Source organism: Undibacterium sp. Di26W (assembly GCF_049340265.1).
Lineage (GTDB): Bacteria > Pseudomonadota > Gammaproteobacteria > Burkholderiales > Burkholderiaceae_D > Undibacterium.
This window is the reverse complement of record NZ_JBMPOR010000013.1, coordinates 57672-115342: the sequence shown is the minus strand read 5'-3', so window position 1 is coordinate 115342 and position 57671 is coordinate 57672. Positions and strand designations below refer to the sequence as shown.

At 51.2% G+C, this 57671-nt stretch carries 49 protein-coding genes and 2 tRNA genes (1 of these 51 only partly in view); 34 read left to right on the top strand and 17 right to left on the bottom strand.

The genetic code is table 11. From position 1 onward, the window contains the following. The 9 genes from rimP to ACO0LM_RS16310 all read left to right on the top strand — a co-directional run. Positions 1-325, top strand: partial view of a ribosome maturation factor RimP gene (gene rimP, locus ACO0LM_RS16350; RefSeq protein WP_186949349.1) — the 3' portion only. Its footprint begins 161 nt before the window's first position; the window shows 325 of its 486 coding nt (coding positions 162-486); its start codon lies off the left edge, out of view; it ends in the stop codon at positions 323-325. After that, a complete protein-coding gene (nusA, locus tag ACO0LM_RS16345) occupies positions 322-1881 on the top strand; it encodes a transcription termination factor NusA (protein WP_422987548.1) in 1560 nt (519 codons plus the stop codon). Before rimP ends, nusA begins: the two co-directional genes overlap by 4 nt. Before the next feature lie 47 nt (positions 1882-1928). Next, positions 1929-4808, top strand: coding sequence for a translation initiation factor IF-2 (gene infB, locus ACO0LM_RS16340; protein WP_423038324.1), 2880 nt, complete (start codon positions 1929-1931; stop codon positions 4806-4808). A gap of 57 nt (positions 4809-4865) precedes the next feature. Then, complete coding sequence (gene rbfA / locus ACO0LM_RS16335) at positions 4866-5255, top strand: 30S ribosome-binding factor RbfA (RefSeq protein WP_422987550.1); 390 nt, start codon at positions 4866-4868, stop codon at positions 5253-5255. A gap of 60 nt (positions 5256-5315) precedes the next feature. Then, entirely contained in the window at positions 5316-6248 is a 933-nt protein-coding gene (gene truB / locus ACO0LM_RS16330; RefSeq protein WP_423038323.1) for a tRNA pseudouridine(55) synthase TruB, read from the top strand. A gap of 110 nt (positions 6249-6358) precedes the next feature. After that, a complete protein-coding gene (typA, locus tag ACO0LM_RS16325; RefSeq protein ID WP_422987552.1) occupies positions 6359-8197 on the top strand; it encodes a translational GTPase TypA in 1839 nt (612 codons plus the stop codon). A gap of 107 nt (positions 8198-8304) precedes the next feature. Next, on the top strand, positions 8305-9168 hold the full coding sequence (locus ACO0LM_RS16320) for a DMT family transporter (protein ID WP_423038322.1): 864 nt from the start codon (positions 8305-8307) through the stop codon (positions 9166-9168). An 87-nt stretch (positions 9169-9255) separates the two neighbouring features. Continuing rightward, positions 9256-10632 (top strand): tRNA 5-hydroxyuridine modification protein YegQ, encoded by a 1377-nt coding sequence (yegQ, locus tag ACO0LM_RS16315; protein WP_423038321.1) that lies wholly within the window; start codon positions 9256-9258, stop codon positions 10630-10632. Positions 10633-10702: 70 nt separating this feature from the next. Then, a complete protein-coding gene (locus ACO0LM_RS16310; RefSeq protein ID WP_423038320.1) occupies positions 10703-10999 on the top strand; it encodes a DUF1294 domain-containing protein in 297 nt (98 codons plus the stop codon). A 108-nt stretch (positions 11000-11107) separates the two neighbouring features. Here the strand turns inward: ACO0LM_RS16310 and ACO0LM_RS16305 are convergent. From ACO0LM_RS16305 to dusA, 3 genes are all read right to left on the bottom strand, one after another. Further along, positions 11108-11183 (bottom strand) — tRNA-His (locus ACO0LM_RS16305). Positions 11184-11290: 107 nt separating this feature from the next. Beyond that, positions 11291-11857, bottom strand: a complete 567-nt coding sequence (locus ACO0LM_RS16300) for a hypothetical protein (protein WP_423038319.1) — start codon at positions 11855-11857, stop codon at positions 11291-11293. Positions 11858-12168: 311 nt separating this feature from the next. Beyond that, positions 12169-13209, bottom strand: coding sequence for a tRNA dihydrouridine(20/20a) synthase DusA (gene dusA / locus ACO0LM_RS16295; protein ID WP_423038318.1), 1041 nt, complete (start codon positions 13207-13209; stop codon positions 12169-12171). Positions 13210-13504: 295 nt separating this feature from the next. On the opposite strand from dusA, the gene ACO0LM_RS16290 reads away from it, so the two are divergent. From ACO0LM_RS16290 to ACO0LM_RS16270, 5 genes are all read left to right on the top strand, one after another. Then, positions 13505-14224: a Crp/Fnr family transcriptional regulator gene (locus ACO0LM_RS16290; RefSeq protein WP_423038317.1), complete on the top strand. Its 720-nt coding sequence runs from the start codon at positions 13505-13507 to the stop codon at positions 14222-14224. A gap of 232 nt (positions 14225-14456) precedes the next feature. Beyond that, positions 14457-15266: a Crp/Fnr family transcriptional regulator gene (locus tag ACO0LM_RS16285; protein ID WP_423038316.1), complete on the top strand. Its 810-nt coding sequence runs from the start codon at positions 14457-14459 to the stop codon at positions 15264-15266. A 322-nt stretch (positions 15267-15588) separates the two neighbouring features. Then, on the top strand, positions 15589-16392 hold the full coding sequence (locus tag ACO0LM_RS16280) for a Crp/Fnr family transcriptional regulator (RefSeq protein WP_423038315.1): 804 nt from the start codon (positions 15589-15591) through the stop codon (positions 16390-16392). A gap of 109 nt (positions 16393-16501) precedes the next feature. Further along, a complete protein-coding gene (locus ACO0LM_RS16275; protein ID WP_423038314.1) occupies positions 16502-17335 on the top strand; it encodes a response regulator in 834 nt (277 codons plus the stop codon). 145 nt (positions 17336-17480) lie between these two features. Next, complete coding sequence (locus tag ACO0LM_RS16270) at positions 17481-18767, top strand: NRAMP family divalent metal transporter (protein ID WP_423038313.1); 1287 nt, start codon at positions 17481-17483, stop codon at positions 18765-18767. 41 nt (positions 18768-18808) lie between these two features. Here ACO0LM_RS16270 and ACO0LM_RS16265 read toward each other — a convergent pair whose 3' ends face one another. The 3 genes from ACO0LM_RS16265 to ACO0LM_RS16255 all read right to left on the bottom strand — a co-directional run bounded on the left by ACO0LM_RS16265 (position 18809) and on the right by ACO0LM_RS16255 (position 22314). After that, complete coding sequence (locus ACO0LM_RS16265) at positions 18809-19561, bottom strand: tetratricopeptide repeat protein (protein WP_423038312.1); 753 nt, start codon at positions 19559-19561, stop codon at positions 18809-18811. Between the two features lie 101 nt (positions 19562-19662). Next, complete coding sequence (locus ACO0LM_RS16260; protein ID WP_423038311.1) at positions 19663-21744, bottom strand: bifunctional 2',3'-cyclic-nucleotide 2'-phosphodiesterase/3'-nucleotidase; 2082 nt, start codon at positions 21742-21744, stop codon at positions 19663-19665. Positions 21745-22164: 420 nt separating this feature from the next. After that, positions 22165-22314, bottom strand: coding sequence for a hypothetical protein (locus tag ACO0LM_RS16255; RefSeq protein WP_423038366.1), 150 nt, complete (start codon positions 22312-22314; stop codon positions 22165-22167). Between ACO0LM_RS16255 and ACO0LM_RS16250 the strand changes: the two genes are divergently transcribed. Then, entirely contained in the window at positions 22298-23179 is an 882-nt protein-coding gene (locus ACO0LM_RS16250) for a patatin-like phospholipase family protein (RefSeq protein WP_423038361.1), read from the top strand. The two genes, ACO0LM_RS16255 and ACO0LM_RS16250, sit on opposite strands and share 17 nt — an antisense overlap. Before the next feature lie 176 nt (positions 23180-23355). Here ACO0LM_RS16250 and ACO0LM_RS16245 read toward each other — a convergent pair whose 3' ends face one another. Beyond that, complete coding sequence (locus tag ACO0LM_RS16245; protein ID WP_423038310.1) at positions 23356-23853, bottom strand: C40 family peptidase; 498 nt, start codon at positions 23851-23853, stop codon at positions 23356-23358. Between the two features lie 313 nt (positions 23854-24166). Here ACO0LM_RS16245 and ACO0LM_RS16240 point away from each other — a divergent pair, with 313 nt between their 5' ends. The 4 genes from ACO0LM_RS16240 (at position 24167) to greA (ending at position 29868) form a co-directional block, all read left to right on the top strand. Beyond that, the gene (locus tag ACO0LM_RS16240; RefSeq protein ID WP_423038309.1) at positions 24167-24574 is read left to right on the top strand and encodes a GlcG/HbpS family heme-binding protein; all 408 of its coding nucleotides are present in this window, start codon (positions 24167-24169) and stop codon (positions 24572-24574) included. Between the two features lie 312 nt (positions 24575-24886). Continuing rightward, complete coding sequence (gene carA / locus ACO0LM_RS16235) at positions 24887-26041, top strand: glutamine-hydrolyzing carbamoyl-phosphate synthase small subunit (RefSeq protein WP_423038360.1); 1155 nt, start codon at positions 24887-24889, stop codon at positions 26039-26041. A 4-nt stretch (positions 26042-26045) separates the two neighbouring features. Then, positions 26046-29264: a carbamoyl-phosphate synthase large subunit gene (carB, locus tag ACO0LM_RS16230; protein WP_422987568.1), complete on the top strand. Its 3219-nt coding sequence runs from the start codon at positions 26046-26048 to the stop codon at positions 29262-29264. Positions 29265-29391: 127 nt separating this feature from the next. Beyond that, entirely contained in the window at positions 29392-29868 is a 477-nt protein-coding gene (gene greA / locus ACO0LM_RS16225; RefSeq protein WP_422987569.1) for a transcription elongation factor GreA, read from the top strand. Between the two features lie 179 nt (positions 29869-30047). Here greA and yhbY read toward each other — a convergent pair whose 3' ends face one another. Next, on the bottom strand, positions 30048-30524 hold the full coding sequence (gene yhbY / locus ACO0LM_RS16220; protein ID WP_423038308.1) for a ribosome assembly RNA-binding protein YhbY: 477 nt from the start codon (positions 30522-30524) through the stop codon (positions 30048-30050). 32 nt (positions 30525-30556) lie between these two features. Between yhbY and ACO0LM_RS16215 the strand changes: the two genes are divergently transcribed. The 6 genes from ACO0LM_RS16215 to ACO0LM_RS16190 all read left to right on the top strand — a co-directional run bounded on the left by ACO0LM_RS16215 (position 30557) and on the right by ACO0LM_RS16190 (position 37134). Next, positions 30557-31201 (top strand): RlmE family RNA methyltransferase, encoded by a 645-nt coding sequence (locus ACO0LM_RS16215; RefSeq protein WP_423038307.1) that lies wholly within the window; start codon positions 30557-30559, stop codon positions 31199-31201. A gap of 121 nt (positions 31202-31322) precedes the next feature. Further along, positions 31323-33212 (top strand): ATP-dependent zinc metalloprotease FtsH, encoded by a 1890-nt coding sequence (gene ftsH / locus ACO0LM_RS16210; protein ID WP_423038306.1) that lies wholly within the window; start codon positions 31323-31325, stop codon positions 33210-33212. Between the two features lie 142 nt (positions 33213-33354). Next, complete coding sequence (gene folP, locus ACO0LM_RS16205; RefSeq protein WP_423038305.1) at positions 33355-34128, top strand: dihydropteroate synthase; 774 nt, start codon at positions 33355-33357, stop codon at positions 34126-34128. 15 nt (positions 34129-34143) lie between these two features. Continuing rightward, complete coding sequence (glmM, locus tag ACO0LM_RS16200) at positions 34144-35490, top strand: phosphoglucosamine mutase (RefSeq protein ID WP_423038304.1); 1347 nt, start codon at positions 34144-34146, stop codon at positions 35488-35490. A gap of 235 nt (positions 35491-35725) precedes the next feature. After that, positions 35726-35802, top strand: a tRNA-Arg gene (locus ACO0LM_RS16195). 264 nt (positions 35803-36066) lie between these two features. After that, positions 36067-37134 carry a hypothetical protein gene (locus tag ACO0LM_RS16190; protein WP_423038303.1) on the top strand — a complete coding sequence of 356 codons (1068 nt, stop codon included), beginning with the start codon at positions 36067-36069 and terminating at the stop codon, positions 37132-37134. Positions 37135-37331: 197 nt separating this feature from the next. Here ACO0LM_RS16190 and ACO0LM_RS16185 read toward each other — a convergent pair whose 3' ends face one another. The 3 genes from ACO0LM_RS16185 to ACO0LM_RS16175 are packed head-to-tail and all read right to left on the bottom strand — an operon-like array spanning position 37332 to position 38322. After that, positions 37332-37673: a hypothetical protein gene (locus ACO0LM_RS16185; RefSeq protein ID WP_423038302.1), complete on the bottom strand. Its 342-nt coding sequence runs from the start codon at positions 37671-37673 to the stop codon at positions 37332-37334. A 49-nt stretch (positions 37674-37722) separates the two neighbouring features. After that, positions 37723-38031, bottom strand: a complete 309-nt coding sequence (locus ACO0LM_RS16180) for a HigA family addiction module antitoxin (RefSeq protein WP_423038301.1) — start codon at positions 38029-38031, stop codon at positions 37723-37725. Positions 38032-38043: 12 nt separating this feature from the next. Then, complete coding sequence (locus ACO0LM_RS16175; RefSeq protein ID WP_423038300.1) at positions 38044-38322, bottom strand: type II toxin-antitoxin system RelE/ParE family toxin; 279 nt, start codon at positions 38320-38322, stop codon at positions 38044-38046. 677 nt (positions 38323-38999) lie between these two features. Here ACO0LM_RS16175 and ACO0LM_RS16170 point away from each other — a divergent pair. Continuing rightward, on the top strand, positions 39000-40628 hold the full coding sequence (locus tag ACO0LM_RS16170; RefSeq protein WP_423038299.1) for a methyl-accepting chemotaxis protein: 1629 nt from the start codon (positions 39000-39002) through the stop codon (positions 40626-40628). Positions 40629-40646: 18 nt separating this feature from the next. Here ACO0LM_RS16170 and ACO0LM_RS16165 read toward each other — a convergent pair whose 3' ends face one another. From ACO0LM_RS16165 to wrbA, 3 genes are read right to left on the bottom strand one after another with little or no spacing between them, the layout of a single operon-like run. Further along, positions 40647-42056, bottom strand: coding sequence for an FAD-binding oxidoreductase (locus ACO0LM_RS16165; RefSeq protein ID WP_423038298.1), 1410 nt, complete (start codon positions 42054-42056; stop codon positions 40647-40649). Positions 42057-42104: 48 nt separating this feature from the next. Further along, positions 42105-42518 carry a DUF2069 domain-containing protein gene (locus tag ACO0LM_RS16160; RefSeq protein WP_423038297.1) on the bottom strand — a complete coding sequence of 138 codons (414 nt, stop codon included), beginning with the start codon at positions 42516-42518 and terminating at the stop codon, positions 42105-42107. Then, complete coding sequence (gene wrbA, locus ACO0LM_RS16155; protein ID WP_423038296.1) at positions 42515-43126, bottom strand: NAD(P)H:quinone oxidoreductase; 612 nt, start codon at positions 43124-43126, stop codon at positions 42515-42517. The genes ACO0LM_RS16160 and wrbA overlap by 4 nt, the downstream gene beginning before the upstream one ends. Before the next feature lie 76 nt (positions 43127-43202). On the opposite strand from wrbA, the gene ACO0LM_RS16150 reads away from it, so the two are divergent. Both ACO0LM_RS16150 and ACO0LM_RS16145 read left to right on the top strand, forming a co-directional pair. After that, on the top strand, positions 43203-44459 hold the full coding sequence (locus tag ACO0LM_RS16150) for a YihY family inner membrane protein (protein WP_423038295.1): 1257 nt from the start codon (positions 43203-43205) through the stop codon (positions 44457-44459). After that, the gene (locus ACO0LM_RS16145; RefSeq protein WP_423038294.1) at positions 44456-45511 is read left to right on the top strand and encodes a GNAT family N-acetyltransferase; all 1056 of its coding nucleotides are present in this window, start codon (positions 44456-44458) and stop codon (positions 45509-45511) included. The genes ACO0LM_RS16150 and ACO0LM_RS16145 overlap by 4 nt, the downstream gene beginning before the upstream one ends. 134 nt (positions 45512-45645) lie before the next feature. Here the strand turns inward: ACO0LM_RS16145 and ACO0LM_RS16140 are convergent, their stop codons facing one another. Together ACO0LM_RS16140 and ACO0LM_RS16135 are read right to left on the bottom strand one after the other, a co-directional pair. Then, a complete protein-coding gene (locus tag ACO0LM_RS16140; RefSeq protein WP_422987584.1) occupies positions 45646-47016 on the bottom strand; it encodes an undecaprenyl-phosphate glucose phosphotransferase in 1371 nt (456 codons plus the stop codon). A 154-nt stretch (positions 47017-47170) separates the two neighbouring features. Continuing rightward, positions 47171-48088 (bottom strand): glycosyltransferase, encoded by a 918-nt coding sequence (locus ACO0LM_RS16135; RefSeq protein ID WP_423038293.1) that lies wholly within the window; start codon positions 48086-48088, stop codon positions 47171-47173. Positions 48089-48377: 289 nt separating this feature from the next. On the opposite strand from ACO0LM_RS16135, the gene ACO0LM_RS16130 reads away from it, so the two are divergent. From ACO0LM_RS16130 to ACO0LM_RS16110, 5 genes are read left to right on the top strand one after another with little or no spacing between them, the layout of a single operon-like run. Next, the gene (locus ACO0LM_RS16130) at positions 48378-49256 is read left to right on the top strand and encodes a polysaccharide biosynthesis/export family protein (protein WP_423038292.1); all 879 of its coding nucleotides are present in this window, start codon (positions 48378-48380) and stop codon (positions 49254-49256) included. A 5-nt stretch (positions 49257-49261) separates the two neighbouring features. Continuing rightward, on the top strand, positions 49262-50704 hold the full coding sequence (locus ACO0LM_RS16125) for a Wzz/FepE/Etk N-terminal domain-containing protein (RefSeq protein WP_423038291.1): 1443 nt from the start codon (positions 49262-49264) through the stop codon (positions 50702-50704). Continuing rightward, positions 50697-51635 carry a polysaccharide biosynthesis tyrosine autokinase gene (locus ACO0LM_RS16120; RefSeq protein WP_423038290.1) on the top strand — a complete coding sequence of 313 codons (939 nt, stop codon included), beginning with the start codon at positions 50697-50699 and terminating at the stop codon, positions 51633-51635. Before ACO0LM_RS16125 ends, ACO0LM_RS16120 begins: the two co-directional genes overlap by 8 nt. Before the next feature lie 5 nt (positions 51636-51640). Then, complete coding sequence (locus ACO0LM_RS16115; RefSeq protein ID WP_423038289.1) at positions 51641-52597, top strand: glycosyltransferase family 2 protein; 957 nt, start codon at positions 51641-51643, stop codon at positions 52595-52597. Next, the gene (locus ACO0LM_RS16110) at positions 52594-53643 is read left to right on the top strand and encodes an acyltransferase family protein (protein ID WP_423038288.1); all 1050 of its coding nucleotides are present in this window, start codon (positions 52594-52596) and stop codon (positions 53641-53643) included. Before ACO0LM_RS16115 ends, ACO0LM_RS16110 begins: the two co-directional genes overlap by 4 nt. Here the strand turns inward: ACO0LM_RS16110 and ACO0LM_RS16105 are convergent. Next, complete coding sequence (locus ACO0LM_RS16105; protein ID WP_423038287.1) at positions 53635-54945, bottom strand: O-antigen ligase family protein; 1311 nt, start codon at positions 54943-54945, stop codon at positions 53635-53637. The two genes, ACO0LM_RS16110 and ACO0LM_RS16105, sit on opposite strands and share 9 nt — an antisense overlap. 230 nt (positions 54946-55175) lie before the next feature. Between ACO0LM_RS16105 and ACO0LM_RS16100 the strand changes: the two genes are divergently transcribed. Next, the gene (locus ACO0LM_RS16100; protein WP_423038286.1) at positions 55176-57551 is read left to right on the top strand and encodes a hypothetical protein; all 2376 of its coding nucleotides are present in this window, start codon (positions 55176-55178) and stop codon (positions 57549-57551) included. Positions 57552-57671 lie beyond the last annotated feature (120 nt).

The window sequence follows — 57671 nt, the reverse complement described above, 5'->3', positions numbered from 1 at the left end:
TCACCAGTTATCGCATGTGCTGACGGTTGAAAACGTCAATTACAGTCGCCTGGAGACTTCTTCTCCCGGTCTCGACAGGCCGCTCAAAAAAGTCGCTGACTATGTGCGCTTTGCTGGTGAGAAAGCCAATGTGAAATTGCGTATGCCCATGCCGGGCACGCCAAATCGCAAAACTTTCGAAGGCGTCTTGCACGAGCCCGAAGGTGAAAATCTGAAGCTCGAATTTGAAGTAAAAGATGGGTCGGCCATGCTGGAGTTTACGCTCGCCGATGTGGATAAGGCACGCCTCGTGCCGCAAGTGGATTTTAGGAGTCGCAAAGCATGAGTCGTGATTTGTTGTTATTGGTGGATGTGCTGGCGCGTGAAAAGAACGTCGATGAAGAGGTTGTTTTCGGATCGCTGGAGCATGCTTTGGCGCAAGCGACAAAAAAACGTTTTCCCGGTGAGGTTGATATTCGCGTAGAAATCGACCGTGATACTGGTGAATTCCGCTCTTTCCGTCGTTGGCATGTAGTGCCTGATGAAGCAGGCCTGCAATTGCCGGATCAGGAAATCCTGCATTTTGAAGCAGTCGAAGATGATCCTGAAATCCAGGTCGATGACTACATCGAAGAAGAAATTGAATCGGTAGACTTTGGTCGCCGTTTTGCCCAGGATACCAAACAGGTTGTCTTGCAGCGTATCCGCGATGCGGAACGTGAACAGATCCTGGCGGATTTCCTGGAACGTGGTGATTCACTGGTAACCGGTACCATCAAGCGTATGGAACGTGGCGAAGCCGTGGTTGAATCCGGCAAGATCGAAGCCCGTCTGCCACGTGACCAGATGATCCCTAAAGAAAATCTGCGTGTTGGTGACCGTGTCCGTGCCTATATCCTGCGCATAGACCGCAATGCACGTGGACCGCAAGTCATCTTGTCCCGTACTGCGCCAGAATTCATCATGAAATTGTTCGAGCTGGAAGTGCCAGAAATCGAACAAGGTTCCCTGATCATCAAGTCCGCCGCGCGTGACCCTGGTGTGCGTGCAAAAATTGCCGTGTACACCAGCGACAAACGCATAGACCCTATCGGCACTTGCGTCGGCATGCGTGGTTCACGCGTGCAGGCCGTGACTGGCGAACTGGGTGGCGAACGTGTGGATATCGTCTTGTGGTCTGAAGACCCGGCGCAATTCGTCATCGGTGCACTGGCCCCGGCGAATGTCTCGTCCATCATGGTCGATGAAGAAAAACACGGCATGGACGTAGTCGTCGATGAAGAAAACCTGGCAATCGCGATTGGCCGCAGCGGACAAAACGTTCGCCTGGCAGCTGAATTGACGGGCTGGCAAATCAACATCATGACAGCTGAAGAGTCTGCCAATAAAGCCGAGCAAGAAACCGCCGGTATCCGCAGCCTGTTCATGGAAAAACTCGACGTCGATCAGGAAGTCGCCGACATCCTGGTAGATGAAGGTTTCTCCAGCCTGGAAGAAATTGCTTACGTACCGATCAGTGAAATGCTGGAAATCGAAGCCTTTGACGAAGATACCGTCAATGAGTTGCGTAACCGTGCCCGCGATGCCCTGCTGACAGAAGCGATTGCTTCCGAAGAAGGTCTGGAAGGCATGGATGATGAACTGGTCAACCTCGAAGGCATGACCCGTGTCACCGCAGGTAAGTTGGGTCTGGTTGGTATCAAGACACTGGCAGCTTTTGCCGGTTTGGCATATGACGAATTTGGCGCGATCCTGGCATTGTCTGCCGACCGCGCCCGTCAATTGATTAAAGAAGCATTTGAAGATGTGACTGATGATGAGATGAAACTCATCGACGCTAAATATGATGATCAGGCCAAGGCGTTGTTAGCCAAAGCCTGGAAACTCGTAGAAGCTAAGTAATTCACGGGTTTGAATCTCATAACGCGCACATAGAAAAAGAGGACTGAATGGCGAGTAACAATGTAGCCCAATTTGCCACCGAGCTGAAGATGTCAGCAGATTTGCTGCTCACGCAATTGCGTGCGGCGGGCGTCAGTAAGAGCTCGACCTCAGATTCGCTGACAAAGGAAGACAAAGATAAGCTCCTTGAGCATCTGCGTCGTTCCCACGGCGTATCTGCGGACACAGAAAAGAAAAAAATCACCTTGACTCGTAAGGAAACGACCGAGATCAAGCAGGCGGATGCTACTGGGAAATCTCGTACCATTCAGGTTGAAGTGCGTAAAAAACGTACTTTCGTCAAACGTGATGATGCCCCTGCTGATGAAACACCGGGCGTAGCACCGGTAGTTGATGCTGCAGAACAGGCACGCAATGAAGAAGAAGCGCGTCGCGAAGCAGAACTGATTGCACGTCAGGAAGCAGAACTGCTTGAAAAGCAAGAGCGTCTGGCCAAGCTGGAAGCTGAAAAAGAAGCCCAGGCGCAAGCCATGCGTGAAGCTGAATTGGCAGAAGCCGCCAAGGCCGAAGCTGAACGAGTGAAAGCGGAACAGGCTGCTGCGGTTGCCAAGACCGTTGACGTCAAATCGCCAGATGCCAAGTCTGCGGATGTGAAGCCAGTGCAAGCTGCGGTGGACGAAGATAAAAAACGTCTGGATGCAGAAGACGCGAAGAAAAAAGCAGCGACCGGCGTCAAAGAAGCGGTTGAGCGCGCTGCTGCAACTGAAAAAGCCCGCAAAGCAGTGGCGGATGAAGTTGCGCAAATTAAAGAAATGATGAATGCAGCACGCCGTCCGGCGAAAGCACCGGAACCGGTTGTTGCTGCCGCACCTAAAGTTGCTGAAGGCACCTTGCACAAACCTGCTGACAAAAAAGTCGCAGAGAAAAAGCCGGGCGCACCTGCAGAGAAAAAAGACGAGAAGAAACCAGCCGTTGCTGACAAGAAGGCGATCAAATCTGCCAACGTGTCTTCCACCTGGCAGGACGACGCTGCGAAAAAACGCGGCGGTGGCCTGAAAACCCGTGGTGATACTTCCGGTGGCCGTGATGGCTGGAAAGGTGGCCCTAAAGGCCGTCGCAACAACCACCATGATGACCGCGAATCCAACTTCCAGGTGCCGGTAGAAGCCATCGTCAAAGATGTGTTTGTACCAGAAACCCTGACAGTGGCTGAACTGGCACACAAAATGGCGGTCAAGGCATCCGAAGTCATCAAGCATTTGATGAAACTGGGCCAGATGTGCACCATCAACCAGGTACTTGATCAGGAAACAGCAATGATCCTGGTGGAAGAGATGGGTCATAAAGCCTTTGCTGCAAAACTGGATGATCCTGAAGCCATGCTGACGGATACCACTGAGCACGGTGAATATGAATCCTTCCCGCGCGCACCGGTAGTGACTGTCATGGGTCACGTTGACCATGGTAAAACTTCCTTGCTGGATTACATCCGTCGCGCCAAAGTCGCGTCTGGTGAAGCCGGCGGCATTACCCAGCATATTGGTGCTTACCACGTTGAAACACCGCGTGGCATGATCACCTTCCTTGATACACCAGGCCATGAAGCGTTTACCGCGATGCGTGCCCGTGGTGCCAAGGCGACCGATATCGTTATTCTGGTAGTGGCTGCGGATGATGGTGTCATGCCGCAAACCAAAGAAGCGATTGCCCATGCGAAAGCAGCTGGCGTGCCTCTGGTGGTGGCTATCAATAAAATTGACAAGCCAGGTGCCAATGCAGATCGCGTGACACAAGAATTGATCGCTGAAAGCGTCGTGCCTGAAGAATACGGTGGTGATTCACCATTCGTGCAAGTATCGGCAAAAACTGGTCTGGGTATTGATTCCCTGCTGGAACACGTCTTGCTGCAAGCTGAAGTGCTGGAACTGAAAGCACCGAAAGATGCACCTGCCAAAGGTCTGGTCGTCGAAGCGCGTCTGGATAAAGGTCGCGGTACTGTTGCCACTATCCTGGTGCAGTCCGGTACCTTGAAGCGTGGTGACGTGGTATTGGCCGGTTCTGCTTATGGCCGTGTCCGTGCGATGCTGGATGAAAATGGCGCGAATATTGCCGAGGCTGGTCCATCCATCCCGGTAGAGATTCAAGGTCTGACAGAAGTGCCGTCCGCCGGTGAAGAAGTGATGGTCATGGCTGACGAACGCAAAGCGCGTGAAATCGCCTTGTTCCGTCAAGGTAAATTCCGTGACGTCAAACTGGCGAAACAGCAGGCAGCCAAGCTCGAAAACATGTTCGAAAACATGGGCGAAGGCGAAGTCAAGAACCTGCCTATCATCGTCAAGACCGACGTACAGGGTTCGCAAGAAGCACTGGTGCAATCCCTGGTCAAGTTGTCGACCAGCGAAGTACGTGTACAGGTGGTGCATGCAGCAGTTGGCGGCATTTCCGAATCAGACGTCAACCTGGCAGTTGCTTCCAAGGCAGTCATTATCGGCTTTAATACCCGTGCCGATGCATCTGCCCGTAAATTGGCAGAATCGAACGGCGTTGACATCCGCTACTACAACATCATTTACGATGCAGTAGATGAAGTCAAAGCAGCCTTGTCCGGCATGCTGGCACCAGAAAAACGCGAACAGATCATTGGTATGGTCGAGATTCGTCAGGTGTTCGTGGTCAGCAAGGTTGGCGCGATTGCCGGCTGTCTGGTTACCGACGGTATGGTCAGGCGCACCTCTTCTGTCCGTTTGCTGCGCAACAACGTGGTTACCTGGACAGGCGAGCTGGATTCGCTCAAGCGTTACAAAGACGATGCCAAAGAAGTCAAAGCCGGTCTGGAATGCGGTCTTTCACTGAAAGGCTACAACGAGATTCAGGTTGGTGATCAGCTTGAAATATTTGAAGTACAAGAGATAGCACGTACTCTGTAACTCAAGATAACCCCGGACCAGTTCCGGGGTTGTGGTTTATGGAGATGTAAGAAAATTATGGCAAAACATAGCAAAAATATCCCCGGTCGCGGCCTGCGTGTAGCAGACCAGATTCAACGTGACCTGGCAGAAATTATCTGGTCTGAACTGAAAGACCCGCGTGTAGGCATGATCACGCTGACAGAAGTGCAACTGACCCCCGATTACGCGCATGCAAAGGTGTATTTCACCACGCTGGTAGATGACCCTGTTGCGATCAAGAACACCATTGAAGCCCTGCTCAAGGCATCCGGTTTCCTGCGCAATCAACTGGGTCTGCGTCTGCACATCCATACCTTGCCGCAACTGCATTTTGTGCATGACACATCCACCATCCGTGGCATGGCCATGTCAAAACTGATCGATGAAGCCAACGCCACCCGCGCCAAAGACGACGGCGAAGACTGACCGAAGACTTGACCAAAGACTTGATATCAGCACGCGGCCCGGCAACGGGCTGCTGACAACATGACGACTCCGCAGATAAAAAGAAAGCGCGTGCCTGTGCACGGTGTATTGCTATTGGATAAACCGGTTGGTTTTTCCAGCAATGATGCCCTGATCAAGGCCAAGCGTTTTTTGAATGCCGCCAAAGCCGGGCATACCGGCACGCTGGACCCATTCGCCACCGGCTTGCTGCCTTTGTGCTTTGGTGAAGCCACCAAGTTTTCCCAGGATTTGCTGGAAGCAGATAAAACCTATACCACCGTGGTACATCTTGGCGTCACCACCACAACCGGCGATACCGAAGGTGAGGTGCTGGAAGAAAAACCGGTGGATGTCAGCCTGGAACAAATCCAGCAGGCATTGCAGCAATTCACCGGCCCCATACAGCAAGTGCCACCCATGTATTCAGCGCTCAAGCGCGATGGCAAGCCCCTGTATGAATATGCGCGTGCCGGCATCACGCTGGAACGTGAAGCGCGCAGTGTCGTCATTCATGAGCTGGAATTGCTGGCCTATGAGGCACCTTTCCTGAGCCTGAAGGTCAAATGCAGCAAAGGCACCTATGTGCGGGTGCTGGGTGAAGACATAGGCGCCACGCTGGGCTGTGGTGCCCATCTGAAAGAATTGCGACGCATAGGCGTCGGCCATCTTGTTTTGGAGAAATCCATTACCCTGGCGCATCTTGAAAGCCTGCCCGAAGCAGAACGCCTGGCCTTGCTGGACCCGGTCGATGCCTTATTGTCCAGTTTTGCCCCTGTCTACCTGAACGACGAACTGTCGCGCCGGTTTTTGCATGGGCAACGCCTGGCATTAAACAAAGAAGAAGTCACATTACCCATTGAAACTGGCCGCGTTCGCGTCTATCGTGAAACGGACAGACAACTGCTGGGTTCTGCTCAGTTGCAGGAATACGGCATCCTTGCGCCAGAGCGCCTGATTGTCACTGAGCATTGAATTTGTCATCGCGCGGTAGCAACTCCTTGAAATAATAGGAGTTTTTCTACTTTTGCGCTGCAGCATGTTATAATCGCAGGTTATCCGATTTACCCCATAAGAACGCTATCATGTCTACTACAAAACGCGCTATTCGTAACATCGCCATTATCGCCCACGTCGATCACGGCAAAACCACTCTGGTTGACCAGTTATTGCGTCAGTCCGGTACTTTCCGTGACAACCAGCAGGTTGATGCCCGTGTGATGGATTCGAATGATATCGAAAAAGAGCGCGGTATCACCATTTTGTCCAAGAACTGTGCTGTTGAATACAAGGGCACACACATCAACATCGTCGATACCCCCGGCCATGCTGACTTTGGTGGTGAAGTAGAGCGTGTTTTGTCCATGGTGGACAGCGTTTTGCTGCTGGTTGATGCACAAGAAGGCCCAATGCCGCAAACGCGTTTTGTGACGCGCAAAGCGCTGGCACTGGGTTTGAAACCTATCGTTGTCGTCAACAAAGTCGATCGTGAAAACGCTGACCCACAAAAAGCCGTCAATGCGACTTTTGAACTGTTCGACAAACTTGGCGCAACCGATGAACAACTCGATTTCCCTATCGTGTATGCATCCGGTTTCAAAGGCTATGCAGGTCTGGAAGATTCCGTACGCGAAGGCAACATGGAACCTTTGTTCGACGCTATCCTGAAACACGTTCCTGCGCGTGAAGATGATCCGAATGGCCCGCTGCAATTGCAGATCACTTCTCTGGAATACTCTTCCTACGTTGGTAAAATCGGCGTTGGCCGTATCCTGCGCGGTCGCGTCAAGGCATTGCAAGACGTCGTCTGGATGAACGGTCCTGACGACAAGCCAACCAAGGCACGTATCAATCAGGTACTGACTTTCCAGGGCCTGGATCGCGTATTGGTTGACGAAGCCTTGGCTGGCGACATCGTGCTGATCAACGGTATTGAAGAAATCGGTATCGGCTCCACCATTTGCGCCCCGGATGTACCAGATGGCCTGCCTATGCTGAAAATCGATGAACCTACACTGACCATGAACTTCATGGTGAATAGTTCCCCACTGGCTGGTCGTGAAGGCAAATTCGTGACCACACGTCAGATCCGTGATCGTCTGGACCGCGAATTGAAATCCAACATGGCCTTGCGCGTGGTGCAGGCTGAAGGTGATGATTCCACCTATGAAGTGTCTGGTCGTGGTGAGTTGCATCTGACCATCCTGATCGAAAACATGCGTCGTGAAGGTTTCGAGCTGGCTGTATCCCGTCCACGTGTGGTCTTCAAAATGGTCGATGGCGAACGTCACGAACCCTATGAAAACCTGACTGTAGACGTAGAAGAAGCCAACCAGGGTGGCGTCATGGAAGAGTTGGGTCGTCGTCGTGGTGACCTGCAAAACATGGAACCGGACGGCAAAGGTCGTGTTCGTCTGGAATACCGTATTCCTGCGCGTGGCCTGATCGGCTTCCAGGGCGAATTCATGACACTGACACGCGGTACAGGTTTGATGAGCCACGTGTTTGATGAATACGCACCAGTCGACAATTCCAAAGGCGAACTTGGTGGCCGTCGTAATGGCGTACTGATCTCGCAAGATGATGGCGCAGCAGTTGCCTACGCTATCTGGAAATTGCAAGATCGCGGCCGTATGTTCGTCAGCCACAATGACCCAGTATACGAAGGCATGATCATCGGTATCCATTCCCGTGACAATGACCTGGTAGTGAACCCGATCAAGGGCAAGCAATTGACCAACGTTCGTTCTTCCGGTACAGATGAAGCGGTGCGCCTGGTTCCACCTATCCAGATGAACCTGGAATACGCGGTTGAATTTATTGACGATGATGAACTGGTTGAAGTCACACCTAAGAGCATTCGTCTGCGCAAGCGCTTCCTGAAAGAGCACGAACGTAAAAAGGCATCACGCGAGGTAGCGTAATCCCTGCTTATTGACGCGGCAGTGCCGCGTCAATATCAACCCGTTTCGCTCTTGCTGTATGCCAGAGCCAAACGGGTTTTTTTATTTGGATCAAAATGCAACATAAAATGACGCATCGCAAAGCGGTGATACTGATGATCTGCGCCGCGACCTTGTGGAGTATCGCCGGTGTATTTACCCGCCACCTGGAAGTGGCACGTGGTTTTGAAGTGACGTTCTGGCGCAGTTTTTTTGCTGCCCTGTTCATTGCCGGCGTCATGCTCAGGCAATACAAGTGGGCCTTTATCCCGCGTCTGCGCCTGCTGGGCAAGTTGGGCATCTTGTCCGGCTTTATGTGGGCCACCATGTATAGCTGCTTCATGATTGCGCTGACCATGACCACGGTGGCAAATACCTCAGTCATGGAAAGCCTCTCGCCCTTATTTACCGCTTTGCTGGCCTGGCTGGTATTGCGCCAGAAAATCCCTGCCCGTACCTGGTGGGCGATTGCTGCTGCCTGCGTCGGCATGGGCTGGATGTTTATCGGCAGTATTTCAGAAGTTGACAGCCGTGGCTTGCTGGGCATGCTGATTGCGTTCGGCATACCGCTGGCAGCATCGGCCAATGTCATCATTCTGAAAAAAGGTGGGCATGCGGTTGACCTGGTGCCTGCCGTGTTTATGGGCGGCACCATTTCTGCACTGCTGATGCTGCCATTCGCCTGGCCGTTTCATGCCTCGTTGCATGACATTATTATTCTGGCCATCCTGGGTTTTTTCCAGCTGGGCTTTCCTTGCATGCTGATGGTTAAAGCATCCGGCAGCCTGACTGCGCCAGAAATCGCCTTGCTGTCTTTGCTGGAAGTCTTGCTGGCCCCCATCTGGGCCTGGCTGGGGGCCGGTGAAGTGCCTGCCACTGCCAGCATCTATGGCGGTGCTGTGGTACTGGTTGCCCTGGTTTTCAATGAGCTGACGGCCATGCGCGATGATTGATCTGCATCAAATAGCGGGAAGGTAAATTTTGCAGGGGCAGGGCGCGGTTATACAATCGCGGACATTTTTCTTTTCGGATAACCCGCCATGATTGCCACTCCCGTCAAAGCCCCTGAACTTCTCTTGCCCGCCGGTTCGCTGGAAAAAATGCATGCCGCTTTCGACTTTGGTGCCGATGCGGTCTATGCAGGGCAGCCACGCTATAGCCTGCGTGCACGCAATAATGAATTCTCTACCCTTGATGTATTGCAGCAAGGCATAGATGGTGCCCATGCGCGTGGCAAACTGTTTTTTGTCGCCAGCAATATCTTCCCGCACAATAGCAAGCTGAAAACCTATCTGCGCGATATGGAACCCGTCATCAACATGAACCCCGATGCCCTCATCATGGCTGACCCCGGCCTGATCATGATGGTGCGCGAAAAATGGCCAGAAGTGCCAGTGCATTTTTCAGTGCAGGCGAATGCCGTCAACTGGGCGGATGTCAGATTCTGGAAAAAGATGGGCCTGACCCGCGTCATCCTGTCGCGTGAATTATCGCTCGATGAAATAGAAGAAATCCGCCAGCAATGCCCGGATATGGAACTGGAAGTGTTCGTCCACGGTGCCTTGTGCATCGCCTATTCTGGCCGCTGTCTGCTATCCGGCTATTTCAATCACCGCGACCCCAACCAGGGCACCTGCACCAATTCCTGCCGCTGGGACTACAAGGTAGAAAACGCCACCGAAAATGAAACCGGTGACCTGGCACGTATCCCGGTCGAGAGTATCAAATTCAATTACCAGCAAGCGCTGGAAGAAGCCAATCAATCTTTTTCCGCCATGGGCGACCTGCCGCGTCATCCCCTGGCTGATCGCCCTTACTTGATAGAAGAAGGCGGCAAACCTGGCCAGTTCATGCCAATACTTGAAGATGAACATGGTACCTACATCATGAATTCAAAAGACTTGCGCGCCGTAGAACATGTGGAACGCCTGGCTAAAATCGGTATCGATTCACTGAAGATCGAAGGCCGCACCAAGTCCTTGTACTATGACGCCCGCACCGCCCAAACCTATAGACGTGCGATTGATGATGCAGTGGCCGGTCGTCCGTTTAATACCGACCTGTTGGGCCAATTGAATGGCCTCGCCAATCGCGGTTATACCGACGGTTTTTATCAGCGCCACCATACGCAAGAACATCAAAACTATATGGAAGGCGTTTCAAAGGCGCATCGCAGCCAGTATGTAGGCCAGGTTTTGCGGGTGGCAGATGGCTGGGCAGAAGTCGAAGTCAAAAACCGTTTTGCCGTCGGCGATGAGATAGAAATCATCTCACCAAATGGCAATGAAATTATCCGGCTGGCAGAAATGCGCAATAGCGATAATCAATCCTTAAACATCATCGGTGGGGCAGGGCATAAGGTCCGCATTCCGCTGGGTGCCAGATATGAAAAAGCACTGCTGGCCAGAATGTTGTGATGGCTGTCATGTTGGGCATGTAATAATCTGCATTTTTAACGCTGTGCCCTGATGGGGCGAATTGCTGCTTATGCCTGCTGTTGATCCCCGTTTCTTGTTGCCCGGCCTGCTGCTTATGGTGTATGCCGTCATGAGCCTGGTCACGCTATGCATGTACGCCATCGACAAATCTGCTGCCGCCAAGCGTGGCCCCAGAATTTCCGAACGCAGCTTGCTGCTATGCGGGCTGGCAGGTGGCTGGCCGGGTGCCATCGTGGCACAAAGCGTTTTTCGGCATAAAACACAGAAGACCTCTTTCAGACACGCCTTTTTTGCTACGGTCATTCTTAATCTGGCGTTTCTTGCTGCCATTATTACCATGTTGTAAACAGCTACTGCATTGTTGACCTAGCAGGACTTAAGCAAAAAAAACAAAAAAGCCTAGTGTTTAAACTAGGCTTTTTACGCTAACCAATTGATTTAATTAGCAAATTCTTGGGGTGACCGATGGGGTTCGAACCCACGACAACAGGAATCACAATCCTGGACTCTACCAACTGAGCTACGGCCACCACTGTGTTACAACCTTGCATTTGTAGCGCAAGAGAGCTCCGCATTATACGAGGAAACGGGCTTTTTGGCAATGCTTTCTTTATTGACAGGCTGCCCTGGACTTGCTTTAGCCTCCGCCGCCCATGCTACCCCCGCCCATTCCACCACCCATGCCACCACCACGCTGGCGTCCCATGCCGCCTTTTTGCTTGCCACCTTCGCCGGATTCAGGGCGTTTCATTTTGTCTGGGTCCTGCGTTGCTCTCAACGACGATAACATGAACATTTGCAGCATTTGTCGCTGTTTGTCGTCCAGTGCGTCGTTGATGTTCAGCACCAGTTCACGCATCTGTTTATTTTCTTGCGCGGTGGTTTGTTCTTCCTGTTCGATTTGCGGTGTCAGCTCACGCAATTCGACATTGTTTTGTTCCAGGCGTTGTTCCAGCTCTACCTGCATGCGTTCACGGCGGATATCGCGCTGGCGGCGCATGGCTTGCAGTTTGTTTTCTGTCTGTTGCCACAGCACTTGCTGGTTGGCATTCAGGTTCAATTCTTTCTTCAGTTCATTTGCTTTTGCCAGCAGGCCATCGAAACGCAAATCCATGATGGGGGTGGCATGCGCCTGTTGAGCAAGTAAGGGTGAAAAAACCATACCCAAAGCAAAAACGAAATTGATGGAGGTTTTGTGCAGCATATCTGGATTCCTGTATATCGACAGAGAGGTGTTGAAATAAAAAAGCCTACGCAAGTGATTGCGTAGGCAACCTCACTGTCGTAGTGAGTTGAAGGATCGTGCGAGAAAACAGGGTCAATATATTCCTGCGTTTGCCCCTGCTGACAAGCTATTACAAATTCTTACGTATGTACTGATAAGGACATAAAACAGGGGCTTAGCGTTACATGAATCTTTACAATTTATACGTTTCTCTACAGTTTGATACAGACAAAACGGGCTTCTCTCCTGAATCTTTTGGATCAGGAGTGATGACGGACGGTCGCTGGGGTTTATTCGGAAAACTGCTCTTCGCGGTTTTTTTCTTGCAAGGCAACTTGCTGCATGCGTGCGACGGCTTCCAGCAATAATTCTGGATTGCCGAGTGCGAGTTTTTTGCTGTCAGACAGAATTTGCCTGAAGCTGCGCGCACCTATCAGGCCTGTCATCAGGCCCAGCATGTGGCGCACGATGGTGTTCAGGCGCAGACCTTTGCCATCATTGCCATACAGTTCCAACTGGCGGTGTATGTAAGGCACCATGCAGGTGATGATTTCTTCGCGTGTTTTGACCGGGCTGTTGTCGCCATAAAAGTGGGCGTCAAAACTGGCCATGAAATACGGGTTGTGATAAGCCTCGCGACCTATCATGACGCCATCCACATGTTGCAGATGCAGATCCATGTCTTCGGTCGTTTTGATGCCGCCGTTGAGGATGATTTCCAGGTGTGGAAACTCTTGTTTCAGGCGGTAGGCGTAATCGTATTTCAGCGGTGGGATTTCGCGGTTTTCTTTCGGGGTCAGTCCCTTGAGGATGGCATTTCTGGCGTGCACGACAAAAGTCTGGCAGCCAGCTTCTGCCACCGTACCGACGAAGTCACGCATGAATTCGTAGGAATCGACATCATTGACACCTATCCTGTGCTTCACCGTCACATCGATGGATACGGCATCTTTCATAGCCTTGACGCAGTCTGCCACCAACTGTGGTTCAGACATCAGGCAGGCACCAAAGGCTCCTTTTTGCACGCGTTCAGAAGGGCAGCCGCAATTCAGATTGACTTCGTCGTAACCCCATTCCTCCGCCATTTTGGCGCATTGTGTCAGGTCAGCGGTTTCACTTCCGCCCAGTTGCAGGGCAACAGGGTGTTCGTCCGGATTAAATTCCAGATGACGTTGTGCATCACCGCGCAGCAGGGCTCCGGTGGTGACCATCTCGGTATAGAGCCAGGTATGACGGGTGATATGGCGATGGAATTGGCGGCAATGTCTGTCAGTCCAGTCGAGCATGGGGGCAACAGAGACGCGGCGCGAAGGTATTGCAAGGTTATTCACGATAAAACGAAACAGCGATTCACAATCCGCTATTGTAACCTTTGTACTCTGCTCCGGGACTTTTACCTTTCAGTCCGACCATGCAATGAAAACAGCGAATCATGCCTGTTCCGCACTCTTTGTGAAGCGAATTGAATATCGACGTGATTTATTTCAATTTAATTACGTTTATGGGGTGAGTTGTGTGCGCAAGCGCGCATAGAAAATTTACATCACGTGATAGCCTCTGGTCAGAAATCTGCTTGCACTCACGCAATACAGAAACGTTACCAGAACCAAGGGCTTAAAAACGCGAATGCTTCAACTTCACAGCCCTTTACAAAATCATCTGCTTGCTGCTTTACCTGCTGCTGAGTTTAGTGCTCTGGCGGCCGGGCTCGAATTGGTGTTGATGGCCACTGGCGATGTGCTGTATGAATCAGGCGTGAAGCAGCAATTCGTTTATTTCCCGACGACGGCCATAGTATCTTTGCTGTATGTGCTGGAAGATGGGGTGGCAGCCGATATTGCTGCTGTCGGTAAAGAAGGTGTGGTCGGCATTTCCTTGTTCATGGGCGGCGATACCACTCCTAATCGTGCCGTGGTTCAAAGTGAAGGCCATGCCTATCGCTTGCGAGGGCCGATTTTAAAAATACAATTTGACCGTGCTGGCCCGCTCTTGCGGGTGTTGCTGCGTTACACCCAGGCCCTGATTACGCAGATGACGCAGACCGCCATTTGCAACCTGCACCATACGGTGGAGCAACAATTGTGTCGCTGGCTTTTGTTAAGTCTCGACCATTTGTCATCTGACAGCGTGCATATTACCCAGCAACGCATTGCCAATTCCCTGGGGGTCAGGCGTGAAAGGGTGGCAGAAGCTGCCGGGCGCCTGCAGCGTGCAGGTTTGATCAGTTACAGTCGTGGCGCTATCATGGTGCTGAACCGGCCTGGGCTGGAAGAAGTAGCCTGCGAATGTTATATGGTGATCAGAAAAGAGTTTGATCGCCTGCTGTCAGATATTCCTTTACAGTAAATTCCCTTATGGATGTGTTTTGCGTTGGCGTGATTCTGCATGCTCCCACATGGTTTCGCACGGTCCCGTGTGTCCCCATTCACGCCAGCGGATAATAAGACTTGGCTATACGAGTCTGTATATGAGTGATGGCGCACATACACCGGCTCAAATCCTGCTACTCTGTAGGTAGATACTCCAGTCTAACCAATCCATGTCGTTCCGTTCCGGGATGGCAGTAAAAAGCCTACCCATGACCATCCTCCACAACCCTTTGCAAAATCATTTGTTGGCGGCACTGCCGCATGCAGAATTTGAACGTATTGCCGTCCATCTTGAGCTGGTAACCATGCCTTTAGGGCAGGCGCTGTATGAGGCCGGTGCTACCTTGAATTATGTGTATTTCCCGACGACTTCCATTGTTTCCCTGTTATATGTGCTTGAAAACGGCGCATCCGCTGAAATTGCCATTGTCGGCAATGAGGGCATACTTGGCATTTCACTGTTCATGGGTGGGGAAACCACGCCCAGCCGTGCGGTTGTCCAATGTGCAGGTTTTGGTTATCGTTTGCAGTCCCAATTCCTCAAAGATGAATTTAATCGCGCTGGCCCCTTCCTGCGTTTGCTGTTGCGCTATACCCAGGCCTTGATCGCACAGATGACCCAGACTGCCGTCTGTAACCGCCATCATTCCATCGAGCAACAACTGTGTCGCTGGTTATTGCTGAGCCTGGATCGCTTACCCTCGGATTCGGTTTCCATGACACAGGAACTCATCGCCAATATGTTGGGCGTCAGGCGTGAAGGCGTTACTGGGGCTGCGGGCAATATACAAAGATTGGGGCTGATCAACTATAGCCGTGGCAAGATCGATGTCATAGATCGCCCTGGCCTGGAAAAAGTGGTCTGCGAATGTTATGCCGTCGTGAAGCATGAATTTGACCGTTTGCTGTCCGACATTTCGCCTGGTGATCCTTTGCAAGTATTAGGACCATCTGACCCACGTAGTGCCGGCAAATCTCCAGTCATTGGCCATGTAAATAATGGCCATACTAACAACTGAATAAAATCAGTTTCATTCAGACCCCAGAGTAAATCGGGGCGGTCTGTGCGCTAGCACACAAAGAAATTCCTTTAAAGCTGCGATAGTTTGTCCCGTAGCGGATTAATGACGGCATTTTTAGCAATGTGGTTAGTCTTGTTTTGTTATTTGCTCTTGTGCTGATGGCAGGAGGAGGAATTGTCGTGTTTCTTTTTCTATATGTGTGATATCGAACAGACATGGAATTTATCAGTGTTTTACAATTAATCAAGCGGAATATTGTGCGCAGAGCAATAGTGTGCGTGTTCCTCCTCTTATTCATCATGAAAAGCAGGAGCTTGATATGGTCATCACCAATGATCCGAACCAGAATTACCTGTTAGCAGCTTTGCTGGATACTGAATTCAACCGCTTGTCACCTTATCTTGAACTGGTCCCCATGTCCTTGGGGGATGTCTTGTATGAATCGGGTGGCAAGTTGCAGTATGTGTATTTCCCGACGACGTCCATTGTTTCCCTGCATTATTTGCTCGAAAACGGAGGTTCATCTGAAATTGCCGGTGTCGGCAATGAAGGGGTGGTGGGTATTTCACTTTTTATGGGAGGGGATTCCACACCCAGCCGGGCGGTGGTACAGACTGGCGGATATGGGTATCGCCTGAAGTCACAGGTCTTGATGGACGAATTTAATCGTGCCGGCCCCGTATTGCGGCTGTTGTTGCGCTATACGCAGGCACTGATTACCCAGATGTCGCAGACTGCGGTGTGCAATCGCCATCATTCGGTAGAGCAGCAATTGTGCCGCTGGCTGTTGCTAACCCTGGATCGCATGCCCACCAATGAACTGACGATCACGCAGGAATTGATCGCCAATATGTTGGGAGTGCGACGCGAAGGTGTGACCGAGGCTGCCGGCAAGCTGCAGACCTTTGGCTATATCCGCTACCGTCGTGGTCATATTACGGTGGTGGACCGGGGCGGCCTGGAAGAAAATGTTTGTGAATGCTATGAAGTCGTCAAGAAGGAATTTGCGCGCCTTTTATGCGATGTCAGGCAACGTCAGGGCGATCAATCTGTGGTGGCTACGGTAGTGTCTTTGCCACAGGTACGCAAAATGGGTGTATTGGTGAACCGTATAGGTTTATGAGAGTGTTTGGATTTTTACCGGAATCAACATAGCGATCTTGCTTTTTTCTTTTAGAAAAATCATGGGGACCATCTCATGGCTATAGAGTTGAGTTCTAAATGATATTTTTTTGAAAGAATGTATGCTGGATGCGGTTGAAATACTGAGTGCCAAAATCTTGATTGTGGATGATCAGGAAGCCAATGTGGTACTGCTGGAGCAGATGTTGCTCACGGCTGGATATACCGCCGTCAGTTCGACCCTGGACCCACAGGGCGTCGCTGTCTTGCATGGGGCACACCGGTATGATCTGATTTTGCTGAATCTGCAAATGCCATCCATGGATGGTTTTGAAGTCATCGATTTGCTAAGAGAGCTGGAACAGGAACCCTATTTGCCAGTCTTGGTGGTCACTGCTGACACCAGCCAGCAAATGCAGGCCTTGCTCGCTGGCGTCAGGGATTTTGTCAGCGTGCCTTTTGATTTGATTGTGGTGCAAACACGCATACGCAATATGCTGGAAGTCAGGCTGCTATATCAAAAACTGGAAGCCAATAATCTGCGCCTGGAAGAATTGGTCATGGCGCGCACTGCAGAATTACGTGCAAGCGAAGCCCGGTTCAAAAGTTTTACTCAATTGTCTACCGACTGTTATTGGGAACAAGATGTTCAGGGTAATTTCACCAGTGTGTCTGGCCCGGTGTTTGAAATGCTGGGCATTGTAGATGACCAGATGCAGGGCATATCGCCCGCTGGTTTGCCTGGCTGGAATGTGGAAGAGCACGCGCAACTGGACGCCAACATCAAAAACCGTCGCCCTTTTCTGGATTTCATTTATAGCCGCAAAAGGGCAGATAGCAGCATGCAATACCTGCAGGTCAGTGGTGAACCGATATTCGATTCAGCCAGCCGTTTTACTGGCTATCGGGGAATTGGCGTTGATATTACGTTGAAACAGCGTTGATATGGATCGCGCTGCCCGGGTTGCGCATAGTGCACTATCAGTTAATATGCCCAACCATACTATGAAACTATCGCGCCAGCGCTTTGTTGCCGTCATTTTCCTGCCGTAATTTTACTGTCGTTTTGCCGTTATTTTACTTCTGTTCATGACTGTTTCAAGCCCTATCAAAGCAACGCAGACAACTGAGACATCCTGGCTGAAAAAACTGGGGCCGGGCCTGATTACCGGTGCGGCGGACGATGACCCCAGCGGCATTGCCACGTATTCCCAGGCTGGGGCACAGTTTGGTTTCAATATGCTGTGGACGGTGCTGTTCACTTATCCACTAATGGTGGGCATACAGGTCGTCAGTGCACGTATCGGGCGGGTCAGCGGCCATGGCCTGGCGACCAATATCCGTCGCCATTATCCTGCCTGGCTGCTGTATGCCATTGTCAGCCTGCTGCTGGTTGCCAATACCATCAATATCGCGGCAGATGTTTCTGCCATGGGCGAAGCGCTGAAACTGTTGATCGGTGGCAGGGCACACTGGTATGCGGTGGGTTTTGGCATTATCTCTTTGCTGCTGCAGGTGTTTGTGCCTTACCGGCGCTATGTGCGGCTGTTGAAGTGGCTGACGCTAGCTTTGCTGGCCTATGTGGCCACCGTCTTTGTGGTGCAGATTCCCTGGTCCCAGGTCATACAAAAAGCCCTGATGCCGCAACTGTCCTGGAGGCCGGAATATGTGACCACCGTGGTAGCAGTATTTGGTACGACCATCAGCCCGTATCTCTTTTTCTGGCAAGCTTCTCAGGAAGTAGAAGAGATGGAAGGCGACCCCGTTGCGCGACCCTTATTGCAGGCACCGGAGCAGGCTGCCGCCAATATGAAACGTATCAAAATCGATACCTATATCGGCATGGCGTTTTCCAACCTGGTGGCCTTCTTTATTATTTTGACGACGGCGGTGACACTGAATTTGCACGGCATCAGCGAGATACAGACTTCCGCCCAGGCCGCGATGGCCTTGCGCCCAATTGCAGGCGAATTTGCATTCATGCTGTTTAGTGCCGGCATCATAGGTACCGGCTTGCTGGCCATACCCGTGCTGGCAGGCTCATCGGCGTATGCGATGGCAGGCGCATTCAAATGGAAAAACAGCCTGGAACGTTCGCCCATGAACGCGAAGCAGTTTTACGCCATTATTGCGCTATCGACAGTGATAGGCATAGTACTGGGCTTTACTGCCATCGACCCCATCAAGGCACTGTACTGGAGTGCGGTGATCAATGGCGTTATTTCCGTCCCCATCATGGTAGTGATGATGCTGATGGCGGCAAGATCCGACATCATGGGGCAGTTTGTGATAACCCGCAGCTTGAAGATATTGGGTTGGCTGGCCAGCCTGATGATGGCCATTGCCGTCGTCGCCATGTTTGCCACCATGTTGTAAAACCTGCTATCGATTGCGAATCGATGGCAGGCAAAGGGTATTCACTGATACCTGTTCCAGCGCATCAGGCGTTCGTCGGATGCTTCCTTGATCAGGTGTCTGGCTTTCAGGCTGTCTTTTTCAACATGCTGGCTGCCGGTTTCCAGTTCCATGGCCAGCGCCTGGATGGCGACCGGGTATTCCAGTTCGGCAGATTCTTCCAGCCATTTTCTGGCTTGCAGCGGGTCTTGTGTCACGCCTTCACCGGCTGCATACGCATTCGACAGCAAGAACATGGCCTGGGCATTGCCTTGCTGGCTGGCGATGGTTAACCACTGGACCGAGCCTGCCACATCCTGCCTTACACCTTGCCCGTATTTGGCCATGCGTGCCAGCATGAAGCTGGCTTTGCCATTTTTGTTTTTTGCTGCGGCTTCATACCATTTCCATGCTTGCGCATAATCCTGTTTCAAACCCAGGTGTGCTTTGTAGTGTGCTTCTGCCAGTTGAAACTGGGCCTGGTCATCACCGCCTTGCGCCGCTTTTTCCAGCCATAGCAGGGCGTCATTGTAATGTGTGGGCGCGATGGAATAGGCCAGCCCCAGTTCACGCTGGGCGACCGGGTTGCCCGCTTGTGCCCATTGAGTCAGGGCTTGCAGTGCGGATGGTGATTGTGCATGCAGGGCCTGTATGCCGGCAGATTCGATTTCTGCGTTGCCTGGCATGGTTGCCGCCGGGGTGCAGGCGTTCAAAAGAATCAGGGCGGCGACTGTAAATGCATATTCTACATATCCGGTTTTACTTGGCTTGTGCATAGTGGTATACATAAGATGTAGTGCATGCTGAAAACAGCACCTCCCGTGAGGGAGGTGCATAGGACGAAACAAAGTAAAATAAAAAAACTGAACGATTTATTTTATTTACTCAAATCTATCGTGTATTTGGCAAAGCCGCTGGCGTCCAGCCCAGCTTCTGCCTTGACACGGCTCAGCCCCAGGTTTTGTGCAACGGCCAGTTTACCAGGGGCAGAACGCAAGATCACAGGGCCTTTGGTATCAACTTTAACAAAGCTCCAGCTTTGGCCCAGGCCATTGCCGGTGCTGGTGACTTTGCCCTGTTTTTTCAGGAAATCACTGACCACGGCCTGATTGGCATCCGGCGATTTGATGATGGTTTTGCTGCCATCGATACCAGGGAAATTGCCACCACCACCAGCACGATAATCATTTGTTGCGACGATGAAGTCATCGGTATCGGCGACAGCCTTGCCGGCATAAGTCAGGTTGACGATGCGTTTGCCGCCGGGCTGGGTGACGTCGATCTGGTACTTCAATGCATTGTTGTCGGCATAGAAGACATCGTAGTTGAAGATGGTTGAATACGATGGCACCAGGTCTTGCTCGGCTGTCATTGCGGGGTCGATCTGGGCAAATTGTTTGGCAGCGGTTTCCAGCCAGTTTTTCAAATCCAGTCCCTTGATTTTGACTGCCTGCAAATTGTTGTTGCCGTACAGGTAAAGGTCACCCGGATTACGTACTTGCAGGCCAAATGGTGCTGCGGGCGTGGCATTTGGCGCGACATCCGTAAAGTCGGTAGGGCCGTTACGGCCTGCCTTGAACGGCGCGCTGCATGAGATGACCGGGATGGATTTATAACTGGCTATCGTGGCATCGGTCGAATTGGCGATGAAGTTTTTCACGTACTCGATTTGTGCCTGGTTGACGATCTGGATCGCAGTCACATCACCCACCAGCGAGAAATAGGCAGACATCTGGAAATCAGTGGTCGTGCCCAATGGCTGGGTAGCATAGTTGATGGTGGCTTTGTGTTCGGTATCCACCAGCGGGGCAATGGAAGCGTCGGCGTCAACGATGGTGGTGCCATCCTTGTATTTAAAGCCGCGTGCTTCCACATTGGTCAGGTCTTTTTGTACAATCCACTTACCGCCCTGGTATTTAAGTACCATCTGTATGATACCCAGGCGGCGGCCCCAGCTTTGCGCCATGACTGCCGGCACACCGTTGACCAAACCTTTTACAGTATCAACCTGCGCAGTTGGCAATGCAGCCAGTGAAGCGTCAACGGCAGGTGCACCGACCTCTTTGCCTTTGGGGAAAATCAAATGCGCGTGACCCAGCATCAGCGCATCGATGCCAGTGGATGTCAGGTACAGGCTGCCGTTTTCCATTTTAGGGCTATACGGTGAAGCATCCAGGCCACCATGTGACAAGGCGACCACCAGATCAGCCCCTTTGCTGCGCATTTCAGGCACATATTTGTTGGCAGATTCCTGCAAGCCATTCACCATGACCTTGCCTGCCAGGTATTTCTGGTCCCAGTCCATGATTTGTGGCGGGACAAAGCCGATGATGCCGACATTGAGTTTGACGCTGATGCTGCTGCCATCCGGTTTGGTGGCGGTGAATTGCTTGCCGACGATAGAGTAGGGATTGAAGATGGGTTTCTGATTGACGGCACCTACCACATTGGACAAGACCAGCGGGAAGCTGGGTGAGCCGCAAGTGCCGGCTTTGCTGACGTCGGGCAGGCCGAAATCGGTATTGGTAATCTGGCTGAGGAAATTCAAACCATAGTTGAATTCATGATTGCCCATGCTGGCACCATCATATTTCAGCGCATTCATGACCTTGTACACGGCCATCGTGCCACTACAGGTTACCGGCGCAGCCAATGCCTGGTAATCGCCCAGCAAAGTGCCCTGGATAACGTCGCCATCATCCAGCAAGACGTTATTCGGGTTTTCGGCACGCGCGCCATTGATCAGTGCTGCGGTTCTTTCCAGGCCGAGGCTGGTATCTGCCTTCAGGCCGTAGTAGTCATAGCTGAGTATGTTCTGGTGGATATCGGTCGTTTCCAGCAGGGCGACCTTGAGTGTGGTTCCTTCTGGTACGGCATTCGGGTCAGCCACAGGATTATTGCTGCTGCAACCGGCCAGTGCTATCGCTGCAAGGGGTGGCAGCCAGGCAAATTTTTTCATACATTCTCTCTGAATAAGTATTGCATTGAATGAGCATCGCATTGAATCATCAATAGGAAAGTCGCCAGAGCTGAAGGGCTTCATTTGATACAGGCAAGGCCGACAATCCATGCATGACAAGTGCGCGATTATCATGACAAATTATGTCGATAGCATGACATACTGTTAACGTAATACTGGGTATCATGAAATAATGATATCTATTGAAAATTCACTAGTTTTTCTTTTGTCTATATATGTAACTTTAAGTCCGGCTGTAACAAGCTAACTGTATTGTGAAGGGAGTAGGTGATTGATGAATTATTTCCGTAGAGCCTGTCTACGATCTTACTAATTTTTACTGAGTGGACAGTGGGCACCGGCCTTTTGCAAATATAATCTCGCACCTGTCATGCATTTTCAATTCCGTGTTTTCGGATTTCATTTACAAAGCAAACTCATGTCGCTTTCATCTTTTTCTTTTCCTTGTACTTTGGTATCGGCAAGCACTTCTGCAAAACCTGCAAACAAGCCTGCAAGCAAGCCGATATGGAAGCGTCTGTTTTTGTCGGTGTTGCTGGTGGCTGGCATCAGTGCCTGTAACACTGCACCCCAGCAGCCTGCTCCTGTGGTGGCACCGGCGATTCCCGTTGCCAGGGCACTCAAGCCTATACGCATAGGCCTGGCGCTGGGCGGTGGTGCTGCACGTGGTTTTGCCCATATCGGCGTGATCAAGGCGCTGGAATCACAAGGCATCTTTGCAGACGTGATCGTTGGTACCAGTGCCGGTAGCGTGGTCGGTGCCATGTATGCGGCTGGCAATAACGGCTTTGCCATGCAAAAAATGGCGCTGGATATGGATGAGGCGACGATTTCTGACTGGTCCTTGCCACTGTTTTCCAAATCCAGCGGTGTGTTGAAGGGCGATGCTTTGCAGACCTATGTCAATCGCCTGGTCGTGCAGGCACCGATAGAAAAGCTGCGCAAGCCTTTTGGTGCGGTGGCAACCGATCTGGCGACCGGGCATGCGGTTCTTTTCCAGCGCGGTAACACCGGCGCTGCGGTGCGTGCGTCGTCGGCTGTTCCAGGTGTATTCCAGCCAGTAAAAATCAATGATCGCCTGTATGTGGATGGTGGCCTGGTGTCGCCGGTGCCGGTGCGCTTTGCCCGCGAAATGGGCGCCGATTTCGTGATCGCCGTGAATATTTCAGCACAACCGGAAGCGCTGGTGTCCAACAATACACTGGATGTGTTGTTGCAAACCGTCGCCATCATGGGGCAGAGCATCAATCAGTTTGAATTGAAGCAGGCAGAAATCGTCATCCGGCCAGAATTGCCAGGCATGAAGGGAAGTGATTTTGCCGGCAGAAACCTGGCGATACTGGCAGGTGAGAAAGCAGCGATGGCGATCATGCCAGAGATAAAGCAGAAAATTAAGGCGATGCAGGAACGTTGATTACAGACGGGGTTGTGCGACTTCGTTGAATTTGGTTGGTTTTTTTTGATAGGGCGGAGCAATTGCTCTGCCCTTGTTATTTGTGTGGTTGGTTTGTGAACGCGGTATGTGAACGCGATTGGTGCAAGCCGGATGATGCGTAGCAGAGGTAGTTCAGAATTCAGAATGGTGGGGGATCATTTTATTTCATTTTCATTGATGCGGCGTGCACCACTGAATCGTTTTTTCCAGTAAGCGATGTCCATGCTTTCTACACGAATCTGGCCACCGGCTGAAGGGGAGTGGATGAACTTATTGTCACCCAGGTAAATGCCTACATGTGAAAAGCCGCGCTTGAGTGTGTTATAAAAAACCAGGTCACCCGGCTGTAAATCTTTTTGTTCTATCTGTTCACCAACACGACTGATTTCTGCTGAAGTGCGGGGTAGATTGGCACCCAGTACATCCTTGAAAACATAGCGTACAAAGCCGCTGCAATCCAGGCCGTTTTCCGGGGTGTTGCCACCGCGTTTATAACGTATGCCCATCAAGTCCATCGCTTTGACAGTCAGGTCAGAAGCGCGCTGTTTGATTTCTTGCAGTTTTAAATAGGCGGTAGAAGATTCGGGGAAAGGATTGTCGGCGCTCCAGGCAGGGTTGACCGCTGCTGTGAGCAGCAATGTCGAGATAAGCACTAATTTGGCTTTCCTTGCATGTCTGGAAACGTTTGTTAGCATCTTTACACCTGGTTGGAAAAACCGTTCAACTTTAAGCGAACTCTTAAAAAATGTAAACCATTCACGAAGATTTCCGACTTGCAATTATTACCAAATGTAAATGCTGCTAATTTGATTACTGATTTGTTTATTGATTTGCATATTGATTTGCTTAATGAGATTTGTATTGGTTGCTTAATTGGTTGCTTATTCAGAAAATGGTTAAAACTGTTTGTATACCTAAGCGCAATTGCTTGGCGTACAATCCGCTGACTTTATTTGAGAGGCAATTATGCAAACAAAACCTGTGTTGACACTGGATGATGTCAAAAAAATCGCGGCCGCAGCAGAAGCGGAAGCCAAGGCGAATAACTGGCCAGTGGTCATTGCAATTGTGGATGATGGCGGCCACCTGATGTGGCTGCAACGCCTGGATGGCGTCGCACCTATTTCTTCACACATTGCCCCAGCCAAGGCGACTACCGCCGCCCTGGGCAAACGTGAATCAAAAATCTATGAAGATATTATCAATAATGGCCGTTTTTCTTTCATGCGCGCACCGAATCTGGACGGCATGCTGGAAGGCGGTGTGCCTATTTTTGCTGAAGGACACTGCATAGGTGCCGTCGGTGTTTCTGGCGTGAAATCGGCAGAAGATGCGCAGATTGCCAAGGCTGGTATCGCTGCGCTGGGCCTGTAATTCATATTGCTGGCATTCTGTTTTTGGCATTTTTTTGCTGGATTCAGATGGTGAAGAAGTAAATCTGGCCAGTCTCTGGCCTGCATATGGCAGACAATTAGCGGCGCATCAGGCATTTCTCATTTGCCTGATGCGCCGTTTCGCGCTATAATTCGAGGGTTTAACTAATCCGAAATCTCGCCGTAGCGCCTACCCAAATTCACATCGCTCCATCATCTTTCCAGGCTGCGCGGCATTTCTTGCGCGGTCAGGGAAACGACAGCTTGGTGCGTCGCAGCGGCGGTAACAATACAGGAGTTGCCCTTGCTGCCCATTCCGCAGTCCCTTCTTCGTTCCGGCCAGGACATCGCTATACTTGCTCTTGCCGATGGAAGCATTTTCACTGGATATTCGATTGGCGCTGCCGGTCAAACTATTGGTGAAGTTGTCTTCAATACTTCCATGACCGGCTATCAGGAAATTTTGACTGATCCAAGTTATAGTTCCCAAATCGTTACCCTTACGTATCCGCATATTGGTAATACTGGTGTCAATGCCGAAGATGTAGAGTCCGATAAAATCCATGCAGCCGGTTTGATCATTAAAGACCTGCCTTTGCTGGTATCGAATTTCCGTTCTGAACAAACCCTCTCTGATTACCTCAAATCCCAAAACATTGTTGCTATTGCCGGTATTGATACCCGCAAGCTGACACGTATTTTGCGTGAAAAAGGTGCGCAGGGAGGTGCCATCCTGGTTGGTGCTGATGCTGAAAAAGCCATTGCGCTGGCCAAGTCTTTCCCCGGCCTGTCTGGCATGGACCTGGCCAAGGTGGTGTCTGTCAAGCAGGCTTACAACTGGACTGAAGCTGAATGGGTACTGGGCCAAGGTTACGGTCAGTTACAAAATCCCAAATTCCACGTCGTCGCTTTTGACTTTGGTGTCAAACGCAATATCCTGCGCATGCTGGCAGAGCGCGGCTGCAAGGTCACTGTATTGCCGGCGCAATCCAGTGCTGCCGATGTGCTGGCGCTGAACCCTGATGGCGTGTTTTTGTCGAATGGTCCTGGCGACCCTGAGCCTTGCGATTACGCGATTGCTGCAGCCAGGGAATTGATAGAGAAGGGTATTCCTACCTTTGGTATCTGCCTCGGCCATCAGATCATGGCGCTGGCATCCGGTGCCAAAACCCTCAAGATGAAATTCGGTCACCACGGTGCCAATCATCCGGTACAGGATCTGGATACCAGGCAGGTATTGATCACCTCCCAAAACCACGGTTTTGCAGTCGATGCGGCGACTTTGCCAGCCAACTGCCGCGTCACCCATGTGTCTTTGTTTGATGGCTCGCTGCAAGGCTTTGCCCGTACTGATAAACCAGCTTTCTGCTTCCAGGGTCACCCTGAAGCCTCACCAGGGCCGCATGATATTGCTTACCTGTTTGATCGCTTCACCGCGATGATGGCCAAGGCAAAGACAGGAGAATAATAGAATGCCAAAACGTAACGACATAAAAAGTATTTTGATTATCGGCGCTGGTCCCATCATCATTGGCCAGGCTTGCGAATTCGATTATTCCGGCGCACAGGCGTGCAAGGCCTTGCGTGAAGAAGGTTACCGCGTGATTTTGGTCAACAGCAATCCGGCCACCATCATGACTGATCCAGAAATGGCCGATGTGACTTACATCGAACCTATCACCTGGCAAGTCGTTGAACGCATTATCGATAAAGAAAAACCGGATGCGATCTTGCCAACCATGGGTGGCCAGACTGCCTTGAACTGCGCTCTCGATCTGCATCGTAATGGCGTGCTGACCAAATACAATTGCGAATTGATCGGCGCTTCCCCCGAAGCCATCGACAAGGCCGAAGACCGTTTGAAATTCAAGAATGCCATGACCAAGATCGGTCTGGGTTCGGCGCGCTCTGGTGTTGCCCATACTATGGATGAAGCCTGGGTTGTGCAAAAGGATGTCGGCTTCCCGGTCATCATTCGCCCCTCTTTCACGATGGGTGGTACGGGCGGCGGTATTGCCTACAACCCGGAAGAGTTTGAGACGATTTGCAAACGCGGTCTGGAAGCATCACCTACCAATGAGCTGCTGATTGAAGAATCGCTGATAGGCTGGAAAGAATATGAGATGGAAGTCGTGCGCGACAAGGCCGACAACTGCATCATCGTCTGCTCCATCGAAAATCTGGACCCTATGGGTGTGCACACCGGTGACTCCATCACGGTGGCACCGGCACAGACACTGACCGATAAAGAATACCAGATCATGCGTAATGCCTCGTTGGCAGTGCTGCGTGAAATTGGTGTGGATACGGGTGGTTCCAACGTCCAGTTTTCCATCAACCCTGCGGATGGCCGCATGATCGTCATCGAGATGAATCCGCGTGTATCGCGTTCATCTGCACTGGCATCGAAAGCGACCGGTTTCCCTATCGCCAAGATCGCTGCCAAGCTGGCGGTTGGCTTTACGCTGGATGAATTGCGCAATGAAATTACTGGCGGTGCTACGCCTGCTTCTTTCGAGCCTTCGATTGATTACGTCGTCACCAAGATACCGCGTTTCGCATTCGAAAAATTCCCGCAGGCAGATAACCGCCTGACGACACAGATGAAATCTGTCGGTGAAGTGATGGCGATTGGCCGCACCTTCCAGGAATCTTTCCAGAAAGCCCTGCGTGGCCTGGAAGTTGGCGTCGACGGCATGAATGAAAAAACCCAGGATAGAGAGATACTGGAAAAAGAACTGGGTGAGCCTGGCCCGGATCGTATCTGGTATGTTGGTGATGCTTTTGCCCAGGGCTTTACGCTGGAAGAAGTGCATCAACTGACGCATATCGATCCATGGTTCCTGGTGCAGATCAAGGACATCGTGGATATCGAATTGTGGCTGGATGAACAGTCACTCGACAGCGTCGATAAAGCGCTGATGCTGCAACTGAAGCAAAAAGGTTTCTCGGACCGTCGCCTGGCAAAACTGTTGAAAACCACTGACACGGCCATCCGCGAAAAGCGTAAGGCCTTGAATGTGCGCCCTGTCTACAAACGTGTTGATACTTGCGCCGGTGAATTCGCCACGAATACCGCCTACATGTATTCGACCTATGAAGAAGAGTGCGAATCGAACCCTACCGACAAGAAAAAAATCATGGTATTGGGCGGTGGCCCTAACCGTATCGGCCAGGGTATTGAATTTGATTATTGCTGCGTACACGCAGCATTTGCGATGCGCGAAGATGGCTATGAAACCATCATGGTCAACTGCAATCCTGAAACCGTTTCTACCGATTACGATACGTCCGACCGTCTGTATTTTGAACCGCTGACGCTGGAAGACGTACTGGAAATCGTCGATAAAGAAAAGCCAGTCGGCGTCATCGTGCAATATGGCGGGCAGACACCTTTGAAACTGGCACTGGACCTGGAAGCGAATGGCGTGCCTATCATTGGTACGTCGCCAGACATGATCGATGCTGCAGAAGACCGCGAACGTTTCCAGAAGATGTTGCAAGAACTGGGTTTGCGTCAGCCACCTAACCGTACTGCACGTACCGAAACTGACGCGCTGGCACTGGCACAAGAAATCGGCTATCCGCTGGTGGTACGTCCATCGTATGTTCTGGGTGGCCGTGCGATGGAAATCGTGCATGAACAGCGTGATCTGGAGCGTTACATGCGTGAAGCCGTCAAGGTGTCGCATGATTCACCAGTCTTGCTGGATCGCTTCCTGAATGATGCGATTGAAGTTGACGTCGATTGCCTGTCTGACGGCAAGCGTACCTTCATCGGTGGCGTCATGGAACATATTGAACAGGCTGGTGTGCACTCGGGTGACTCTGCATGTTCCTTGCCGCCTTATTCCCTGTCGCAAGAAACCATTGCTGAACTCAAGCGCCAGACTGCGCTGATGGCAAAAGGTTTGAATGTCGTCGGCCTGATGAATGTGCAGTTTGCGATTCAGCAGCAAGATGGCAAAGATGTCGTGTTTGTGCTGGAAGTGAACCCGCGTGCGTCGCGTACCGTGCCATATGTATCCAAGGCTACAGGTTTGCAACTGGCGAAAATTGCCGCCCGTTGCATGGTCGGCCAATCGCTTGATTCACAAGGTATAGGCGCAGAAGTGGTGCCGCCTTACTTCAGTGTCAAGGAAGCAGTATTCCCGTTTGTGAAGTTCCCCGGCGTTGATACCATTCTTGGTCCTGAAATGAAATCGACCGGTGAAGTCATGGGCGTGGGCAAGACCTTTGGTGAAGCCTTCGTGAAATCACAACTGGGTGCCGGCGTGAAATTGCCGACTTCCGGTAAGGTATTCCTGAGCATCAAGAACAGCGACAAACCACGTGGCGTGAAAGTGGCCCGTGATCTGGTGGAAATGGGCTTCTCCATTGTTGCCACACGCGGTACGGCAACGGCGATAGCGGCGGAAGGCATTCCGGTATCCATCGTGAACAAGGTTGTTGAAGGTCGCCCACACGTGGTGGATATGATCAAAAACAATGAAATCGCCCTGGTGATCAATACGGTGGAAGAAAAGCGCAATGCCATTACCGATTCGCGCGCTATCCGTACCTCAGCATTGATTGCTCGTGCAACAACATTCACGACTATCGCTGGCGCAGAAGCAGCGGTGGAGGGGATGCGTCACCTCAATGAAATGCATGTTTATGATTTACAAGGTCTGCATAAAACCTTAAACTGATAGAAATAACAGTAGCTCTGGCCCAAGGGTAGAGCTACTTGAACTTCGATACAGAGGTCACAAATGGCATCGGCAATGCTGGTGTCTGATGTGGCCTCTGTATTTTACTTTTATAAGCGTGAATGCCATGAGTACAGTACCTATCACCAAGTTCGGCGCAGAATTGCTGAAGCAAGAATTGCATAAGCTGAAAACCAAAGAACGTCCGGAAGTGATCAATGCGATTGCCGAAGCACGTGCCCAGGGCGATTTGTCTGAAAATGCTGAATACGACGCTGCCAAAGAGCGCCAGTCTTTTATCGAAGGCCGCATTGCTGAACTGGAAGGGAAATTGGGTTCTGCACAGATTATCGACCCAACTACGCTGGATGCAGAAGGCCGTGTGGTATTTGGCTCTACCGTGCACCTGGAAGACCTGGAAACTTCGCAAAAGGTCAGTTACCAGATCGTTGGTGAAGATGAAGCCGATTTGAAATTGAGTAAAGTATCCATCACATCACCGATAGCGCGTGCGCTGATCGGTAAATATGCTGGCGATGTCGTCGGCGTGCAGGCACCAGCTGGTGTGCGTGAATATGAAGTACTGGATGTGATGTACGTGTAATACAGGTACAGAATGGTCGCACTGGCAAACTGGTGCGACTGTTTAAATAATGACAGGCTGTTGCTGCTATTTGTCTGTCACTGCGGTGTGTCTGTCACCCGGCCTGACAAAGACAGGGCCGGGTTGAAAACCTCTACACGGCTGTGGTGCGCATGACCAGCAAGACAGCCAGCGGAAATTTAGTTGTTTCCAAGAGATGCTTTTTTGGCACTGGACTGACGTGGTTTCGCACGTTTGACATTGCCGCCCTGGGTGACGCGTTCGTTACCCTTGACCATCACTTTTGAAACGGTAGGTTTTTTCGTACCGCTGGGGCTAGGCTTGACGATCGTGACTTCGCGCATGCCTTTGCCTTTTTTGACTAATTTGGTTTCTTTCGTACCTTCCAGTTTTGGACGGTAAATCACCAAAAGTTTTCCGATATGCTGTACTTGAGCAGCTTTCAGCTCGGTGCAGATGGTATCGTACATGCCTACACGTGCTTCACGATCATCGCCAAACACGCGTACTTTGATTAAGCCATGAGAATTCAGGCCGGAATCGATTTCCTTGATGACGGCAGGAGTCAATCCAGCTTCGCCTACGATAACGATAGGTTTCAGTGCGTGTGCTTCAGACCGGAGTTCGCTCTTTTCGGCGGGCGTAAGTTTTAACATAGTAATTCCTTTAAAAGCAGTATTTTACGCGAATGGCAAAGAATAAATTCAATCAAAATTGGGTTCACGACCATATTAACGACCCTTATGTGAAACTTGCACAAAAGGAAGGCTACCGCGCACGCGCAGTTTATAAGCTAAAAGAAATAGATGAATCAGAAAAATTGATACGTCCGGGCCACATTATCGTCGATCTGGGCGCGACGCCAGGTAGTTGGTCACAGTATGCACGCAACAAACTGGCTGGCAAAGAGGGCGGTGGCATCGTCGGTGAAATTTTTGCCCTGGACCTGCTCCCCATGGAACCTATCGCCGACGTGCAATTCATGCAAGGCGATTTCCGTGAAGATGAAGTGTTAAATTTGCTGGAATCGAAGCTGATCGGCCGCAAAGTGGACTTGGTATTGTCGGATATGGCCCCAAATCTGACTGGTAATTCGACTGTGGATGCAGCGCGGGTCGAATATATTATCGAATTGGCAGTCACTTTTGCCAAAGCACACCTGAAACCGGGTGGGGCTTTGTTGGTGAAATGCTTCCATGGTCCCAGCTATAACAACATCGTCACGCTTTTTAAAAATGAGTTTAAGACCGTTGTTAACAAGAAGCCGAAAGCCAGTAAAGACAAGTCTTCCGAGATATTTTTGCTCGGACGGGGCCTGAAGAACCCGGATTAATGCATTTACCTCTTGATAATCATCAATACCGCCAACATATGTTGGCTAGCAAGCTCTATCCATTACGGGTAGAATGACCGTTTACAGTATCAAATGGCGCACCTGCGTTCAAGGAGTTCTCGTGAATAATATGTTTTCAAAAGCTGCTATATGGGTTGTAGTTGCCCTGGTGCTTTTCATGCTTTTCAAGCAGATTGATGGAAAAAGTATCGGTGCCGGTGTGACCTTGATACCGTATTCTGAGTTCTTGGACGAAGTTAAATCCAAGCATATCAAAGAAGCGACGATTGATGATGCCAACCGTACCGTGGTAGCGACCACCAATGACGGTAAAAAAATCAAATCACAACTGACCATTTTTGATCGTGGCCTGGTGGGTGATCTGGTTAATAATGGTATTAAATTTGATAATAAACCGCCGGAAGAACAATCCTTCCTGCAGCAGATTTTCATTTCCTGGTTCCCGATGCTGTTGTTGATCGGTATCTGGATATTCTTCATGCGCCAGATGCAGGGTGGCGGTAAAGGCGGCGCTTTCTCCTTTGGCAAGTCCAAGGCAAGAATGCTGGACGATACCAATAACAATGTCACGTTTGGTGATGTTGCCGGTTGCGATGAAGCCAAGGAAGAAGTGTCGGAAATCGTTGATTTCCTGCGTGATCCTACCAAATTCCAAAAACTGGGTGGCCGTATTCCTCGCGGTGTGCTGATGGTTGGTCCTCCAGGCACTGGTAAAACTCTGCTGGCGCGTGCGATTGCCGGTGAAGCGAAAGTACCGTTTTTCACAATCTCGGGTTCTGATTTCGTTGAAATGTTTGTCGGCGTGGGTGCTTCCCGCGTTCGCGACATGTTTGAAAACGCCAAAAAACACGCGCCTTGCATTATCTTTATTGATGAGATTGATGCTGTTGGTCGTCATCGCGGTGCCGGTATGGGCGGCGGTAATGATGAGCGTGAACAGACTTTGAACCAGATGCTGGTTGAGATGGATGGTTTTGAAGCGAATTCTGGTGTCATCGTCATCGCCGCAACCAACCGTGCCGACGTACTGGATAAAGCCCTGTTGCGCCCAGGCCGTTTTGACCGTCAGGTATCTGTCGGTTTGCCGGATATCCGTGGCCGCGAACAGATCTTGAATGTGCATATGCGTAAAGTGCCTATTTCTGCTGACGTCAAGGCAGATATCCTGGCACGTGGTACGCCTGGTTTTTCTGGTGCCGATCTGGCCAATCTGGTCAATGAGTCAGCTTTGTTTGCCGCGAGACGTAACAAGCGTCTGGTCGAAATGATAGATTTTGAAGATGCCAAAGACAAAATCTTCATGGGTCCGGAACGCAAATCCATGGTCATGCGTGAAGATGAACGCAGGAACACTGCCTATCACGAGTCCGGTCATGCAGTGGTGGCCAAGTTGCTGCCCAAGGCTGACCCTGTGCATAAAGTCACCATCATGCCACGCGGTTTTGCCTTGGGGTTGACCTGGCAGTTGCCGGAACATGATCATCTCAGTGGTTACAAAGACAAAATGCTGGAAGAGATTTCCATCCTGTTCGGTGGCCGTATTGCAGAAGAAATCTTTGTAGGCCAAATGTCTACGGGCGCATCGAATGACTTTTCCCGTGCGACCAAATTGGCACGCTCCATGGTGACACGCTTCGGCATGTCTGACAGCATGGGTGTTATGGTGTATGAGGACAGTCAGAGCGAAGGTTATTTTGGCGGTCCATCGAAAACCATTTCCGAAGCGACACAGCAAAAAGTGGATGCTGAAATCCGTAATATCCTGGATACACAATATGCATTGGCACGCAAGATGCTGGAAGAAAACCGCGACAAAGTAGAAGCCATGACCAAGGCCTTGCTGGAATGGGAAACCATTGATTCAGACCAGGTCAATGACATCATGAACGGTGTTGATCCACGCCCACCAAAACAGGGGCAGACGAATGCACGTTCATCGTCAGATAACTCGTCTGGTGGCATTTCAGCAAATGCAGCAGCACCAGCCTGATCAGGTTTTGAATCAATAAATTAAGTAATAAATTAAGTAAGGGTGGGGTAAATCCTCACCCTTAGTTTTTTAAAAAATGAAATATTTCCAATGTGGGCGTTATCGCTTCCCTTTAGCGGGGGCGCAATCCCGGACCCTGGTGATGGGCATCCTCAATATCACGCCAGATTCATTTTCTGACGGCGGTAAATACATGGATCTGGAAAGCGCGATCATTCGTGCTGAACAGATGATAGAAGATGGTGTGGATATCCTCGATATCGGTGGAGAATCCAGCCGCCCCGGCTCTGTGCCACTGTCTCTGGACGAAGAACTGAGCCGTGTCATGCCCGTCATCTATGCCCTGCGTGATTGCGGCAAGCCCTTGTCTATTGATACCTATAAACCGCAAGTCATGCGCGAAGCCCTGCTGGCAGGGGCCGACATGATCAACGATATACAGGGATTTCGTAGCGCAGAAGCGCTTGCCGCCGTGGCTGAAAGTGATGCCGGTCTGTGCGTCATGCATATGCAGAATCAACCGGCTGACATGCAGTTGAAGCCAGACTACGAGAATGTCAATCAGGAAGTCTTGCAGTTCCTGAAAGCCAGGGTGGAAGCGCTGGAACAGGCCCAGGTTGAACGGCAGCGTATCTGTCTTGATCCAGGTTTTGGTTTTGGTAAAACTTTGGATCATAATGTATCCATGTTCAAGCAACTCCAGGCCTTGCAGGCGGACATGGATTTGCCTTTGCTGGTGGGTGTGTCACGCAAATCCATGCTTGGTGCCTTGACCGGGCGTGAAGCGCCAGGCAGATTGGCTGGCAGCCTGGCGGCAGCGCTGGCGGCAAAACAGCGTGGTGCCTGCATAGTGCGGGTACATGATGTGGCAGAAACCGTAGATGCGTTCAAAGTCTGGGACGCTTTGTCCAATTAAAAAAGAAAAAATACAATGAGCAGAAAATATTTTGGTACAGATGGCATACGCGGCAAAGTAGGGCAGGCACCGATCACGCCAGATTTCGTCATGCGGCTGGGTTTTGCTGCCGGCAAGGTGTTGGCACAGGCAGACGCCAGCGGTGATACCCGCCCCACCGTGTTGATAGGCAAGGACACGCGCATTTCCGGCTACTTGCTGGAAGCCTCGCTGGAAGCAGGTTTTGCCGCTGCCGGGGTAGATGTCATGCTGTCTGGCCCGGCACCGACACCGGCGGTTGCTTACCTGACACGTGCATTGCGCTTGTCGGCTGGTGTAGTCATATCCGCCTCGCACAATCCTTTTGACGACAATGGCATCAAGTTTTTTTCCGCTACGGGCAACAAGCTGCCGGATGAAGTGGAGCTGGCGATTGAACAAGAGCTGGAACGCCCCATGCAATGCGTGAGTTCAGACCGCCTCGGCAAGGCGCGCCGGCTGAGTGATGCAAATGGCCGGTATATAGAGTTTTGCAAGAGCACCTTCCCGAACGAGCTGGATTTGCGCGGCCTGAAAATCGTGGTCGATTGTGCCCATGGCGCTGCCTATGACATTGCGCCACATGTATTCCATGAACTGGGTGCCGAAGTGATAGCCATCGGCAATCAGCCTAATGGCCTGAATATCAATGATGGTGTTGGTGCCACCGCCCCCGATGCACTGGCGATGGCAGTGCGGGCCAACCATGCTGACCTGGGCATTGCACTGGATGGTGATGCTGACCGGTTGTTGATGGTAGACCAGCATGGCAAGATCTACAATGGGGATCAACTGCTATACCTGATGGTGCTCGATCGCATGGCGATAGGCAGTGTGCAGGGTGTGGTAGGCACGTTGATGACCAATATGGCGGTAGAAGTCGCCTTCCAGAAAATGGGCGTGGGCTTTGTGCGCGCCAAAGTCGGCGACCGTTACGTGCTGGAACAAATGCAGGAACGTGGCTGGCTGTTGGGCGGTGAAGGCTCTGGCCATCTCTTGTGTCTGGACAAACATACGACCGGTGACGGTATTGTTTCGGCATTGCAAGTTCTGTCGGCATTAAGACGCAATGGTAAAAGCCTGGATCAATGCTTTGATGAACTGACCCTGTTCCCCCAGACATTGCTGAACATCAAAGTACCGGCAGGCTTTGATTGGCAAAAGAATGACAAGCTAATGGCTGAAAAACAGAAAGTCGAAGCCGAATTGGGCAACACCGGCCGCGTGCTGATACGCGCATCCGGCACCGAGCCCCTGGTGCGCGTTATGGTGGAAGCAGCCGACGGTGATATGGCAGCAAGCACCGCCCGTCGCCTGGCCGATTGCATTTCTGTCGCCATCTAGGGCATTCGGTACAAAATCATGGAGAAATTCAGGTGATGACAGGTATTCATTCTTGAATCTGACTGCGATACCATGTACTATTCAGCCTTCAGTTTTTGACCATCTGGTTTTAGCTGCAGGCTGATGTAAAATCAGTATAAGCGGCATAAGCGGCATAAGCGGCAGCTAATCATGCCGCTTATCTGTAGTAATTGCGCAGTCATTGTGCAGTACCATGCATTGGTCAATTCATAGACTGTCCATAGCTCAGTTGGATAGAGCACGAGCCTTCTAAGCTCGGGGTCGCAGGTTCGATTCCTGCTGGGCAGGCCAATAGATTCAAAGACTTAGCCCAGATTAAAATTCTGGGCTTTTTCGTTTTTGGCTTCGTGTAACCAGCATGTAACCCGATTTTCCCATTTTTATAATTTCCATCACATTCTTGAAATGCTTTATGGCGCGTATTGCCTGTAAGCGGAGGATAGTCATTTCTCCCTGATATATTGTGGCAAAATCGGAATCTGTGTTGCGCAAAATTTCTGCCGAAAAGTGGGCTATAGGCAATTTCATTGTGTCTTAATTTCAAAGTTGATTATTATGCTTGAAAACAATAACTCCTCTATGTCGACAAGAAAAATTGTTCAATTGCTTTTAAGTAGATTTGAATCTGAAGTGTGTATTGAAGGAATTAATAGCCAACTCAGAGCCGTTACGTTGGATTTGGTTACCTCAATAGTTACCGCAGCGCACTCTGGCGCAGAAGCTCAATTTAAAAATGAATCATATCTGGCTGATTTTTTAGAGGAGCAAGAGTATCGAATTAAAAATTTCGTTTCAATGATTCCCCGGTCGTTTCACAATTATGAATTTCAAACCTCGAATGGTGCACGCTCTACTTTGTTTGATTTGCCACCTAGAGAGTTTATCAAATCAGTCGAAACGGTGAAAAATGAACCGACAGACAAATTAGCAACGGCGTATGGGGTTGTCTGGTTTCACTCACAATTGTTGAGCGAATTTCAGACAGGAAAAAAAAGTAAAGCTCATCAAGAAAACTGTCTTTTTGTATACGCGGAATCTGTTGAGTCATTGGCGCAAGACTATTTAGAAGCGGATGATTTTATCTCTCCCTTTCTTGAATGGGCCATGGTTGATGCTCTAATTTATTCTCGTACCCTTGATTTTTTCCAATCAAGGGCATTTTGGAAGCAAATAAAGAATTTTGATAGTGGCCAATTAATTGATGGCCCGCTCTTATTGGAGCCGAATGATATTTCCTTAACAGGCAGTAAAATTAAAGACCTCATTCTTGAATTTGCGTTTAGCGCTCTGGGTAATGCGATTGGATTGCTGGGGGTGTGGTGGCTCGCTACTCTTCTTACGGAAACCTCCACCGAGAAATGGATATTATTTACTGGCGTTATGGCATCACATTGGATTGTCTCAGCGCTATCAAATAAATCTGTCATAAAAAATGCTGGACGCACCAAGGATGAAGTTAACCTTCAAATGTTATGGGATATGTGCCAAATGCATGAGCGTGTGCCAAGTATGAATATTGGTTTGTTGTTGCACCTTCTTTACCGACTTGAGGAAAAAGGGGGAGCATTTAGTCCGTCTGTTTACGCATTGCTTGCAAAGCGAGCCAAGAGGGAGAGCAAATAATTTGCATTGCATTACATTAGTGGCAACCAGACATTAAAAAGACTTAACAAAACTTAACGCCAAAACTTTTAAATTTAAATGGCTTAGTTTTTGGTTCTTTAAGGGGCATATTTCCACCGTCACGCGCGCGCGTATCGGTCGGTTATTTCTGGCTAACGATGTTTTGGGCGTTTCAATGCAGTACTCAGCAATAAGCGTCAAGGGTTGTCGCTGGCATCAGGAAGGGTTTTCACTTCAATGGAATGGCTATCAATCATCAATGTAGTCCACCCCTTATCAAGTGAATATTTTTGTCCAGGCTCATAATATTTGAGACTGTCCACATTGTTGAGATTACCCGTAACGACAAGTCGCTGAGGATGAAAGAAAATTTGCAATTTTTCTTCGCTGGCGAGTTGTAGTAGCCAACCTGTTGTTACAGGTTGAGCGGTTTTGTCGCTCAAAAATTGTACCGCTTCAGGCAGTGTGAAGTAGGTGGGGACAATCATTAATGCTCCTTCAAGTGCTAATCCGCAAATGTCGGGATGCCAGACAAGCACATGAAGGGTTTCCTGCTCTACCCATCAGGATAGTCTGGCGTTTCTTTTCTCAGGCTGTGACTAAATGTTTGAAAGGCTTTACTTTGGGCGCGCCTGCTTTCCTTGCTTGCCACAGGTCATAAGCGGCTTGTTCCGCTATCCATACGTCAGCACGTCCACCATTGTCTACCCCTAGCCAAGCCTCCAGCCTGAGCGCCATGACAGGGGAAATCGCGGCGCGGCCATTTAGCACGCGCGACAATGTGGCGCGGGTAATGCCTAATTGTTCGGCAGCTTCGGTCACATTCAAACCCAAAGCGGGCAATATATCTTCTCGCAGGGTTTCGCCGGGATGCGGCGGATTAAAGATTCTGCTCATTTGTAATGCTCCTTAGTGATAATCCTGATAATTGACCAGAATCGCGTCTTGACCTTCAAAAGTGAAAGTCAGACGCCAATTACCATTCACAGTGATTGAGTAATGTCCTGCAAGTTCTCCTGACAGGGTATGTAAATTCCAGCCGGGCAAATTCATATCAGTGACGGCTTTGGCTATATCCAGCCTCAGCAACTGGCGGTGGAGCCGGCTTGCATGATGTGGCTGAATACCAGCCTTGCTGCCGTTGTCAAAAAAGGTTTTTAGTCCTTTGTGCAGGAATGATTTAATCATGATTGTATTGTATAGCGTGGCGTTTCGCGGTTCAATGTTATTGTATTGCCTGTAAAGCAAATACTTGGTGCGTTGAAGGGGCGGCGCCATTGACGCATGTGTATTCTTGAATACTGCATCAGGTACAAGTAGTCATCGGATGTCTGATCTGTTTTTCATGTTTGAGTTGTTGTTTATATCTCTGATGTTGCAATTCGTCATGTTCTCTTCATTTGCGCCCGTAGTGTTTCAGCTATACTTTACTAAAGCACTTTCATTTGTTGCGCAGAGAATTACATAATAATTTCAGGGGACGTTGATTCATGTCGGCATGAATGGTTTATTCGGGCCTATCCGGGTCTATTCGACTATGTTTGATTTTGTGGGTACGCTGGGCAAGCCTGTTTGCCACTGGTGTTGAACAGCAGCTCCCGCGTATCAAGCATTCAAATCATTTAAACCATTTAAACATCGACTGCTTTCGAATCAGTTCTTCTTTCCCTGGCCAGTTCGGTCAAATTGCTTTTGCTCATGGCATTTTGAAGAGATTTTTTCTGTCATATTTTGTTCTTGTCGTTATCAAGGTAAGGCAGAAATGAGGAACACGTGCCTCTGTTCGTGCCGGGCTTGTTGCGATGGCTTGTGCTTGACGTACTAATACCTTCTGCCGTTCTATTGTCAGATATTCAGGGAAATGTATGAACCAATTATTACGCTTAAAAATCAGTGGCCGTCTGGCGCTGGGTTTTGGTCTTGTGATTTTGTTTGCTTCCGGCTTGTTGGTGCTGGGGCTGTTTCGTATGAGCCAATTGCAAGGTTCAACCGACTACATTTTTAACACCAAGGTCGCCAGCCTGGATGCCGCAACTGATATGCGCGAACAGGGCAGGGCACTGGCACTGGTATTGCGCAAGATGACTTCCCCCAGTGATTTGGCAGAAGCAGAACGAGAAACCAAGCGGCTGGCGAAAATACTGGAAAATTATAATGCTTCAGAAAATGCTGCCAAAAAACTGATAGACGACAATGAAGGAAAAAGCACGCTGCAAAACTCGCTTGAGCAAAAACAACAGGTGATGGTGATTGCCAACAAGATTAAAGGTCTGGTCGGAGAAGGTAATTATTTTGATGCGGCGTCAGCTTTGCAGACCGAATTCAATGCTCCGAACGAAAAATGGATGGCGTCCCTGGGGGACTTGGCACAGCAACAGCATAAGGCCATGAAATCCGCCTATGATGAATCGCTTGATAATTATAAAAGCGCCAGAGCTGGTATGTTGATTATCGGTATTTTGATTATCGTGGTTGGTTCGATCGCTGCATGGCTGATAGCCAGAACCATTTCCGGTCCTATCAAATCGTCTGCTGTCATTGCTGACCAGATTGCGCATGGTGATTTGACCAATACAGTTATCGTAGCAGGCACGGATGAGATCAGTGATTTGCTACGCTCCCTGAGTAAGATGCAGGAAAACCTGCTTGCGACCATCTCCAAAATCAAGGTCGGTACTGAAACCATTACCGTGGCGTCGCGAGAAATTGCCTCTGGCAATGCCGACCTGTCGAGTCGCACCGAATCGCAAGCCAGCTCGCTGGAAGAAACTGCCAGTTCCATGGAAGAACTCACCAGCACCGTCCGGCAAAATGCCGACAATGCACGGCAGGCCAATCAACTGGTGGTATCGGCATCTGGTGTTGCAGTCAAAGGCGGTGCCGTGGTGGGGCAGGTGGTCAGTACCATGGGTTCCATCAAGGAAAGTTCACGCAAGATTGTCGACATCATTGGCGTCATCGACGGAATTGCCTTCCAGACCAATATCCTGGCCCTGAATGCAGCGGTGGAAGCTGCCAGAGCAGGTGAGCAGGGCCGTGGTTTTGCCGTGGTAGCAGCGGAAGTACGCAATCTGGCACAACGCAGTGCCAGCGCCGCCAAGGAAATCAAATCCCTCATCAGTGATTCGGTCGACAAGGTGGACCAGGGTAGCAGGCTGGTGGATGAAGCCGGCAAGACCATGGATGAAATCGTCACCAGCGTCCAGCATGTGGCCGACATCATGAGCGAGATCACTGCGGCCAGCCAGGAACAAAGTTCAGGCATAGAACAGGTGAACCTGGCGATTACCCAGATGGATGAAATGACACAACAGAATGCCGCCCTGGTAGAACAGGCAGCGGCAGCGGCAGAAAGCATGGAAGAACAGGCTGGAGAACTGACGAAGGCGGTCAGCGTTTTTCAGTTGCCAAGGGAAATGAAAATAGAAAATGCAGCATCCCAGAAAAATAATGGTGGACGTCAGCAAAATATGCGACGTCTGGAGCATCGATAGGCAAGCGGGGCAGCGGCGCTAAAGTAGTTTGCCCGGGTTCATCAGATTATCCGGGTCCAGCGCTCCCTTGATGCTGCGCATCAAAGATAATTCCAGTGCCGATTTATACAGGGTGATTTCTTCCCGTTTCAACATGCCCAGGCCATGTTCGGCGGAAATGGAACCGTTCAGGCCATGTACCCTGTCATGTACTATGCGATTGACGGCTTGCTGTTGTTGAATGAAATCCGTATCGCGCATGGTCACCGGTGCCGATACGTTGTAATGCAGATTGCCATCGCCCAGGTGGCCAAAGCACACTACCTGGCATCCCGGGAAGGCGGCATGCAGCGCCGCATCGGTCATCTTGATAAATGCGGGTATGTCCGAAATAGGAAGGGAAATATCATGCTTGATATTCTTGCCTTCCATCGCCTGCGCAGCGGAGATGTGTTCGCGCAATTGCCATAGGGTTTTCGACTGACTGATGGACGTGGCACAGACGGCATCTGTCGCGTGGCCATGCTCCAGCGCTTTTGCCAGCATGCTTTCCATCAAGCCATTTGCATGTTCTTCCGATTCATGGTCAGAAATTTCTAGCAGGGTGTAATACGGACAGTTGCTGTCCAGTGGTTTCTTCAGCAGGGGAAAATGTTTCAGCACCAGTTGCAGGCTGAAGTCGGAAATCAATTCGAAACCTGTCAGTGTCGGCCCCAGGTCGCTGCGTGCCAGATTCAGCAATTGCAATGCAGCCTCTGCTGAAGGCACGGCAGCCAACGCAGTCAGGCTGGCGCGTGGTTGTGGAAACAGTTTCAGTACTGCAGTGGTGATGATGCCCAGGGTGCCTTCGGCACCAATATACAAATCCCGCAAGTCATAGCCGGTATTGTCTTTGCGCAGGCCGCGCAAGCCATTCCAGATTTCGCCTGTTGCCGTCACCACTTCCAGCCCCAGGCACAATTCCCTGGCATTGCCATAGCGTAGTACTGCCGTGCCACCGGCATTGGTTGCCAGGTTGCCGCCTATGGTGCAACTGCCTTCAGATGCCAGTGATAAAGGAAATAATCGCTGATGCGTTTCTGCCGCCGTCTGCACATTTTCCAGCAGGCAGCCCGCTTGTACCGTCATCGTATTGTTGCTGACATCCACTGCAAGCACACGGTTCATGCGCTTGAGCGAGAGGATGACTGCCTTACCGGTCTGGTCCGGCACGCTGCCCAGCACCAGACCCGTATTACCGCCTTGCGGGACGCAGGGGATGTGATAGCGGGCGCACAAGGTGAGCAATGCCGCCACTTCTTCCGTCGATGTGGGCAGCAATACCGCCATTGCCTTGCCGGTATAACGCTGGCGCCAGTCGGTCAGGTAGGCTTGCTGATCAGGCTCACTGGTCAGCACGTGATCCTGACCGATGATCTGTGCGCAGGAGGCAAGAAATTCAGAGTTCATGGTGTCAGTCAGCACAGGTTTCGGATTGTTGATGCACGCATGGCGGCATCATTGTTCGGCTGCCTTGGTTTTGGCCAATGCCTTCGCGGCTTTTTTTAGCGGACGCAAATAAAAAATCGTGCTAAAGAAAAAAATCAATGACAGTGCTACTTCACCCCAGGCCAGCATGGCTGACAGCGGCAGCTTGTCACTGGTGGCCCTGACGATACCCTCGGTAAAATACAGCCAGATCAGCATGGACGACCATTGCATGGTGTAGTTGTCTTTTTTCAGCACGCCGCGCAATGGTATCAACAGAAAAAACGCCTTGATCACCATCCATGAGCCACCGGGACGCAAAGGCGCAATCATCCATTCCCATAGCAGACAGAGTATGAACAGGGCAATCAGGCTGGCGGATGCTACCCAGTAGTAGGGGGTAGTGCGGGGTGTAGTGCTGGGTGTTGTGAGTGTCGTGTTCATGTTGCGACCTGCAATTTGCGGCTGGTTTCGGCCAGTCGCTTACCCAGTGCAATGGCCAGCTTGCGGCTGTCTTCTGACAGTGGCAGTGTGCCATCCTTGCCGGACCAGTGGGTTGCCCCATAGGGGCTGCCACCGGTGGAGGTGGTCATCAATTCGGGATGGCTGTACGGCAGGCCAAGCAGCAGCATGCCATGGTGCATCAGGGGTAGCATCATGCTGAGCAGGGTGGATTCTTGTCCGCCATGCAGGCTGCCGGTAGAAGTGAATACGCAGGCCGGTTTGCCGCTGAGTGTGCCGGACAACCAGTCGGCCGCAGTGCCGTCAAGAAAGTATTTCATGGCAGCGGCCATGTTGCCGAAGCGGGTAGGGGAGCCTAATGCCAGTCCTGCACATTCCCTGAGGTCAGACAATTCTACATACGGTGCGCCTGCTGACGGTACATCTGGTGCTGTGGCTTCGGCCACGGTGGACACAGCAGGCACGGTGCGCAGGCGCGCATTGCAGCCAGGTACGCTTTCTATGCCCTGGGCAATCAGCTCGGCCATTTTCCTGGTATTGCCATGGCGGGAATAAAATAAAACCAAAATCGTGAGTTCTTGTGTAGTCATGCTTGTATTATATGAGTCTTTATTCTTTGACCCTCAGTAAAATAGAGGGTACTTTTATTTCAAGCTGCAAAAAACTATGCGTGGTCTGTCGTGGAAACAAATACTCAACCTGTTCAAATTCGCCCTGCAACGCCTGCAAGAAGGGCGCTTGCCGCAAGTTGCCGGTAGTCTTACCTTTACCACCGTGCTGGCACTGGTACCGATTCTGACTGTCGCATTGGCCATTTTTACAGCTTTTCCCTTGTTTAATACCTTCCGTACGTCGCTGGAAGCGTATTTTATTCAAAGTCTGATGCCTAAGGGGATTTCCAACACCATTCTTGGCTATCTGACACAATTTGCCACCAAGGCGACCCGTGTTTCTGCCATCAGTGGTGTCGCCCTGATGGTGACTGCCATTACCACCATGGCAACCATAGACAAGTCCTTTAACCAGATCTGGCAGGTCAAGCGTTCACGTCCGATCTTGCAAAGATTGCTGGTGTATTGGGCCATTGTAACGCTGGGGCCTTTGCTGGTCGGTGTGTCGCTGACTTCTACTTCTTACCTGTTCACTGCCACGACCGGGGTGGTGGGGTCGGTACCTTTCATTGGCGGTGTGTTGTACACCACGGCCTCGATTTTATTTACTACCGGTGCTTTCACGCTGTTGTATTTGATCGTGCCGAATCGGTCTTTGGAATGGCGTGATGCGGCCTGGGGTGGTTTGTTTGCCGGTATTGCCTTCGAGATTGCCAAACGCATATTCGCCAGTTTTGTCATTCAGTTTCCCACCTATACCGTGGTGTATGGGGCACTGGCTGCCGTACCTATCTTTCTGGTCTGGATTTATGTTTCCTGGTTGATTATTTTGATCGGGGCGGTGATTGCAGCGGCTTTGCCCATCGTGAAGTTTGAACGTTGGTGGCATGTGCCGACCCCGGGTAGTGCGTTTGAAGATGCGGTCTGCATTTTGCAGGTGCTGGTCGAAGCGCGCATGGCGAATGCAGGAGCAGCCGTTGATGTCAATGCGATACGTACTCAGACCCGCCTGGGTATCGATGAAATTGAAGGCTTGCTGGAACGTATGTCAGAAGCTGGTTGGGTGGCGCGGGTGAATGCCAATACCACGACATCAAGAAGCCGTTTCTGGTTGCGCAAGAACGAAGCGGGGGCTGAATTATGGATATTGCTGGTCAATCCGGTCGGCTTGCATCTGTCTGATGTATACCGCCTGTTTGTGTTTGATGCGGCGCGGCGCAGCAGCTTGTCCAGCCTGGTGGATCAAAGCATAGAGAACGGTTTGCGTACCAATCTGCAAGACTATTTTGCGACTGTGGAGCCGGCGCAATGAAGTTCAGCCTGATTCAGGCTGGCGAACTGGATCCGGAAGTGTTGCGGCAATGGCTGGCGCTACGTCACAGTAATGCGATATACGATAGCCCGTACTATCATCCTGCATTCACCGTCATTGCTGGCCATGCACGTGCGGATACCAGGGTCTTGCTGTGTGAAGAAAATAATAGACTGACTGGTGTCTGGCCTTTTCATGCGCTGAATGCGTTTCGTGCAGTATCCATAGGCGGATTTTTATCCGATTATCAGGGCCCGATACGCCAGTCTTCATCCGACTGGGAAATGAGCCGGGTTCTGGCTGCCATGCAGTGCCGCCACTTTGGCTTTAACCATGTGCCGGCTGAATTGTCTGATTTCAAATCTCATGCCTGGATAGAGAGTCAGTCTCATACCCTGGATTTGACCGGTGGCTATGATGCTTATGTACAGCGCCTGGCGGAAAAAAGAGATGCATCGCTGATGAAGAAGGTGGCGACCAACGAGCGTAAACTGGCAAAGAAATATGGCGAATTGCGTTTCGACATGCAGAGCAGTGATTTAGGTGATTACCAGGCTTTGCTGAAAGGCAAAAGCCAGCAGTTTGAGCGCACTGTCGGGGCGGCGCATGACATCTTCCGGCTGGACTGGGTGCGTCAGGTGCTGGAAGAAATCCGGCTCGTCAAAGAGCCTGGGTTTGCCGGCATGCTGTCCACCCTGCATGCGGGGGATACGCTGGTCGCAGCACATTTTGGCATGCGCTCAGAGAAGGTATTGCATTACTGGTTCCCCTGGTACGACACGACGTATGCAGAATTTTCACCTGGTCTTGTCATCCTGGCGCAGTGTGCCAAACATGCCGCGCAACTGGGCTTGACTTCCATCGACCTGGGCAGGGGTGATCAGGCGTATAAATTGCGCTTTGCCACAGGAGCAAATGCCTTGTGTGAGGGGGCGATCAGTTCACCGGCCATGATAGCGATGGCGCAGGCGGGTGTGTACCGCAGCAAGCAGCTTCTGAAGCAATCCAGCCTGGGGCAGCAATTACGCAAATTGCGCCAGGCTGCAGGGTGATGATCCAGGGAATCTCTGATTAAGTGTAGCGAGCGGCGCTAGTTTGGGTTAAGACGCGCAATCGTACGACTGTACGGCGAGCATCGCAGGCCCAAAATAGCGTCGCGCAGTAGCTTAATCAGAGGTTCCCTAGCTCAATACGCGTTTTTATCGCCTAGTACCACTTTCAAGGTGCGCCAGATAATCACGATATCCAGCCAGATTGACCAGTGCTGTATGTAGTACAGGTCATAGTCGATACGTTCTTCCATTTTTTCCAGCGTCTCTGTTTCGCCACGCAAGCCGTTGACCTGCGCCCAGCCGGTGATGCCGGGTTTGATTTTATGACGGAACATATAACCACTGACCAGTTTGCGGTACAGTTCATTGTGCTCGATGGCATGCGGACGTGGCCCCACCAGGCTCATTTCACCACGCAGGACATTGAATAACTGCGGCAGTTCATCCAGGGACGTGCGGCGCAAGAAACGTCCAAACGGAGTGACGCGCGGATCACCTGCCTTTGCCTGTATCACTGGCGCATCTGGCGAGGTCTGGCGCATGCTGCGGAATTTATACACATTGATGGGGCGTCCGGCAATGCCGTAGCGTTTTTGTTTGAACAGTGCCGGTCCAGGTGACCCCAGTTTCACGCCTATGGCTATCATCAGCAGTATAGGCGACAGCAAGATCAGTCCTACCAGCGAGCCAAACAAATCCAGCAGGCGTTTCGGCAACGCCGCCAGCCCGATGAAAGGGGTTTCGGTCGATGCCAGTACCGGGCGACCCGCCAGCTCACGCAGTTGTATGCCGGGCATGCCAAAGATCAGCGATTCGGGCACAAAATAGGTGGACACGGTGCTATCTTCCAGTACCGCGATAATTTCGGCCAGTTCTGGCGGTTCCTTGGTATTCATGCCTATGAAAACGACATCGACATTCACATGACCGGTTTCAGGGTCTACGATCCAGTCTGTGGCTTCGCTCAAGTCACCCAGCCGCCTCAGGTTGCTGGGGGGGCGGGATTCATTTCTGTTATCAAAAAAACCGACCACATCAATCGCCGCCAAAGGGGTCCTGCGTAAAGAATCGACCAGGTCTGCGCAGGCAGAATTGGACCAGATCAGTACCGCCTTGCGTCGTCGGGTTGGATTCGAATAATAAATCACTGCGATGCTGCGCATGAACACGGCGGTGCAGGTGAGGCTGAAAGGCGTGGCCAGCAACCAGGTCAGCATGACGGTGCGTGATAGTTGTTCCGAGGTTTTATCGACATAGGCACTCAGTACGACGATCATGAAAACCACGAACCAGCGGCCGGCAATGCTGGGGAAAATCGTCAGCAGACGTTTTTCTTGCAGGGTATTGAGCATCCGATGGCTGGAAAACACGATGACACTGGCCAGCGTGGCGATCAGCATGCGTACGCCAAAGATGTCCGGATCGGCATGTTCGGAATAAATGATGATGGCAAACAGCGTCAGGTAAATGGTCGCAGCAAAGGTGATACCTGTCAGCGCCGTCAAAAGCTGCGCTGGTTGTGAGGGATTTGAAGCTGATGACGCATTAACCATGGATGCCAGTGTTATCGGTGATATTGAATCAATTCAGTCGAGGTCGCAAGATCGGTAGAGGGTAAAACTGCTGATGACTATCGGGACTATCAGGCCCACTCCCTGATCAACTCTTGCGCTTGAAAAACAGGTTCTTGATTTGCCCCAGTTGCCAGCGATGCAGATGCTGTCGGAATTCCAGATTGTCGTAGCGCGGCGTACCCTTGATGGCCGCGCCGATATAGCCGGCGATAATCAGCAGGCCGCCGATCACAAAGGGTTTTTCACGCATGCGAAACACACCGGATGCCAATGCATACAACGGGTGGTAACCCATGAACCAGATACCACGCCCCCAGCGCAGGCGGCCACGATACACATTCTTGTCTGAAGAGCCCATCAAGCGGTGATGCATGAGTATGGCATTGCTGTCTAAAAAGCTGAGGGTAGTCCAGCCCTTCATGCGGGCAGTGTGGACATCTATGCCATCCCACAGCACTTCTTCGACAAAACCGCCGATTTCTTCAAATGCGACCCGGCGGTATAGTTTGAATTGTCCGGCCACATGCTCGTCTATGATGTGTTCTTCGATTTTTTGCCCGTCTTCTTCACGGAAGACCTTGCCGGATACGGCTGCCAGTTTCGGGTTTTGCGCAAATTGTTCAAACATCAATTCCAGGTAGTGCGGGCCAAACGACATGTCGCCATCCAGTTTGGCGATATATTCATATTCCTGATGCTGGATCTGCGTGATACCAAATTTAAAGGCAGCGACAACGCCACCGCCAACCTTGCGGAAACCACGGTCAGGGCGCTGCACCAGCCGGATAAAGCTGTGTTTTTCTGCATACTCACGCACGATGTCTGCGGTACCGTCCTGTGAGCCATCATCGACAATGATCCATTCCACCGGTTTGACAGTCTGTGCCACCATGGAATCCAGGGTCAGTCTGATCAAGTCTGCCTCATCACGTACGGGCGCAATAATGACCAGGGGGACTACCCTGTCGGCATTGCTTGATGAGGTGGGACTTGGTGTGTGCATATGGTTTATCTTTCCGGCTTTTAAGTGGATGTTAACGTAGCTTTGAGTTGCTCACAATTCAACAAAGGTTAATTTTTGTTATTAAATGACAATATCAATATAGGCGATATACCAGTCCTGGCTTGAGTTTTGTTGTCCTGACAAAAATTTGCATCTATTCTTACTATTGCAATATAAAATGAAGTTCTTTATGTAAAAGCTTGAATGCATGATGCCAATTTGGTCCATTTTTTCTGATTTTCGTCAAATAACGGTCTGTCGAGTAGTCGCCGCAGTGTTGACAGTTGCCTTGGCCACAGCGGCAATGGCGCAGGAAAGTGTGTCTGAATCTGCCACAGGCCTGAAGTTGGAAAATCGTTTGTTGCAGTTGCCGCAGGCAGATAAAAATCCGCCGGTAGTGATTTCTGCCACAGATGTGCCGCCTGAAGCCGCCAGTGACGTTATTGGTGAAGGTGACCAGTTATTGATTACCGTATTTGGCCAGCCTGATCTGACTGCAGATGTCACAGTCGGCGAAAGTGGTGTGATTACCTTGCCCCTGGTGGGGACAGTTGAGGTAAAAGGGCGGACCGCAACGGAAATCGCTGCCATGTTTTCCAAGAAGCTGGAGCAGGGACAATACATAAAAAATCCCAAGGTTTCCATCAAGGTGATACAGCAGCTTAGCAGAACTTTTTCTGTGCTGGGTGAAGTTCTGCGCCCGGGGCGCTACCCCTTGCAGGGGCAAATCAGCATACTGGAAGCGTTGAGCCTGGCCGGCGGCGTGTCGCAAAAAGCCGAGAAAAGCTTGCGCATCCTGCGCCGTGACCCTGGCAAGCCAGCGTCAGAATTGCGTGAATATTCATCGATCAAACTGGAACTGGATGCGGTCAGGCTCGCCCCCGAGCTGGCGCAGAAAATCCAGCCCAACGACGTGCTCTTCGTACCCCAGATCAAGAACTTTTATGTGTATGGCGAGGTGCGCAAGCCCGGCATGTACCCGATGGAAGAAGATTTGAACGTCATGCGCGTCCTGTCCATAGGTGGTGGCGTGACGGACAGAGGCTCGGTACGGCGCATTATCATTTATCGCAAAATGCCGGGTGGCGAAGTGCGCGAGGTGGCGGCCAGTATTATGGATGGCGTGTTGCCGGGTGATGTCGTGTTTATCAACGAACGGATATTCTAAAGCGCATGATGAGAACATCCCCCAGTGAGTTGGTACTGTCCTTTGCCCAGATCGGGGCCATGCTGCGTGCGCGTCAGTTATTGATCGCGTTTGTCATGGTGGTGGCGGTGGCCGCTGCGTTCGTTGCCAGTTTGTTGCTGCCCAAGACTTATGTGGCGAGTGCTGACATCTTCATTGATTACCGCATGAATGACCCGATCAGCGGCCGCCAGTTTCACCCCATGCAGGATGAAAGTTATTTGCAGACCCAGTTTGATGTCATCAAGAGCGTGCAGGTTGCCGAAAGAGTGATACAGGTACTGGGCTTGCAGGCAACACCCGATGGCAGGAAACTTGTCCTCCGTTATGGTGAGCAGCGCGGGCTGCGGGCGCTGGCTGAATCCATCGTCAGGAATACCGATGTCGCCCCGCATAAAAACAGCCGCGTGATCGAAATCCAGTATTCGTCCAGTGACCCCAAGCATGCCAAGGAGGTTGCCAATGCCGTGGTCAAGGCTTATATCGATTTATCGCTGGAAATGATGAACGCGCCCGCCAGGGCCAGGCGCGATCAATACAATGCGCAACTGGAATCCATGAGCCGCCAGATTGATGAGTTGCAAAAGAAACTCACTGCCTATCAGCAGCAATATCAGATCGTGGATGTCGATGAAAGAGCTGACCTCGAATCGAAGCAAATGAATGCCCTCAGCGTGCGCCTGGTCGATGTACAGTTGCAGCGGGAAGAGGCGCAGGCCAAGCGGCAATCACTGGAAAAACTGGTGAAGCAGGGCAATCCTGAATCAGATATCCCCGAAATCGCTGGCATAGGGCATATTTCCGGTCTCAAGGCAGCATTGATTTCCCTTGATGCGCAAATGGCAAATGCCAAGATCACGCTCGGCGCACGTCATCCGAAATATATCGCCATCCAGGATGAGCGTCAGGCCCTGATGGATAAACTGAAAAAAGAATCTTCTACGGCTTTCGAAATGCTGGGTGCTACCGAAGGTCGTCTGGCACAGCAGGAAAAAGTCATCGAGGCTGACATTGCCAACTATCAGAAAAAGACCTTTGAAAATAAAAAACACAGGGATGTCATCAGTTCATATCAACGACAGCTCGATAGCGTACAAAAAATTTACAATGCCGCGATACAAAAATTTGATGAATTGCTGATGACCAGTAACGTGGCGATTTCCAATGCCTCTGTCATGCAATGGGCAGAAGTGCCGGAAAAACACGCCAAGCCTTTGCTGCGTAACAACCTGGTGTTCGGCTTGCTGGCTGGTGTGGTCTTTGGTTTCGGCCTGGCATTCTTGCTGGAACTGATGAACCGGCGCGTGCGCTGCCTGGAAGATTTGGAACGTGAATTTGACGAGCCGGTGATGGCGAAAATAGGGTTTGACGAAAAATTGAGCGGTAGTGACAGCCAAGGACAACAGCTTGGGCGAGGCATGCATGCGTGAAGCTGAAACCCAGGTGCAGAATGCATCCAAGATAGGACGACTGGGCGAACTTTTTTTGCAAAAAGGCTTGCTCACACCTGAGCAGATCGACCAGGTCGCGCAACTCCAAAAAGAAAAAAAGCTGCGCTTTGGCGATGCTGCCCTGGCGCTGGGTTATCTGACCCAGGCGCAACTGGACCAGGCACTGGGTGAGCAATTTGGCTATTCGACCAAAAGCCTGATGAATGGCAGTGCCGACCCTTCGCTGAAATTCTTTTATTTCCCCTTTAGCAAAGAAGCCGAAGAAATCCGGCGCCTACGCAGTGAATTGCTATTGAAATTCAGCGGCCAGGAAAAAATCAAACTGGCCATGGTCAGCGCCGCCAGGGGGGATGGTAAAAGCTATATGGCTGCCAGCCTGGCGATTGCCCTGTCACAAGTGGGCAAACGTACCTTGCTGATCGATGCCGATTTGCGCGGTGGCAGCCTGCACGAATGTTTTTCACTGGGCAAGCCAGATGGTCTTTCATCCGTGCTGGCGGGCCGCATCAGTCTTGCCGATGCATTGATTCAACTCATGCCCAGCCTGCATTTGCTGCCAGCAGGGCCGCAACCGCCCAATCCGCTGGAGATTTTGCGGGCACCGCGCATCCGTGAATTGCTGGAATCTTGCAGCGATCAGTTTGACGCCTTTGTAATTGATACCCATGCGGCGTCAAAAGCTTCCGATGCCCAGATGGTCGCCCACCAGACCGGCAGTGTCTTGCTGCTGGCGCGCGCAGACCATACCTATATCGATGAACTGCGCCAGACCAAGGCGGATATGCTGGCAGCTGGCGTCGAAGTATTGGGTACGATCTACAATCAGCACGAGGATGATGGGGCATCTGGCATGGCACCTTTTTCCTGGATGTATCGCCTGGTATCCCGCATGTTCCGACGCAAACAGTAAATCTCATGACTGATCTGAGTATTTGTATTTGCACCTACAAGCGACCAGTTTTGCTGCGCCGTTTGCTGCAGGCGATCTGGGAACAGGCGGCAGGGCACAGCGTTGAAGTTATCGTTGTCGACAATGATCCTGCACAATCTGCATCGGCCGTACTGGCAGAAATGGGTCTGCTGTTTGGCAACAGCCTGACCATCGTGAATCTCGCCAACCCCAATATTTCCCTGGCCCGCAATGCAGCCGTTGCCGCAGCAAAGGGTGACTGGATCGTCATGATAGACGATGATGAAGTGCCAGTGCACACCTGGTTGCAGCAATTGCTGGCCGTACAACTTGCGCACAATGCCGATGTGGTGTTTGCGCCGGTATTGCCCGATTATGCAGAAACCACGCCAGACTGGATACGCCGGGGTGCTTATTTTGACCGTCGGCGCTTGCCTACCGGCACCCGTATTGACCACCGCGACGCCCGCAGCGGCAACGTGCTGGTACGGCATGCCTTGCTGCAGCGATTGACGGCCAGTCAGCAGGGAGGCGTGGGCCCGTTCGACCCAGCCTTTGGTACCACTGGCGGTGAAGATACTATGCTGTTCCGGCGGCTGGATGCGATGGAAGCGGTCATGGTGTGGTGTGATGAAGCACCGGCCAGTGAAACTATTCCGGCAGAACGGGCAACCGCGAAATGGCTGCTGCAGCGTTCTTATCGCACCGGGCAATTGTTTATCCGTACCGAACTGGCGATGCTGTCTGGCATGAAAAGACTGCGTGCAGCCATCCTGTTGAGTGGCCGTGCCTGTGTGCAGTTTGTTTTGGCATTGCTGTTCGCGTTGCTGTATTTGCCTGTCAAGCCATTGAAAACATTTGCCTGGTTGAGAATTGCTGTGTCCCAACTGGGTAAGCTCAGTTATTTCTGGGGCAAGTCTTCGCATGCCTATGGTAGCCAGCCTGGGGCAGGCCAGTCATGAGTGCACATTCCCAGCATCGCTTGCAGGCGCTCGATGGTTTGCGCGCGATTTCCATTGCCATGGTTTTTTTCTCGCATGCCGGCTTTGGCCATGTCGTGCCGGGTGGCCTGGGCGTCACGATTTTCTTTTTTATCAGCGGCTTCATTATCACCAGACTCATGTTATCGGAATGGGATGCAAATGGCAGTATCAGTATACGCCGCTTCTATGTGCGCAGGCTGTTTCGACTGACACCAGCCTTGTTGTTGTTTGTAGCTGTGTCGGTGACCTTGATGTCGCTGGTTGGGGATGTCTGGACATGGACAGAGCCAGCAGCGGTGTTCCTGTATTTTGCGAACTACTATGGTATTTTTTCCACATTCAGTGGTGAACTGATCAAGCAACCCCTGGCCATCACCTGGTCACTGGCGGTGGAAGAGCATTTCTATTTTGTGTTCCCCTTTCTTTTCATGATCTTTGCTGGTACCCCCAGGCGTTTTCTGGGTGTCATCGCCGCGATTTTACTGGCGATGCTGGTCTGGCGCAGCTATCTGGTGTATGGCATAGGTTTGGATCATCTGCCGCATTACCGGATTTATACAGCGACAGATACCCGTGCCGATTCGATTCTGTATGGCGTCTGCCTGTCCTTGGTGCTGGCCCGTTATCCCCGGCTATTTGCACGCCTGAATACCTGGCTCAGCTTCGCTGCGGGGGCGGTCATCATGTTGATCAGCCTTGCCATTCGTGGTGAAGAATTTCGCGAATCGCTTCGGTATTCCCTGCAAGGTATTGCCCTGTTCCTGATGTTTGCGACGCTGGTGTTTTCAGGTAATTACTTCAACCGTTTCCTGCAATGGCCACCGGTCGTGTATGTGGGCAGGATCAGTTATTCCCTGTATTTGTACCACTGGCTGGTGATTGGCGTGGTGGCCTGGTATATGCCAGAAGCCTCTATCCTGGTACGCTTGTTGGTGGTGACGGTATTTTCCTGGTTGTTGTCGCATCTGTCTTACCGCTATATCGAGCAGAACTTCCAGGCGATGGGGCGCAAGCTGCTAAGCTGATCCAGCTTGGGCCTGCTTCAATCTTCGTGTGGCAGAGCTGACAGCGATCAGGCTAAAGATGAAAAACACGTTCTGGAACACAAAGCCACGGAACAGGCTGCTTTCGGTGAAATTGGTCACCACCACCACGGTCAGCATGGCAGACCAGAATGCTGCCTGCTGGCGGTCAAGGCGGGCCAGGGTCACCAGAAAGCCGGCCTGTGTCAGCAGTGTCAGTATAACCAGTATCAAACCGATCAGGCCTTGTTCATTGAGGATGTCCAGATAACCATTGTGTGACTGCAAGGGTATCCAGTGCAGTGCATCAATCACAAATTGCGACAGGCTGTCCGGTCCCAGCCAGAAAGCGCCATAACCCAGACCCATGAGGTAATGCTTGTTGATTTCCAGCCACACCAGTTGCCAGATATCGGTGCGGCCAGTCAGGTCCGTGCCTTTGCCAAACAGGCCGGCAATGGGGGATGCGGCTTCTTGCCAGGTAGGCATGCGTGATTCTTGCATGAAAAAAATATAGACGGCAATAGTCAACAGGCAAACAATGACCAGGATGGCGCGCGTCAGTGAATAGGAAGATGAAATATGGCGTCTGCGCAACAGGTGGAACATACCCGTGGTCAGCATGGTAATAATCATGCTGGTGGAGCTTTTGCTCATGACCAGCATAAAAAAAGAAAATAACAGGCCCAAAGCCAGATTGCGTATGCCGACTTTTTCTATGCACGACTTGATTTGCCACAGCAAAATGCTGAGTGCTGCAATCTGGCCCAACTCATTTTTTTGTGACAGGGCACCACGCCAGGCTCCCCCCAGCTCGTAATCCACACCGATGCTGGGAACAGCAATCGCCATGAAAAACGACAGTATCAGCAAGCCCGACAAGGTGTAGAGCACATAATTGACCATCAGTTGCAAGGGACGGGCGGCCAATTGCACGCTGAAACCTATCATCACCAGGCCATACAGCTGTATGGCCCGCTTGAAGGTGGTCGCCGACAGCGGTGACCACAGGCTGGAAGCCAGGCACCATATCAGAACCAGTGCCAGGAAGGGGTTCATGGCGCGTATGTCTTTCAGGGCTTCTGGCAAATGGCGGTAAAGAATGCCGGTTGCCAGAATAAACAGGCTACCCCATTGCAATTTGGTGGTGAGCGAGCCTTCCATCGTGACGGCAGAGGCACCCGTGTAATCCCAGGAAAGGCCATATGGCAGCAGAGAGAAAATGACGAACAGAATGATCATCAGCTTGACGATATGTGTTTCCAACTGGTTCAGGCTGGATGGCAGTACAGGCAAATTTTGCATTTCTCAATACATGATGTCATGTGTTTGTGCGATATTCTTAGGACTTACGCAAAGTCGTCCCTGCTACGTTGCTGCTCCCTGATACTAAGACCTTGTACTAAAGTACTGTCTTCGTCGTTACACCTTGCCGGGATAATTTTGCGTAAGTCCTAATTCTAATGGTTACCATGTCAGTTGCGACCCAAACTATGAAGTATTTTCCATTTCCTGCCCGTTCTCTTGCTCATCCTATGCTGCGTTTGTTGGCTTTTCTGCTGGCATGGTGGGTCATTGCTGTTTCTGCCAGAGCGGGGGAATTGTCCTGGTATCCCTTTGAAGTGAATGAAGACAGTTTATCTGGCGTCGTCGATTTTGGTGGCATGAACCATGCGCTGGAAGCAGGGGACCGGCTGTACGTCAAGGGCAATCATTTTTTTCGCCTTGGACATGATGTTAAGCAAGGCACCCGGGATGATAGTCGCGTGCGCCTGTTCGGTATCAGTTTGGCCAATGCGGCCAATTTCCCTGAAGAAAAGGATGCAGTCAGAATAGCTCAGCGTTTGCGCAGACTGGGATTCAATGCAGTGCGCCTGCATCACCTGGATACCGTACTCAGTGACAGCCAGGAACAGCCACGGGGTATTTTGACGACAGCCGCTTTCCCCAGTTTCAATGAAGCCGCCTTGCTGCGCCTGCGCGTCTTCATCAATGCCCTGAAGGCCGAAGGCTTGTACGTGAATCTGAATTTGCATGTGGGTTACCAGTTCCGGCCCGCGGTGGATCAGGTGACACCCATGACGCCGGGTGAACAGATGCCCTTTGCCAGCCACCCCATGCATTTGTTCGAACCGCGCATGATCAGCCTGCAGGCGGAATACGTGCAGCAGTTATTGCGACGGCTGGAGTTAAAGGACGACCCAGCCCTGGCCATGATAGAAATCAACAATGAGTCGTCACTGCTGGGCGCATGGCAGCGCAAGCAACTCGATACCCTGACCGGTGAATATGAACGCCAGTTGCAGCAAAACTGGCAAAAATGGGTATTGCGCCAATATGGCAGTGCTGAACAGGCTTGCGCAGTCTGGGATAGTTGTTCCTTGCCCAGGAAAGGCATCATCAACGTCAAATCATCCGAAGCCAATGTGCTGGAATATGGTGAAGGCTGGTTTGCCCGCCTGCAGCGTTTCGCCAGCAGGGTAATGACCAGGCTGGGTTATGCCACGCCATCTGCCTTGCAACAGCAATACCGGCCGCACAAAGAAGGAAATGGCCGCCGGGTGCTGGATTATGTCCGTTATCTGTCCGACATGGATATGCAATACCTGACCGTGATGCGTAAAACCATACGGCAAGAACTGGGTGATCTGGTGCCATTGACGGGAACGCAAATGTATTTTGGCGGCATCGCCATGGCGGATGCACAGCAGCATATGGATTATGTGGATGAGCATTTCTATGTCGATCACTATGATTTTCCTCACAAAGCTTGGGACCGGAACGATTGGCGCATCCGTGATGAATCGGTGTTGCGTGATGGCTGGCAAGGACTATTGCAGCGCGCTTACGTACGTGACTTGCGCAAGCCTTTTGTGATCAGTGAATTTAACCAGGCTTACCCGAATCGCCAGTCGGCAGAAATTTTGCCGGTGATGAGTGCATTTGCCGCAGCCCAGGATTGGGACGGGCTATTTCTCTTTCACTATATCGATGGTGATCGCTGGTTGTCGGTGCCTGATAGCTTCGGTCTGAGCGGACATGCCGGGCAGCTGGTGACGACAGGGATAGCCTCGGCATTATTCCGCCAATATCAGATACGCCCGCTGCCCGAGCAGATCACCATTAATCTGCCTTTGGAGACCCGGCAATTGTTGGGGGCTATGCGTGATGGTGTCAGCGGTACCGGCTTCCCTGGGTATTTGCAGTCGCAATACGGGTTGGAATACAAGCATGCATTTTTCTCGCGCCTGGGTATGCGGCATGACCTGCAGGCAAAACCTGGGGCAGTGCCTGCACCTGGCGCGCATTACGCAAAAGCCTGGATGGATGAAGATACGCAGTGGACTGCCCCGGGCGGGCAACTGCGCTATAACCAGTCTGGCCCCTGGCTATTTGCTGATACCACTTATGCACGCATGTTTGCTGGTACCCGGTCTGGTTTGTCAGTCAACCTGGATATCGACAAAACTTTGCCGATGTTTTCTGAAAAAGGCCGACAGTATGGGGTCATGCTACTGACCAGTCGCGATGCGCTGCCTTTGAAAAATTCCCGACGCCTGCTGCTGGTGCTGTCTGGTGCTACAGCCACGACACAGCCAGGTGTGATACCGCAACGCCCCAAACAATTAGTCAATTACGATGGCCAAAAAGCCTGGTGGACGCTGGAGCCGGATACCACCACCTCCAACAAACCTTCAGGTGCATTGGATGGCAGTGCCCCAGTCTGGCTGGAGCGTATCCCCGTCAAACTGTTTCATGCCACCAGCAGCAAAAAAATCACAGTGTTTCCGCTCGACGGTAGTGGTGCCCGCATGAAACCGCTGCCGCCCACTGCCATCCGGCAAAAGACGGGTGGATTCGAGCTGGAATTTGATTATCCGTCGCCCTGGTATGAAATTGTGCTGGAGTAAAGCTAGGTCAACACGCTAATTTGAATCGAAAATTTCCAGCTTTGAATGGCGTTTTGAAACTTAATTTTCTTTATGCAGCGAGTTGAATTACCGAATTTTATAATGTGAGCAGCATTTTTC

Bases quoted from the DNA above. Each gene is read 5' to 3' on its own strand.
- ACO0LM_RS16265 (WP_423038312.1), bottom strand. From the start codon at position 19,561: ATGCACAAGCCAAGTAAAACCGGATATGTAGAATATGCATTTACAGTC.
- typA (WP_422987552.1), top strand. From the start codon at position 6,359: ATGTCTACTACAAAACGCGCTATTCGTAACATCGCCATTATCGCCCAC.
- ACO0LM_RS16170 (WP_423038299.1), top strand. From the start codon at position 39,000: ATGAACCAATTATTACGCTTAAAAATCAGTGGCCGTCTGGCGCTGGGT.
- ACO0LM_RS16120 (WP_423038290.1), top strand. From the start codon at position 50,697: ATGCGTGAAGCTGAAACCCAGGTGCAGAATGCATCCAAGATAGGACGA.
- ACO0LM_RS16240 (WP_423038309.1), top strand. From the start codon at position 24,167: ATGCAAACAAAACCTGTGTTGACACTGGATGATGTCAAAAAAATCGCG.
- ACO0LM_RS16180 (WP_423038301.1), bottom strand. From the start codon at position 38,031: ATGAGCAGAATCTTTAATCCGCCGCATCCCGGCGAAACCCTGCGAGAA.
- yhbY (WP_423038308.1), bottom strand. From the start codon at position 30,524: ATGTTAAAACTTACGCCCGCCGAAAAGAGCGAACTCCGGTCTGAAGCA.
- ACO0LM_RS16300 (WP_423038319.1), bottom strand. From the start codon at position 11,857: ATGCTGCACAAAACCTCCATCAATTTCGTTTTTGCTTTGGGTATGGTT.
- ACO0LM_RS16190 (WP_423038303.1), top strand. From the start codon at position 36,067: ATGCTTGAAAACAATAACTCCTCTATGTCGACAAGAAAAATTGTTCAA.
- infB (WP_423038324.1), top strand. From the start codon at position 1,929: ATGGCGAGTAACAATGTAGCCCAATTTGCCACCGAGCTGAAGATGTCA.
- ACO0LM_RS16105 (WP_423038287.1), bottom strand. From the start codon at position 54,945: ATGCAAAATTTGCCTGTACTGCCATCCAGCCTGAACCAGTTGGAAACA.
- ACO0LM_RS16100 (WP_423038286.1), top strand. From the start codon at position 55,176: ATGCTGCGTTTGTTGGCTTTTCTGCTGGCATGGTGGGTCATTGCTGTT.
- ACO0LM_RS16255 (WP_423038366.1), bottom strand. From the start codon at position 22,314: ATGCCAGCCACCAGCAACACCGACAAAAACAGACGCTTCCATATCGGC.
- ACO0LM_RS16215 (WP_423038307.1), top strand. From the start codon at position 30,557: ATGGCAAAGAATAAATTCAATCAAAATTGGGTTCACGACCATATTAAC.
- rbfA (WP_422987550.1), top strand. From the start codon at position 4,866: ATGGCAAAACATAGCAAAAATATCCCCGGTCGCGGCCTGCGTGTAGCA.
- ACO0LM_RS16280 (WP_423038315.1), top strand. From the start codon at position 15,589: ATGGTCATCACCAATGATCCGAACCAGAATTACCTGTTAGCAGCTTTG.
- ACO0LM_RS16320 (WP_423038322.1), top strand. From the start codon at position 8,305: ATGACGCATCGCAAAGCGGTGATACTGATGATCTGCGCCGCGACCTTG.
- nusA (WP_422987548.1), top strand. From the start codon at position 322: ATGAGTCGTGATTTGTTGTTATTGGTGGATGTGCTGGCGCGTGAAAAG.
- carB (WP_422987568.1), top strand. From the start codon at position 26,046: ATGCCAAAACGTAACGACATAAAAAGTATTTTGATTATCGGCGCTGGT.
- ACO0LM_RS16115 (WP_423038289.1), top strand. From the start codon at position 51,641: ATGACTGATCTGAGTATTTGTATTTGCACCTACAAGCGACCAGTTTTG.
- folP (WP_423038305.1), top strand. From the start codon at position 33,355: ATGGGCATCCTCAATATCACGCCAGATTCATTTTCTGACGGCGGTAAA.
- ACO0LM_RS16270 (WP_423038313.1), top strand. From the start codon at position 17,481: ATGACTGTTTCAAGCCCTATCAAAGCAACGCAGACAACTGAGACATCC.
- ACO0LM_RS16165 (WP_423038298.1), bottom strand. From the start codon at position 42,056: ATGAACTCTGAATTTCTTGCCTCCTGCGCACAGATCATCGGTCAGGAT.
- ACO0LM_RS16135 (WP_423038293.1), bottom strand. From the start codon at position 48,088: ATGCACACACCAAGTCCCACCTCATCAAGCAATGCCGACAGGGTAGTC.
- glmM (WP_423038304.1), top strand. From the start codon at position 34,144: ATGAGCAGAAAATATTTTGGTACAGATGGCATACGCGGCAAAGTAGGG.
- ACO0LM_RS16260 (WP_423038311.1), bottom strand. From the start codon at position 21,744: ATGAAAAAATTTGCCTGGCTGCCACCCCTTGCAGCGATAGCACTGGCC.
- ACO0LM_RS16110 (WP_423038288.1), top strand. From the start codon at position 52,594: ATGAGTGCACATTCCCAGCATCGCTTGCAGGCGCTCGATGGTTTGCGC.
- greA (WP_422987569.1), top strand. From the start codon at position 29,392: ATGAGTACAGTACCTATCACCAAGTTCGGCGCAGAATTGCTGAAGCAA.
- ACO0LM_RS16160 (WP_423038297.1), bottom strand. From the start codon at position 42,518: ATGAACACGACACTCACAACACCCAGCACTACACCCCGCACTACCCCC.
- wrbA (WP_423038296.1), bottom strand. From the start codon at position 43,126: ATGACTACACAAGAACTCACGATTTTGGTTTTATTTTATTCCCGCCAT.
- ACO0LM_RS16290 (WP_423038317.1), top strand. From the start codon at position 13,505: ATGCTTCAACTTCACAGCCCTTTACAAAATCATCTGCTTGCTGCTTTA.
- ACO0LM_RS16145 (WP_423038294.1), top strand. From the start codon at position 44,456: ATGAAGTTCAGCCTGATTCAGGCTGGCGAACTGGATCCGGAAGTGTTG.
- ACO0LM_RS16125 (WP_423038291.1), top strand. From the start codon at position 49,262: ATGATGAGAACATCCCCCAGTGAGTTGGTACTGTCCTTTGCCCAGATC.
- ACO0LM_RS16175 (WP_423038300.1), bottom strand. From the start codon at position 38,322: ATGATTAAATCATTCCTGCACAAAGGACTAAAAACCTTTTTTGACAAC.
- ACO0LM_RS16150 (WP_423038295.1), top strand. From the start codon at position 43,203: ATGCGTGGTCTGTCGTGGAAACAAATACTCAACCTGTTCAAATTCGCC.
- ACO0LM_RS16285 (WP_423038316.1), top strand. From the start codon at position 14,457: ATGACCATCCTCCACAACCCTTTGCAAAATCATTTGTTGGCGGCACTG.
- yegQ (WP_423038321.1), top strand. From the start codon at position 9,256: ATGATTGCCACTCCCGTCAAAGCCCCTGAACTTCTCTTGCCCGCCGGT.
- truB (WP_423038323.1), top strand. From the start codon at position 5,316: ATGACGACTCCGCAGATAAAAAGAAAGCGCGTGCCTGTGCACGGTGTA.
- ACO0LM_RS16310 (WP_423038320.1), top strand. From the start codon at position 10,703: ATGCCTGCTGTTGATCCCCGTTTCTTGTTGCCCGGCCTGCTGCTTATG.